Raw genomic sequence first — 57,671 nt, forward strand, 5'->3', positions numbered from 1 at the left:
ATGCCGGATATGAACGGATATCAAGTCTGCGAACAGTTGAAAATAAATTCCAAGACGCGCGATATTCCAATTATTTTTCTCAGCGCCTTGGATGAAGTGTTTGATAAAGTCAAAGGGTTTGAATTAGGAGGAGTAGACTATATCACAAAGCCATTTCAAATCGAAGAAGTTTTAGCGAGAATCGAGCATCAAATTCTAATTCAAAGATTGCAAAAACAACTCGTTTTGCAAAATGAAGTGCTACAAACGGAAATACAAGAGCGCAAAAAAGCCGAAGAGCGCGCCCAAGCAGCCTCACAAGCCAAGAGCCAGTTTTTGGCAAATATGAGTCACGAACTGCGGACGCCGCTCAATGCGATTTTAGGATTTTCTCAAGTGCTCGAGCGCGATACCGAACTCACAACCAAACAGCGAGACTATATCGGCATTATTCATCGCAGCAGCCAGCATTTACTCGAACTGATTAACGATATCTTAGACTTATCTAAAATTGAAGCCGGTCAAATTTCTTTAAATGAAAGTTGTTTTAATATTTACGATTTACTCGATCGACTCGAAGAAATGTTTCAGATCGAGGCACAGCAAAAACAGCTTGCATTATTATTTCTGATTTCGGCAAACGTTCCCCAGTACATTAACACCGACGAGCAAAAGCTTCGAGGCTGTCTGATTAATTTGATCGGAAATGCGATCAAGTTTACTCGATCGGGCAATATCGCCGTCACCGTGACTCTGGGAGAAAATACCCCGCCCACCCATGAGTGCGAGTTCGAGTTAGTCTTTTGCGTGCGGGACACCGGTATCGGCATTGCGCCTGAAGATGTGGAGACCTTATTTGAAGCCTTCGTCCAAACGGAAAACGGCAAGCAGTCTGGAGAAGGGACGGGACTGGGTTTGGCCATTACTCGCCAATTCATACGTCTGATGGGGGGAGACATTACCCTGACAAGCACCCTCGGGGTTGGCAGTACGTTTGAATTTAATATCGAAGTTTCCCACGCCCATTGTGCTGAAGAAACGACTCCCCTCAACCGACGGATCGTCGGTATCGAAGGAGATCGAGCAACCTATCGAATTGCGATCGTCGACGATCGTCGAGAAAATCGTTTGCTGCTTGCGGAGTTACTCGGTTCCGTGGGATTTGAAATTCGCGAAGCCGAGCAGGGACTCGAAGGGTTGCAATTGTGGGAGTCCTGGCATCCCGATCTCATGTTTATGGATACCCGAATGCCAGTGATGAGCGGCTTGGAAGCCACTCGGCAAATTCGAGTGCGCCAGCGGGAACTCGAGCGCTATCCCGATACCGCCCCCCGTCATCGAACGACGATTATCGCCCTGACTGCTAGTGCTTTTGAAGACCGACGCGGGGAAATTCTCGCCGCCGGTTCCGATGATTTTATGCATAAACCGTTTCGCGAAGCGTCGATTTTTGAGATCGTGAGTCGGTATTTGGGAGTCCGTTATCTTTACGAAGCCGAATCCCCCAGCACCGTCAGTCAGGAGACGACTTCAGTCAACCCCAGCGACCGGTCAATTCTCGAAGGGTTGGGGGAAATGCCCGAATCCTGGCTGATACGACTCGAAGAAGCCGCCAGTAAAGTGCGCGAGAAACTTGTTTTCGAGCTGATCGATGAAATTCCTCCGGATCGATCCAGTTTGGCCGCCTGTTTGCGCGATTTAGCTCGAGATTTTCGGCTCGATCGGATTGCCGATTTAGTTGAAAAAGTTCGATCGATTTCAGAGTGCTAATAACGTCATGTGCAACTTGGTCCCGGACTGGGGACTTGGGAGATCAACTCCCCCTTAACCCTTTCCCTTTTTCCCTTTCGAGTCAGGTTTTGGATCGTGAAGTTGCACTGAACGGTTAATAATTTCTACCTAGATGCTTAGATCGGAAATCATGAGCGAAAAACCAGCCAAAATTTTATTAGTGGATGATAAGCCCAATAACCTGCACTATTTATCGGAAATATTGCTCGATCGAGGCTACCAAGTTCAAAGAGCAATTTCCGGTAAATTAGCTCTCAATGCGGCATTAGACTCTCCTCCAGATTTGATATTGCTCGATGTTCTCATGCCCAACTTGGATGGTTATGAGGTCTGTAAAAAACTCAAACTCTCCAAGCTCACTCGTGAAATTCCCGTCATTTTCGTCAGCGTCTTAGAACAGGCTTTTGATAAGGTTAAAGCCTTCAAATCTGGGGGAGTCGACTATATTACCAAGCCCTTTCAGGTCGAAGAAGTCATCGCCCGGATCGAGAATCAACTGACCATTTGCAACCTGCAAAAAAAACTGCAACAAAAAAACAAAGAACTTACCCAGTACACCCGCCGCTTGCAAGCAGAAATTGACGAACGCAAGCGAACCTACGAAGCCCTCGTTCTGGCAGAAAAAAGATACAATAATCTCGTTAATCACTCGATCGAAGGTATTTTTCAAGCCAATCCATCCGGACGCTTGCTCAGTGCGAACGTTGCCCTAGCTCGGTTATTCGGGTACGATTCCCTCGAAGACTTAGTCGAAAAAGTTCCAAATATTTCCGGGCTTTACGCTCAACCCGATCGCTGGCAAGAATTGAGAGACCAACTCGAATATCGAGATACGCTCTCAGATTTTGAATCGTTAGTCTATAAAAAAAACGGACAAACCATTTGGATTTCGGAAAATGCCCGAGCCGTGCGCGATGCGACGGGAAAGCTCTTGTACTACGAGGGAACGGTGACCGACGTTACCGTGCAAAAAATTTCCCAAGAAGCTCTCAAATTTCACAAGGATCGTAACGAACAGCTTTTGCTGAGTATTTTACCGGCCCGGATCGCGCGGCGACTGCAACAGGGAGAAGGGACGATCGCCGAAGAATTTGATGATGTGAGTATTTTGTTTGCAGATATTAGCGGCTTTACCGAATTTGCCGCTCGCAAAACCCCCCAAGAGCAATTAGCGATTCTCGATCGTATTTTCTCTCGATTTGACGAAATCGCCCAACGCCAAGGCCTAGAGCGAATTAAAACCATTGGCGATGCATACATGGTGGCTGGAGGCTTGCCGATGCCCCATTCAGAACTCACCGAGACCATTGTCGGGCATTTGCCGCTTGAGAGAGTGGCTCACATGGCGCTCGAGATGCAAGTTGCCATGACCGAGTTAGCCCCCGCTATCGGTCGCGTCTTTTCATTGCGGATTGGCATTCACGCCGGTCCGGTGGTTGCCGGAGCAATTGCGGGTAACATGGGTCGCAGCAAGTTTATCTACGATTTGTGGGGCGAAACGGTTAATCTGGCTAGTTTGATGGAATCGACGGGCGTTCCCGGTCAAATTCAAGTCACCTCAACGGTTTATGAGAGATTGCGCGAACAATTTATTTTCGAGCAGCGCGGGTCGAAGTCCCTCGGTGCTCAAAGAAGTATCACCGCCTATTGGCTCCGAGGAAGGCAACCGGAGGTGGGGTGATGGTGACAAGGGGACAAGGGGACAAGGGGACAAGGGAGAGGGGATATTTGAGCTACCCAAGCCTCCCCCACTCCCTACACCCCATACCCCAGACCCTACTCTCTCAGACAAGATGCATCGCTGCGAGCGGCTTGCCAAAGTTGAAGCAGTAGGGTTTCGCACCCTGGTGACATGGCACTGACAAAAACCCCTTCGCAGGTTTGAGCGTTTTGGGCAATCCACGTTCCGCGCAGGCTGACTTCCATGAAATCAGCATCGGCAACGCATAGAGAAATCTCTTGATGCGGTTCGCGACAGATTTGAGCTTCTAACTCCACCAGACCCGAGGCTTGCTTGGGGAGCAAGAAGGATGCTTGAGTGGGTTCGACGCAAATGCCTCGTCCGACCCGCATGGCGAGGGTAACGCGCTGTGCCACCAGTTCCTCTGGGGAAGTCTTCAGACGCTCCAGTTGCACATCCGTTTCGGTGTAAGTAAACTTCAGCATGGCTGGGATTTTCACAAGATATCGATCGTAGAACTGGGGGCATAGCACGTTGGAATCGATCGACCTTCAGATGCGATCGATTCCCAGAAGGATTTCCCTTCTATCTAAAACATACGCATTCCTTGGAAAAAATATGCATTTTTAGATGCGCCAGAACCGATTGGCGATCGGTTTAGTTCTGAGTCCCCCAACTGTTGAACTGCTGTTGTCGCCAAAATTCTTCAGCAAATGCAACCGCCGGATGCATGGGAGCTTTGGGTTTGGTTTTGAGGACCATACCCGCTTCGAGGAGGGTGCGATCGCCTTTTCGGGAATTACACGGGCTACAGGCGGTTACCACGTTATCCCAGGTATGCGTTCCCCCTTTGGATTTGGGTAAAACGTGGTCGAGGGTGAGCTGTTTGCGACTGCCGCAATATTGGCAGGTGTGGTTATCCCGCCGCAGCACTTCTCGTCGGTTTACCGGTGGTATTTTCCAAATTCGCTCGGTTCCCGTCATTTTCAGGCGGATGTGTTCGGGAACCCACAGCACGATGCTAGGAGAACTGACGTGCCAACCCCGAGGGCTAGAGGCTAGCTCTAAAGGTTCGGCTTTGCCGGTTACCAACAGGGCAATCGCTCGCTTGACGTTGATGCGGCTGATGGGTAAGTAGTTTTGCGAGAAAACCACCACCGATTGCCTCAAAATGTCCGTTATACTCGTCACCGTTCGACTCCTTAATATGGCAACCCCCGCTTGCATGATGTCGAAGCGGGGGTCAAACAGGATTTCTGATTTTGACTTTTATTGGGGGGCGGCCGTTTTATGCCGGTCCCATCCGCTGCTTCGATAACGATTGGGCTGAAGATTCAGCCGATTATTTCTATAACCTCGATGCTCCCCAATTGCCACTCCCGAGTCTTGACTCGATTCTTTACACAGTTTTGTTCGATCGACTGTTTCCGGAATAAAAATGCGTTCTACGGGGGCAAAAGTCTCGACCACTGCAAGCGATCGGCAATCTTCACTCTCATACGCCCACGTCCCTAATTTAGCCGATTCGATTGAATTTGCGGCATTAGGGAGGTCGGTAGTGGCGTTGGTATTGAAAGAAGAGCGTTTCACCTGAAGTTAGTTGGTTAAATGTGTACATCTTACTTTAGGTATACTACACTAATATTACAACCATGTCCACAAATTTAGAGGAAAAAATTATGCACGCGACGACCCGCCCTCGGACTTCAACGACGGATATGGAGGTCACGAGCATTCGTTTGGAACGCGAACTCAAGGATAGACTCAAAGCACTATCCGGAGATCGGGGATATCAGGCTCTGGTTCGAGATATCCTATGGAATTACGTTCAGTACAAGTCCGGAGAGTACAAGCCCCAATTTTCCCGCGCCGATATTCGCGCGAGCATGAACGCGATCGCCCAAAAAGAGGAACGCTGCGTCCTCAGCGGAAAACTTATATCTCCAGAAGAACCGATGTTATTAGGCTTGACCCAGCAAGGGGATTTGGTTCCGCTCAGTTGTGAGAGTTTGGCTGGCTAACTTTATCGGGCAGGGGATAAGATGTGATAGCTCCCCTGCCCCTTCCCTCGATCGGGCTTTCTCCACACCCCTCTCTACAACCGATCGCCTGGGATGTACGTCACCGCGAATAACGCAACGTGAAACGTTTTGAGAATTCGCCCGTTAAGTGGGGCGAACAGATTTCCTATTTCCGTTTCCTGACATCAGTGTCTATGGCTGTATTCATTCACAGCGCGGATCGTTGAAGATCCCACCAGTATCTTTCTCCCCCAGCTCGCCAACACCATTAATGACAACTGGTGACTATCGCGATACATCGGGTGTCGGGTTTCCGTTCCCGTCCGTTTCCGAGCTAGCAGAACCCCTCGCGCAGGAGGTCTCGCGATCGCCACACATCCAGTCCAAAATTATTTAAACAGATTCTCAATAATCATTCGATCGAGCTTTCGATCGAAGTGAAAACGATGATTCTCGATCGCAACTCAATAGACCAGATTCATCATCGATGCAGTCAGACGAACCTCTGTTTTTACCATCCCGAACTATTAAAAATAAGTTGCAATAATTGCATTAAATTCATTCGAGAAGAACCTCAAAGTCTTCATCTGAAGATATAATTAAAGTGATATCCATGCGAGCCAAAGCCCTCTCCACGTCTTGTCGCTCGTCATGAAGTCGAAAATCGTCCGCGCTCGGCCTGTGAGTGATTTCTCTCTATGAGTTCAACTGAAAAAGTCGATCGAATTCAAGTTTGCTTTCAAATTAGCTACGAAAAGTGGCAGCTCTTGCAAGCAAACTGGTCTGATGGAGAAATGACTGAGAGCGAACTTTTAAACGCTGTAATCGATCGCTATCTCGATCTCAACATTCAAGATATTCTTCGGAGTTCTTCCCAAGTTTCTCAACTTCAAGAAACTTCAAAAATTGAGAGGCGCGATCGGAAAAGTCGCGATTTCGATCCGAGTCACCCCCTACATCAGTATATTAACGAGCGCGTTGGAGAAATTGTCGAAAAAAACTTAGATTCCTATCTCGCTCGACATTTTCACGGACGCATCGAAACCATTCTTCACGATGAAATCTCCCGTCAAGTCGCTCGTCAAGGAGATCGAACATCAAACGAAAGTACCACTCTCCAGCCAGGGAAGTCGCAACGCCAATCTGAGGGAGTACTTTCCCCCTCAAAAGGGAGATCGAGCCGTCATTCAACGGAATTAAAAACGGCCAAAGAACTCGCCCTCATTTTAGGGTGTTCTCCCTCGTACATTACCACCCTCAATCGCATTGGAGAACTCGTCAAGCGCGGTTGGAAAGACTCGGGAAAACGAAACGGGAAACGGATTCTCTACCAGCCTGTTGAAAGCGAGTGACGCGGTGAGGCGGGTATGGGGTGACGCTTCGGACGCTCCTGATGGGGTTTATTGTCGCAACTGATTCATTGTCAATTGTCCATTGTCCATTGACTCCGATGGCTGAGATTTCCAGAGATAGAGGTATCCCAAAGTCCTGAGATTTGCTGTAACGACACCCGCAATATCTCGCAATATCTTAGATGAAGAACGGCAAACAAGCCGCAACGTTTGCATTCAGGAGGATTACCCGATGACGATTTCCATCGAATCGACCGATATTGCCATCGCCGAAAAAGAAGCATTGGTCGAGCGACTGCTGCGATCGACGGCTGGGGTTTTTGATATTTTTACCCTGTATATTGGCGATCGTCTGGGATTCTATCAAGTTTTAGCCGAGCGCGGTTGGCTGACTTCCCTCGAACTGGCCAATGCCACCCGCACCCACGAACGGTACGTACGGGAATGGCTCGAACAGCAAACCGTTTCCGGCATCCTGGAAGTGGAAAACGAAAGTGCCGATTCGATCGAGCGTCGGTTTGGGTTGCCCGTCGGACATGCAGAAGTCTTACTCGATATCGACAGCTTAGACTACCTCGCACCGATCTCTCGCCTGCTGGTGGGGGTAACGCGGCCCATCGATGCCGTCTTGAGAGCTTATCGCCAGGGAGGAGGGGTTCCTTTTCGCGAATACGGTGCCGATTTTCGCGAGGGACAAGCAGGGATTAACCGTCCGATGTTCCTTCAAGAGTTGGGGTCGAAATGGATTCCGGCAATGCCGGATGTTTGTGCCCGATTGCAAGCCAATCCCCCAGCCCGGGTGGCTGATATCGGCTGCGGTGGCGGCTGGTCGAGTATCGGTTTGGCGCAGGCTTACCCGAACGTACGAGTAGATGGCTACGATCTCGATGCTGCCTCGGTGGAATTAGCGCGTCAGAACGTCCGAGATGCCGGATTGAGCGATCGCGTGCGCATTCAACAACGCGATGCAGCGGATTTCTCCCTAGCGGGACAATACGACTTAGTGATGGCGTTTGAGTGCATCCACGATATGGGTAACCCCGTGGGGGCACTGACCACGATGCGTCACCTCGCTGGCAAAAACGGAACGGTGCTGGTTGCCGACGAACGAGTGGGGGATACCTTCACCGCCAGAGGCAATGATGTGGAATGGATGATGTACGGCTGGAGCGTTCTCCACTGCCTGCCGGTGGGGATGGCCGATGGGGCCCAATGTCACTGTGGGGGAACGGGAACGGTGATGCGATCGCAAACCCTGCGGCGCTATGCCCGAGAAGCTGGGTTCGATCGGGTGGAAATTCTACCGATCGATAATGTCTTTTTCCGTTTCTATCGGCTACAACAGTAATGAGTGGAAGAGTACTAGTGCACGATGGCAGGAGTTGTTCGACACTCAAAGATCGAGCTGAATCTGAAGTTGAATAAATTTTAGCGAACCGAGCGAGCTGAGTCGTTATTCCTATCGGGCTGCACTAGGGTCTGTCATTCGTTCGCCCTACACTCTTGAGTGCGTATGGGTTCTCGCTTTTAGAAATATTTTTAATGCGATCGAATCCTTGTCCTCAAGGGCTTCTAGATTGAACTGATGACACGCTATAGCTCTCGAACGTCTAGGCAAAATCTAATCGTTACTCAAATTAAAGTCGTGGAAAAAAGAAAAATCCCGAACCTATTTATGGTCGGCTCAATGAAGTCTGGCTCCAACACCCTCTACAACTATCTTGACGAACATCCCGACATCTTTATGAGCAAAAGACCGCTCAAAGAACCCCGGTATTTTGTTGAAGAGATGAATTGGTCGAAAGGAGAAGATTGGTATCTGAGCCTTTTTGAGGCCGCTGAAACCGAATCAATTTTGGGAGAAGCATCGCAACATTATTCTTGGATTCCTCACTATACTGGCGTTGCCGAAAAAATTGCCCAATTTAACCCAGAGGCTCGCATTCTTTATCTGATGCGCGATCCAGTCGATCGAACCATCAGCCATTATTGGTGGGACGTACAGTGGTCTGGTGAAGGTCGCGATATGCTCAGTGCCATTCAAACCATGAAGCATTTTACCGATGTCAGCAACTACGCCATGCAGCTGAAGCCTTACATCGACATTTTCGGGCGCGATCGCGTCATGGCAATTACCGTTGAAGAACTGACCGACAATACCGTTGAAACTCTACAAAGTATCTTCAAATGGTTAGAAGTTGATGCATCGTTTGTCCCTGAAAAGCTAAATCGTCGAGATAACGTTTCGCCCAAAAAAATTCAAAAAACAGTGGGGTCGGGTCTCTTCTCCCATTTGCGGGGAACGCCTCTGTGGAATGGCATGAAAAAGCTGTTTCCCGAATCCCTGCGTCAAAATATGCGCGATGCGATTTCTCGACCGGTCGAACGCGATCTGACGATGCTCGAACCGACCCGAGATTACCTGCGACCCATGCAACAACAACAAACTGAGGAACTGAGCCAACTCCTCGGCCGTCAGTTTCCCGAATGGAAAACCCTTTACCCTGTTAACGTCAGTTCGAGAGCGGCTTAAACTCATGTACGGGCATTAAGAATCTGCCCCAGCAACATAGATAGATCCCCTTGACATTAACCATTCACGATGGACGTACTGACAATAATAAAATGCGGAGGTTACCTCTTCAAAAATACTGCCATTTACCACTACGATTGAAATCGGTTTACTGAATATACATCTGGTGGAAAAGAGAGAATATATTTATGACTTCGGCATAAATATCGAGCTGATTTTTGATTTCCACCAGATGTCTAATATAGCGCTTCGTGCTGGTTTATTTACATGACAAAAAAAATAGGTTTTTTCCATTACCCATAACTGAAAATGTGGAATTATACCAGGGCGAACTGCTATAACTCTTGAATCCGTAAATATTGAGAATTTTTAATGGGCGCGTAATTATTATCCTCCTCATTGCATCTGTTCGATGCTGTCCTTACCCAGAGGTTACAAGCTGGTTGACTGACAAAAAGATTTCCCAATTTGGCTTAAATTAAGTTCAGTCCTCTATTTTTTTGACGAAACTCCGTGAAGCGAGCTGTTTTTTGCGATTTTGATGGCACGATTACCCTCGAAGAAACCTTCGTTGCCATGCTGACTCGATTTGCCCCGGAACGTTCGGCGCAACTGTTACCCGAAATTTACGCATTGCGGATGACATTACACGAAGGGGTGCGGCGGATGATGGCGGCGATTCCTTCGCGAGAGTACCCGGCAATTTTGGAGTTTACCCGTACCCAGCCGATGCGTCCGGGACTCGTGGAGTTGCTCGATTTTCTCGATCGCCATGAGGTTCCGTTCGTGGTAGTTTCTGGTGGGTTGCGGGGGATGGTAGAAGCGGTCTTGGGAGATTTGAAGTCGCGAACGATGGCAATCCACGCAGCCGATATCGATGCGAGTGGCGAGTACTTGCGGGTTTACTCGGACTTTGAAGGAGAAACGGAGATGGTGGATAAGGTGAAAGCCATCGAACAGTATGAAGTTGAAGATTGGGTCGCCATTGGGGATTCGGTGACGGATTTGAACATGGCAATGGCGGCCCCAACGATTTTCGCTCGCTCTCGCCTGTGTCAGTATCTCGACGAGCGGCAAAAACCCTACATCGAGTTTAGCGATTTTTTGGACGTACGCGATCGACTCGAGGGAATTTGGGGATGAAGGAGAGATGGGGAGATGGCTAGTACTGCTACGCAGAATTAAAAATGCGTCTTGAAAAGTTGAACGGGACGGAAACCGACACCGCTCACTTTTCGCAAAATTAAAAATGCCTACGATGCATCGCTTTGGGCGGTTGAGAACTGGGTACTTATTTCTGCCGCGCTGCACTTTTCTGCCGCGCTGCACTAGAGAGAGCGATTGGGCTTGAAATTAGTCGATCGCATACCCATTTCAGCGCACGTTAGCTTAACAAAAAAAGACAACCGCGAATGCCAAACTCCGAATTCTGCATTCAATATTCAATTGTCCTTGCGATTACCAGTCATTGCTATCGATCGCGCTAGAATTGCTACATTCCGGGAACGTTCGATCGACTGACAGCTATGCGAGTAAAACTTTGGGGAACGCGCGGTTCTTTGCCCGCACCGCCAACCCCCGACACCATTAGCGCAAAAGTGAGGGGTTTATTCCACGATTTTTTCGATCGCGGCTATCAAGACGTCTCCGATGTCGACCGATTTCTAGCGGAACTGCCGCCCGATCGTTTGGGGGGATTTGGAGGGAATACCCTGTGCGTGGAAGTGAAAACGCCCCAGCAGCAACTGATTATCGATGGTGGTACGGGATTGCGGTTGCTTGGCTACGAACTGATGAAGGGCGATTGCGGTCGGGGTGAAGGAGAAATTCACCTGTTGTTTACCCACTTTCACTGGGACCATCTGTCGGGGTTGCCGTTTTTCGTTCCTCTCTATATTCCCGGTAACGTAATTCACGTCTATGCCGTGCAACCGGACTTGCCTGCCGTTTTTCAAACCTTATTTCAACACCCTTATTTTCCCGTTACCCTGGATTTAATTGAAGCACAGCTTAAGTACCATCAGATCGAACCCAGAAAACCGCTCGCTTTCAACGATACGATCGTGACCCCCTATCAATTAGATCATCCTCAACCCTGCTGGGGCTATCGATTCGAATGCGAGGGCAAAGTCTTTTCCCACTGCGTCGATACAGAAATTACCCGCGTTTCCCGCCAGGAACTCGGCCCGGATTTGCCGTTGTATCAGAATGTAGATTTGATGGTACTCGACGCTCAATATACGTTACTCGAATCCGTGGAAAAGGTAAACTGGGGTCACGGTTCGGCGGCGATCGGTCTGGAAATTGCCATGCGAGAAGCGGTCAAACGAGTCATTTTCGTCCACCACGATCCGATCGCCTCGGACGAACAAATTGCTACCGTCGCCAGCCAAACCCGCAAAGTTTACGCAAAAGAACTCGAAATCGCTCGTCGTCGCGACCTTGAAGTCAATCCGGTCGATTGGGAATTTGGGATTGATGGCATGGAGATCGAGCTGTGAGAATTTTGGGGTAGGGGAGCCCGGGGAGGCACTGACAAGTGTCGGTTTTTAACTTTCGGGTGGATTTGAGCTGGGGAAGCTGGCAATCGCCGAACCCTTGAGTTTTCGTTGCCGTCACAATCAGAAATTGCCCAATTGTCAAAAAATTACACCTGTCAGCAGGGGAGGCAGGGGGAGAAATGGGCGAAACAGGAGCTAAATTCCTCCTTGTCACCCCATCACCCCTCTCCGAACTCCGAATTCCGAATTCGTTAATTCGCTTCGTAGCTAATTTGATTCATAAACCCGGCCATCAAGTTAATTTCGGTGTGGACGCTTTGAAATTTATCGGCGAGTTCTTCAAAGGTCACTTCTTCGCCGCCTTGAGAACCGACGAGTACGGCTTCGTCGCCCCAGGTCACCTCTTCAGGCACATCGGTCACGTCCACGGTGGTGATATTCAGCGAAACCCGCCCCACCACGGGACAGCGATAGCCGCGAATGAGGACGATCCCTTTATTAAATAGCGATCGAGGATAGCCTTCGCCAAATCCTACGGGTAAGGAGGCAATGCGGCTGGGGCGCGCGGTCGTAAACAAACTGCCGTAGCCGATGGTGCGTCCGGCTGGGATTTCCCGCACTTGGGCCACTTTGGTTTTTACCGACATCACCGGCTTGAGTTCTGGGGGGTTCTCGAAGTCCTGGGAGGTACGCACGCCGTAACAGGCGGCCCCTACCCGCACTAGGTTGTTGCGTTTGCCATCGAGGCGAACGGTGGCCGCGCTGTTGTGGGTGTGGGTCAGAACGGTTTCGGGCAAGTCGTCGGCGAGAGCGTAGCGCAGGGCGTAGAATTCATCGAGTTGCTGCTGGGTGAACGCCAAATCTTGCCCGTCGGCCGTGGCGAAGTGAGTCATGATGCCGACGATGTCGAGGCCGGGAAGGTGGCAGATGCGCTTGAGGCTTTCTTTCTCGGCGCTTAAAAAACCGCTGCGGCCCATGCCGGTATCGATATTGAGATGGACGGGGATTTTTTTGCCCCGTTTGACACCAGCCTGGGACAGGTATTCGGCGGCTTCTGGGGTGCCCACTTGTTCTTCGATGTCCAGGCGATCGATCGACTCTTCAAATTCTGCGGGAAATCCCATCCGCAATCGCATCAATTTTACATTCAATCCCAAATCCCGGACGATTGCCGCTTCGGGGTTGGTGCAAATGCCGATATAGTCTGCCCCGGCTTCGACTGCCGTGGGGGCGAGGGCTGCCAATCCGTGACCGTAGGCGTTGGCTTTCATCACCACGCAGAGTTGGGCGGGCAAGATGCGATCGCGGATGTGGCGAATGTTTTCGGCAAAGATTTGGGGGGAAACGTTGACGTGAATGTGATGCTGATTCGTCAGTCTTGATATAAGTCCTGGCATTCTCTTTTTAAGGTTGAAAAGGTGAGAAACTGAAAATTACTCAGTGCTTGCAAGGCTGAAGATGCATCCCTATTGCCCAAAAAAAGTCCAAAATAGATCGCCAAAAAATAACGTTCTGGTTACCATTTTTTGAGGACTTTTCATGGCGATCGATTTCTCGCAAATTGTGGATGCGAGATTTATCCAAAACACTAAATTATGAATCAAGTGCAAATGTAAAAGTTGTGCTTAATGTTACATTTAACGTCAGTTCGGGATAAAACAGTTACCGGTAAGGGTGGGGTGTGGGGTGTAGGGTGTGGGGTGTGGGGAATAGAAAAGCATCATCGTCGATGATGATGAATCCGAATTTGAGTTTCCAATCGTTCACCTTCATCTCAAGAAGCTCGAATCGCTCTTTTCCATACACCTCCAATCGTGGAATTTTTGTCCCACTGGGCATTACCGTTACTCTGCTTAACCCGCACTTCACGTTAAATTTAGGCGATCGATTTGGATTTTGTTGGTGATTTTCGAACCTCTAGAAGGTCTAATCGCTGAATGCTGATGGCTAACATTCCAATGATTGACAAATGCGATCGCTTATGATTCATTTGGCAAATCTTTAAAGATAATTTCACCTCGATTGTTGAAGGTAATCGGCGTATCGGGAAAATCTTTTTGAGTGAGATAGCGAACCAAACCAATGGTGCGAAAATATTGGTCGATGTAGGGAATTCCCGTACTGTCCATATGCACTGGAATGATTCGCCCGCCGGTAAAATCTCCCGTCGGATTCATCTTTACTTCCAGAATCATCGAATACCCTGCTTGTGCGGAAGTTGAAAGGGTTCGATATCCCATAAAATTACCGAGAGAATAGGCAATGAGTTTACCCTGATATAGTTCCATTGCCCTGGGAACGTGGGGGCTATGTCCGAGGATTAAATCTGCCCCAGAATCGATCGCCATGCGTGCAAATTTCACGGGATTGCCGCGATTTTCTCCATAGAAGAATTCTTGGCGATCGCGAACGTGCATCGCTGGGGTTCCTTCTGCCCCTGCGTGCATAGAAACAACGACGATTTCCGCATTATTCGTGGCTTCTTCAATGAGCGACTTGGCGGTATTTAAATCGTTAACGGAATTATAATAATCGTAGGGACAAAAACCAAGAAAAGCGACTTTTAGACCTTGAACTTCTTCGTATAAAATTTGGTTCTTGTGCCCGACGGTTTCGATGCCAAATTGCCCGAGATTATCGACGGTATCTTGCAATCCCACCGCCCCAAAATCCATGGCGTGGTTATTGGCAATATTCATCACGTCGAACCCCGCATCGCCAAAAATCTTGGCATATTCCGGGGGGGTTCTAAAGGCAAAGACCCGCCCGCTACCCACATTCTTCGTACTGAAGGGATGGTTGGTTAAGCTGCTTTCAAAATTGCCGAATACGATATCTGCTCGTTCTAAATAACCTCGTACTTCCGTGGGGAGGACTTGGTTCGGATCTGCCGGCAATCGATTGTTGGGAAAATTCGTTGCCGGGACGATATCTCCCACGGCTTTGATGACAACGGATTCGGGGAGAGGTTCGATCTTTTGGGGTGGTATTGGTTGGGCTGTTGTAAGTTGAGATGTCGGTTGAGATTCTATCGTCTGGAGTGGCGGCGTTGGTGATGCGGCAGGAGTTGGTGTTGTAGCAGTGGGGACTGGAGATGCGATCGCCGTTTGAGGGGGTTCTGGTGTGGTTGGTGCAACCGCAGATGCGATCGGTGGTTGGGGTTGGGGATTGGCAGTTTGCAGACTGGGGGTTTGCAGACTGCGGGTTTGGAGATTTGGGGTTTGAGGATTGGCAGTTGGCAAACTCGATGACTCGATATTCGGCGGTGGAAGGCTATTGATATAGGCAATACCACTGCCGAAGCAGAAACTAATGACCCCTAGGGAAAAAACCCGTTGCAAGCTGCGATTTCCCATCGCCTCGCTCCCAGATACCACGGATTTAGTTTACCGCAGAGGTGGCAGGGAAGGCAGAGGAAGTCGAGGAAGCACAGGAGGAGTGTAATGGAAAATGGACAATAGGTCAGTTGCGACAGTCTTCCCTACACCCTACACCCCGCACCCCATTTCCCATTCCCAAAACAGCTCACCCACACAGAGAACCTAAAACAAAGCGATCGTCTTCGAGTTGAAAAATCCCATCGGCTTCGACAATCGGTTCTATCTTTTTATCAATTTCTTCCGAGGCGATCGATTCTTCTGGAGAAAGATTGGCTTCGGTTCGTGCGGGAATCTGATACGTCGGGAAGGGTAAATTGCTCGGAGCATCCGGACTGGGGGGCAAACCACCGGCACCGACGATCGCAAAACGCCCTCGCTGCCGGGAACTTGGGGTCAGGCAACTTCGGGCTAGCGTGGTATCCGGATCGAGGGGATTTGAGGTCAAATCGACCAGACCTTGGCCCGGTTGGATGTTGGGGGTTTGAATGATGACCGTACCATCCTCTCCCCGAATCGAATTCGCCGTAATATCGCTATTTGGGGTGGGTTCTTCTCGAAATTCCGTGCCGAAGATTCCTTGCGCCGCAATCCGCACTCGACCGCCAGAACTATCTTGAGCGTTTGCTGTAATGTCGCTGTTTTCTAAGGCGACGAGGGTATCGGTATCGATATTGATGTTACCGCCGGTTGCTGTTTGTGTGGCATCAGTTGAGATTCGGCTGCCGTTGCGCATTTGCACGGTATTGGCATTCAGGGTGATATTGCCTCGTTCTCCAGCCGTGCTGGTGGCTGCGAGTTCTGCACCGCGATCGAGTTGAATTCGATCGGCACGAATCACTAGATTTCCTGCATCTCCCAAACTCTCCGAATCCATTGAGCTGACACTGCTGGCGGAGATATTTGTCCGAGTCTTGCCATCGGGGGTGATTCCACTGAGTTCCACCACATCGGCATGAATGATAATCGTGCCACCGGCACCCTCACCGAAGGTATTGGTCGAAATCTGGCTGATGTTATGCATTTGCAGGGTATCGGTATCGATATTGATGTTACCGCCGGTTGCTGTTTGTGTGGCATCAGTTGAGATTCGGCTGCCGTTGCGCATTTGCACGGTATTGGCATTCAGGGTGATATTGCCTCCTTCTCCAGCGGTGCTGGTGGCTGCGAGTTCTGCACCGCGATCGAGTTGAATTCGATCGGCGCGAATCTCTAGGTTTCCAGCATCTCCCGAACGCCCCGAACTCCCTGAATCCATTGAGTCAACGCTGCTGGCGGAGATATTTGTCCGAGTCTTGCCATCGGGGGTGATTCCACTCAGTTCCACCACATTGGCATGAATGATAATCGTGCCACCGGCACCTTCACCGAAGGTATTTGTCGAAATCTGACTGATGTTACGCATTTGCAGAGTATCGGTGTTGAGGGTGATGTTACCTCCTTCTCCAGCGGTGCTGGTGGCTGCGAGTTCTGCGCCGCGATCGAGTTGAATTCGATCGGCGCGAATCACGAGGTTTCCAGCATCTCCTTCACCAAATGAACCAAAACTGCTGGCGGAGATATTTGTTGGAATCTCGCTATCGGCAGCGATCCCGCTCAATTCCACCACATCGGCATCGATGTCGATCGTGCCACCGGCACCTTCACCGAAGGTATTGGTCGAAATCTGGCTGCCGTTGTGCATTTGCAGGGTATTGGTGTTGAGGGTAATATTGCCTCGTTCTCCAGCCGTGGTAGTGGCTGCGAGTTCTGCGCCGCGATCGAGTTGAATTCGATCGGCACGAATCACTAGGTTTCCTGCATCTCCTTCACCAAATGAACCAAAACTGCTGGCGGAGATATTTGTTGGAAGCTCGCTATCGGCGGCTATCCCACTCAATTCCACCACATCGGCTGCGATGTCGATCGTGCCACCGGCACCTTCACCGAAAGTATTGGCCGCAATAAAAGCACCATCTCGCAAAATCAGCCGAGGAGTGTTCACCCTTAAATCGCCAGAGTCTCCTCTGGTAATTGTCCCAACGGTAATTGCAGTATTAAAAATAATACCCAACTCGTCTGTGGCACTCACTGTATTAGCACCGCGTAACTCCACCCCCTCCGAAGCATTGACGGTTACACTTCCGGCGGAACCCGAACCAATGGCACCGGTGGTGATGAGGGCGCCGTCTCTTAACTCGAGGGTGCCCGTGTCGATCGTCACATCTCCCCCGTCTCCATCCTCAATGGCGGACGAAGAAATCCCCGTACCCAAGGTGATGAAGGGATTGAGTAAAATCGGTTCGGCGCGAATGAGTTGGATTTCGTCCGCCTCGACGGCGATATCTCCACCTTGACTGGGACCGAATGTCGCGCTTAAGAGCAATCCGTTATCCCGTAACAGCAACTGAGGTGTTGAAAGGATAACCGCACCTGCCTCTCCAGTGGTATTGCCCCCAGTGACGCTGCCCACGAGGGAAGATGCCACTTCAACTCGCTCTGAAGCCTCAATCGTTAATGCTCCAGCATTACCAGTACTCTCTCCCTGCATGCCGCTCAGAATCGAGGCGTTATTACGAGCGATGAGTTGCGGGGTTTCAACGACGATCGCGCCGGCATTTCCCGCACCGAAGGTAAAATTAAGTAACCCTGACAGAGGAACAGTCCGGCTACTCGGATCGGCTGTCAAGTCTGGCAGCGCCAAGGAAAAATCCCCCGTCCCCACGATTTCCGCAGATTCGGTGGCGCGAACGGTAATATCTCCTCCCGGTTGCGAACCCAAAGTAACCGTTAATGCTAGGGAGTTATTAATTTGTAAATTCCGCGCCACCATTTGGATGTCGCCCCCTGTAATTCCGGTGAGATCGAGACTCGTTTGCTCGATGAGTTGAATGTTGCCAAACTCAGACCCACTGGCATAATCGAAACTCAAACCGCGATCGCCTGGGGTAAAATTAACGCTTCCTTCCCGAATGCTGCCCAGTTCGATACGTCCGGCTGGCGTGGTTTGCGTATCCTCGAACGATCGACCCCCCGCAACCAGCCTCGCCGCAGAAATGCTGATGTCCGATCCGATGAAGGCAAGTGTTTCTCGGCTGGGGACGATTAACTCCGGGCCAGAGACGGAAATTCCCCCGAGATTGGGTGAGTTGAACTGCAATCCCACCGGAACGCTTACGGTCAGTAAGGGGACCGTTTCTCCATCGGGAGTGGCGATAAACTCACTGCCATCGGCAAAGGCGATCGAACTGGCACTGGTTGCAACAAAGGAACCCCCCACATCCAATTGCGCGTTGGCACCGAAGAGAATACCTTGGGGATTGAGGAGAAATAAATTGGCCGTTCCGTTGCTCTCAATTAACCCATCGATATGGGAGAGTTGTCCTCCAGTCACGCGGGTAATAATATTATCGATCGTTGAGAAGGCTTCAAATCGAGCCGTTTCCCCGGTTCGGACGTTAAATTGCTCGAAACTGTGAAATAAGTTGCCCCCGGCAGTGGTTCCCCCGGTGATGCGTTGCAGTTCTCCTTCAATATTGACGATCGAATTTTCCGGCAGCGTACTGTCGGGAACGATTTGCGCCAACAGGGGATAAGAATGGGCGATCGCCACTCCCGCAACCCAGACAGCCATCGATAAACGCACCATGCTTCCCTCCCGAGAGCGCTCCACTCTATCAAACACAAATGGCGTTTGGACTTGGAGTTTTGACACAATTCACGTGCGGCGACGTCAAAACAATCACGACGCGCGCGAGGTAGATTGAGGACGATTTCATGCAGCTTTATGGAGCCATCATACTATTCGATCGCCCTCAAAAATTTTCACACCCGATCGCCCCGCTCGGCGGAAAAACTTTCTCAGTCTCTGTAAAAGCCCGGCTTCGATCGTCGATATTTCCAAGCGATTCGAGAACTTATCGAGTTTGGATTTGAGCCGCAAGGGTAAGAATTCTGGGGGGAATTGAAAAAGTCTCCAACAAACAAACAGCGAAGCGTCCTCAAGCTTTTTCCTTTTTCAGGAGGATGAAAAGCGGATCTTCCTAAGGGGCTGAATCCTTAACCGTAAGCTTTGTCTATGCTGACTTCATCCCGAGCGGCTGAACTCTCCTTTTATGAGAGCATTTATAGCGGTTGTCGATCGACATTTACCCCGTGAAAATTTAGTCGAAAAAATTTGAAAACCTGAAACACTGTCGGGGTAGTATTTGCGTGTAAATTTGGCTCAAATAGGTAGGGTATACCTGAATTAAAACCGCTACTAATTTTATAAAAACACGCTTAGATTCGTTTATTAGAAATTTTTTAAGAAAAAAATGTTTTACTCTTAAAATAATCTATCGTTTTTTACCTTACATTAAAAATCAAAGCCCAGAGCTAGCATTAACTTGTTTTTTATTATCTGCCATCATGATATTATTTCTCAAACAAATTCTTCCCAAGAAAGTTCATTTCTTGATTGTCTGAATGTCTTGAAGTTTACATCCGAGCTGAAATTGTTCGATCTGAAATCGTTTCAATCGCTATGGCTATAACCAAGCTGGCGACTGCGATCGGAAACTTTTTCTCCCACTATCCAATCCGTTCGAGCAATTTTGCCGTTTGTTCCGGTTTGACTAGGGTATTGGCGCACAGAATGCCCGATGCGGCAACCGCCGGAACCCCAATCCCCGGCATCGTGCTGTCGCCGACGCGGTACAATCCCGATATGGGGGTGTGAGTACTGGGAAACTCGCCCTTTCCGGCCGCGATCGCCGGGCCGTAAGTTCCCTGGTGGCGGCGCAAAAATCGGGCGTGGGTGAGTGGCGTGCCGATTTGTTCGAGGACGATGCGCTCTCGAATATCGGGAATTACTCGTTCTAAGGCGGCAAAGAGGGGTTGCGATCGCGCTTGTTTGCGATCGACGTACGTCTCGTCTTGCTGCCATCCAGCGTAGGGTTCGAGAGTGTAGGCGTGAACGACGTGATGTCCTTCCGGTGCCAGGTTGGCATCCCAAACTGAAGGAATGGAAATCATGCAAGTGTTGCCAGGAACGGTAATATCTCGATCGCTGCGATGAACGACGACGTGGTGTCCCGTTAGATTTTCTAACCCCTGGGATCGAATTCCCAGGTGCAAGTGCATGAAACTTTCGATGGCGGGAGTTGCCAAACTCTCCTGGCGATAGGCGGAGGGTAAATCTTCGGGGGATAGCAGTTGGGTGTAGGTATCCCAAATTGTGGCATTGGAAATCACAATCGGGGCTTCGAGGATTTCCCCGGACTTCAAGCGCACGCCCCGAACCCGCCGATCTTCGACTAAAATTCGATCGACGTGGGTTTTGGTGCGCAGTTGCCCGCCCCAACGCTGCAAACCTCGTACCAATGCATCGACTATCGCCCCACTGCCGCCGATGGGATAGTCGATAACGGAATGGGTGCGTTCCCCAAACATAAAGGCGACTTCCGGGGCAATGGTACCGTGGGCGGGCAATCCCGACAGTAGGAAGCACTCCAAATCGATCAGCCGTCGCACCCACGCATCTTTCACATCGCGATCCATCAACGCCCCCACAGAACTTTGAATCGTACCGATTTGGGGTAAAAGTTTGAGCAGGGAAAAGCCGTACTGCGTCAGCAATACCGGCAGCAGTTGCCAGTCCGATCGCAACATAAAGGTGGGAATCTCTCGCAACCCATCGTAGAGTTCGAGCAATCGCCCCTCGAATTTTTCCAGTTCCGCTGCCCCTTGGGGAGTCATTTGGGCGACAGCTTGACGGTAGCGTTGGCTATTGCCGTAGACGGGAAATGTGCCTTCAGGAAAATGGTAGTGCCCGAGGGGATCGTACGCCACGGTGGAGAGGGATTCATCGAGAACGTCGAGGACTTGCCGCAGGGGATTGAGGCTGCGGCGATCGGCCAATCCGCAGTAAAATGAAGGCCCCGAGTCGAAGTGAAATCCTTGTTTGCTGAAGCTGTGGGCCACACCGCCTGGGATAGTGTGGCTTTCGCACACCAGCACCCGTTTACCGTAACGGGCAAGTAACGCCCCCGCCACCAGTCCGCCAATTCCACTACCGATAACGATCGCTTCAAATTGTGACATTTCCCACCTTCTCTCGATTTGCATCAACCCAAATGTCAGTAACATAAACGAAATCTGCCACCGATGGCGAATGGCGATGGCACATCTGGTCCGCTAGTTCGGGTGAATGTAAGTCGAGTGGTGGGGCTGTGAGGTGGGTTCGGGTCGTGTATGGAAAGGGATCGCTCTTCATCTGGATATATAGCAGTTCGCGCCCTTTTCATTACAGATTTTCAGTCATGGGGAACGGGGAACGGAGAATGGGGAATGGAAAAAACCGATTTTTTCAAGAGTGTAAATAAACCAGTGCTTCGCGCTATATTTGTCAACCGAGACCGTTATACGGGATTCTACCCCCCCTACACCCCACACCCTACCCGAACAGACGTTATCTACGGCTCTTGGGTTAGAGAACCGGATGGAAATCGTTTCTTTCGATCTTTTTGTTCTAAGGTTTCGAGGATACTCAAGTACTTCATCGAAGAGCGTTGAATATCGTGAATGAAACCTCTTAAGATTCGGTATTTTAATGCAAAGTATTCATCGGATGTGGAATCGGGAAATTTTTTTTCTAAATGGTTTTCTAATTCTTGTAAAGTCGCTTCGACCTGTACCATCAAACTATTGACTTTTTTGTGAGAGATTCCTTTAACATCTTTTTCGATGTTTGAAGGTAGAGTGGAGGAAAATCTCTCGATTTGAGTTTTTTTAGAGGAGTCAAGCTCGAAATTCAGAGGATTAAAGGTTAACGGGTTTTCCTCGATCGTCCTATCTTCATCAAATCGATCGTTGGATATCGAGAGTTTTACGGGAGGTTCGCTCGACTCTTTCGAGATAATATTTTTCCCTTCTTGTTGCCGGACGTGGTTATAGAAACGGTGAATGGCTTTAACGATAATATGAGCGACTTCGATATTATTTTGAGTTCGATCGAGGTAGTTCGCTGCTCCTTTGAGCCTAAATTCTATTTCTTCTAAGGTTTCGCAATCGTGGATGAATAGTCGAACTAAGTCATCAAATTCTTGTTGGTTGAGAACGTTCCAATCTTGAACGGTATAATTAAATTTATAGTATAAAGCCGAGTAAATTAAAACTTTAGCTTGACTTAAACTCGTTTTTCTAGAAACTGTAAACTTTAGATCGACCAAGAAATGTAAATTGAATAAGTTTTGATATTTGATTTTTTGATGATTGACCTTTAAATAATTATGAACGCTGTCTAAAAAAGAATTGTTGGATGTATAAATCGGCTTTAAAATGTTTAAAGTTTGATTGGCAAGAGAAAAATATAGAGTTTTCTTATTAATTCTTCTGACAACTTCAATTAATCTGGAGTTGAGCTTCTCGGTCTCTGAGATTCTGGCATATAAATCTAGAATGAGTTGTTGAGTCTTCAGTTTTTCAATTTCTGCAATATCATTTTTCCAGAAATTATTGCGAGCGCAAAATAGTAGTTTTTTGATGCGAATGCGATTGGGATTTTTTTCGATTTCTTCAACGATCGCTTCCAGCTTATTTGTATTTATCATAATAAATTGCGATATTATTTTCGATAATCTTTTCAATAAACGCGCCGATCGTTAATTAGTTTTTGAGGGATAAAAAGAAAAAAATAATATCGGTTTTCAATAGCATCTCCTTGAAATCAAAATAAAAATGAATACCCAAAAAGTGACCACCCGTTGCACCTGCCAACCCTCGCTTCGATCGTATTGATGGTGGCTCCCGATTGCTTTATTGTTAATCTTACTACTAGATTTTTAGTCTGTCGTGTGAATCGCACCCATGCCTAAAGTTCCGGAAGAACAACTCGAACAACTTCGTCAGAACCTACTCGACGATTCTCAAGCTGACCTAGACTATTTATTTCTGACCGTTGCCGCTTGTCTGATTGCCACCTGCGGCTTACTGCTGGGTAGTCCCGCCGTGATTATCGGGGCGATGATCGTTGCCCCCTTGATGCAGCCCTTGCGGGGTTTAGCATTAGGTGCATTAGAAGGAGATCTCGTTTTGTTTCGTCGCAGTGCCTTCTCTGCGGCCATCGGGGCAACGATTGCCATTAGTCTATCCTGGCTGGTAGGACGGGTCGTTGGCATTCCCGAAACGGAGTTTAGCGGTGAAATCCTCGCCCGGACTCAACCCAACTTAGCCGATTTAGGAATTGCCATGACAGCCGGTGCCGTGGCGGGGTTTGCCAAGATTCGCCCGAACCTCAGCGATGCCCTCGCGGGAACGGCAATCTCCGTAGCGTTGATGCCACCGTTATGCGTGGTGGGTTTGGGCTTATCGGTGGTGACACCGCGAGGCTTTGAGACCAGTCAGGGGGCTTTTATTCTCTACCTGACCAATCTATTGGGGATTACCCTAGCTTGTATGTTGGTGTTTGTTTGGGGGGGATATTACATTGAAAATCGCAAAATTACGCGGGCAATTTCTTCAACGGTTGCCTTAACGATCGTCTTATTCGTACCTCTAGCGTTAAGTTTGTGGGAACTCCTGCGACAAGTGCAACTGCGGGCGACCCTTAGAGATATTTTACTGCGACGCACCATCACCGTCGGTCAACAGGTGGAACTCCTCGATACCCAAATTAACTGGAAGACTGAACCTCCGGAAGTTTACCTGCAGGTACGAGTCCGACCGGATGACCCCCTCACTCCCCTTCAAGTGTCGGAAGTTCAAAAACTGGTCAACCATCAGATGCGGCAGCCGTTCGTGTTAATTTTTAATGTCGAGCAAACTCAGGAAATTCGAGCCGAAGAGCGCGATCGCATCCTTCCCCCAACCACCACTCCCATTTCTAACCCGACTCCATCATTTGCTCCAGAACATCAGCAAAATCCGATCGAGCAAATTGACGACGAGACTCCCAATCCATAGGGCGATCGATTTGATGATTGGTTCTGAGGGTCGATGAACGTCACGTGCAACTTTCTGCCAAGTTATAGCCGTTCGCGCCCTTTTCACGACACATTTTCAGTCATGGGGAATGGGGAATGGGGAATGGGGAATAGAACCCACCTATTCACGCGGTATACAACTTAAAGTCTGAAACACTTAGTTTTCCGTTCCGACTAACTATAATCTCCAGATGTCGATTCGCTCAAACGATGTAAATTCAAGACCTCAGAAAACAAGCCATGATTTTTTCAATCGTGCAAATCTCAAGGGGTGACGAGGCGCTAGATGTCGTGACGAAGAAGACAGAGTCTCCTTTTCCTCCATGTTGTTAGGTGTTATAGATTTTTTGAAATATGGCGTTATTTGAGCCTAAAGCTGATAACTCAATCCGGCCAGTAATAGCATACTCGCCAAAAGACTGCCCAAACATCCAATGGCTAAATTGGTCATATTCGATTGACTTGCCGATGCTAAAGCGGTATTGAGATCGGGAGAGGTTAAACGCTCGTAATTTTCAACAGCAACGGTGGTTTCCGGTAGTGAGGAGATGAGGCTACCAATAAAGTAGTGCAAGCCGGCAAAGACTGCTGCACCGAAAACTTTACTCAACATTGAGGCATACACTTCCGTCCAGGCGAGAAATAGAGAATTCAAAACGTAACAGGATCCAACTAAGGCAGCCGTTCCCAATAAAAACTGTATCCAGCTCGCCTCGTAATTATCTTCGTTAATATCTTCAAATAATTCAGGACGATTAACCTTCAATCTGCGTTCGTACTGGAAAAAGAGAAAGACACCCACACAACACACAAGACCGCCGAAAACCAGCCAAGGCCAAGTTCTCAATGGTGCATCATCTTCGACGGGAATAAATTCAACGGCTCCGGTCAAACACCAATAAGCCCCGGTGGAAAAGATAAACATCATCAAAGACATAAATAAATGCCAGATAACCAGCTTTTTTTCTTTGACAATTAGCCTTAATAAATTGGAAGCTTTATTGACTTTACCGGCAAGTATCCATTTACACATGACAATCACCGGTGCAACGATAAACATTAAATAAATGTTGGAAAAATTAGAGCCAAGTGGAGTCGCAATTCCTCCCAATCTAAATAAACTTAAAGAAAGAATCATTAAAAATAGCTCTGGATTATTCGTGCTGGCATTAATGACTAAGGTTCGTTTATCTCTCCCCAAATATTTGCCGGCCAAACCCGCTGCTGAGTTCACCATTAGATCGGTTGTTTTGGGAATTAACCACCAACAAAATACAACTGCGATCGCTAATGAAGTACTTAAAAAAGTAAACTCATTCGTCAAGTCATGCAGTTGTATCATTAACTTTTCCATAGATTTATCCTCAATAATCTGGGGTAACTCAATTCGATAAATGCGTGGGCAGCTGTCGGTGAAAAATATCTGGCTCGATCGCAAAGCTTTGAATTATTTTTGCCCACCAATGAGTATATTTAACGGTGACTCAGCTCAAAAAGTCTGTCGGCTTATTAACTGTTATATCTTACCAAGAATATCGATGTTCGCTCTTGAGACGGTCAGTGCGAACATCGATAGAACCAGCATTAACGACGATCTCCGATTTTTACACAACCTACTCTCTTCTCGTTATCTGCTCCCATTTTCGATCGAAGTTTGCAGGAAATCGGTAACAATACGACGCCAAAATACGACACCAAAAAATACTAAATTGTCGATCGTCTTGTTTGGGGACGAGTGTAATGTGGGTAGAATATCCCGATCTAAACCCAGAGATCGCGATATTCGCAAATTGTTACGATACTGGTGCCGGGGAGCCGGGGAGGCTCAGAAGGTTCGAACCGCTCCCGGAAGAGCGAAGACTCGAAGGTTATTATCGATCTTCCTCGTGCCATACTGCAGAGGATGCAGCCATATTTCGGGCTAGTGCCATCGATTCGATCGTCGGGGTTGGCTCCCCTTCCATTATTTCTACCAGGAGAAGAGGATGGGGGATGAGGTAACGTTTTCTCGAATAGACTTCTGATGGAAATAAACAATCACATCAATTTCTATCTCGAAGTCATAAATTTTTGTCCCCTTTCCCCTTTAACCCTGAACCCTTGTCCAGAAAAGGCAGAAGTCTAATTATTACTCCTCACCCGTTCGAGTGCAGCTTCGAGTTCCGTCAATTCGATCGCGCCGGTGAGGGTTTCTTCATTGAGGAAGAATACTGGGGTGCCGGTGAGTCCCAATTCATCGGCGAGTTGCCGGTCTTGGGAAATCGCCGCTTCAATTTCCGGGCTTTGACGATCGCGATCGAATTGCTCGAGATCTAAGCTCAATTCTCCAGCCAGGGCCACGTAGAGTTCCTCACCCAGTTCGCTTTGGCGCTCGAATAATGCCGAGTGATATTCCCAAAATTTGCCTTGTTCTCCAGCGGCGGCTGCAGCTTTGGCTGCGGGCAAGGCTTCGGCGTGAATGGAGGTCAGGGGTAAATGTTTGTAGGTGAGGGTGACGACGTCGCCGTACTTGGTCATAAACTCATCGATCGTGCCGTGAGCTTTGGCGCAGTAGGGACACTGGAAATCCGAAAACTCGATTAAGACGATATTTTGTTCGGCAGCTCCTTTGGTGGGAGAATTGCCAATGGTGGAAGCGGGATTGTCGATGAGTTTTTGCAAGAAGGCTTGTCGGGCCTGCCGCGTCCGGTTCTGTTTCTCGGCGCGATAGGTTTCCACTGATTCTAAGATGACTTCGGGGTTGTCGCGAAGGATTTGGAGCACTTGCTCTTCTAACTCGGAATCGATCGCCGAACCGCTATCGGAACGAGCGGCCGTCGAACAGCTACCCAATAGAAGACTCAGAAGCAGCAGTCCGACCCACCACAGTTTTTGCGGTGGTTTGATTTGACGTGACACAGACAAAGTTTTCATTACTATCTAACAGAATTGGGAGCAGCCAGAACGGCATATCGCCGTCGCTCTTTCGGGAGAGTGTTTGACGTTCTCCGATCGGGAGAACCACAAGGCCAGTGGCGCCCCGCAGCTAACGAGCATCATACCAGATCCATTTTGGGAGTCAGTCGAACCGCCCCACTCTCGCCAGACGATATACAATAGTCACACCTCTTTTTGATAACCCAGTTCAAATTCACTCCTTCCATGACTGCTTCTCCAGAACTCGACAGCGCTCCGGAAAACAGGACGAACCCTTCAGAAGCAGACTATCTCGACGAAGTCCCCAACGATCTCGAGATGTCTTTGTTCGATCATCTCGAAGAGTTGCGGATGCGCATTTTTTATTCGCTGCTAGCCGTTGGGGCGGGTATGATCGGTTGTTTCGTGGCGGTTAAACCGATCGTGCACCTACTCGAAATTCCAGCAACGGGGGTAAAGTTTCTCCAACTCGCTCCAGGAGAGTACTTTTTTGTCACCCTTAAAGTCGCCGGCTACAGTGGATTGCTCGTCGCCAGTCCGTTTATCCTCTATCAAATCGTGCGATTTGTCCTGCCGGGCTTGACGCGCCGGGAACAGAGACTCCTGGCCCCCATTGTTTTGGGGTCGAGCGTTCTGTTTATCTTGGGTTTGGGTTTTGCCTATATTGCGTTGATTCCGGCGGCGCTTAATTTCTTCGTGAGTTACGGCGCGGGGGTGGTGGAACAGCAATGGTCGATCGATCGATATTTTGAATTTGTCTTGCTGCTTCTCTTCAGTACGGGTCTGGCATTTCAGATTCCGGTGGTGCAAGGATTACTCGGTCTGCTCGGGATTGTTTCTTCAAAGCAGATGCTGTCGGGTTGGCGTTATGTCGTCTTGGGTGCGGCGATTTTGGGTGCGGTGCTCACGCCATCGACGGATCCCCTGACTCAAAGTCTGTTAGGGGGTGCAGTGGTGGGTCTCTACTTAGCGGGAACGGGACTCGTAAAGCTAATGGGTCGCTAAAAAGTTACCTATTTATCCCATTGTTGCGATCGAATGCATACGCCTGCGTATACCCCAATGCATACAAGCCTTATCCATCCTAGAAATAGGTTAATCCCTGGTACGTGCATCAATCTCATCCCCCGCCCCTTTGGGGTGGGGGTTACGTTTTTGGACTCGATCGCCCCAAAGAATTTCAAAATTACTTCCCGACATTCACAAAATTTTCATATTGTTTCGCTACTTTAGAAACTGTCCCCCTTTGGTTAGGGGGGGGACCGCACCCAAGTTTGAAGCACCTAGAAGTATCTAGGTGCTTTTTTTAGTCTTTTTGTCCGTTTGGGAGCGCACTTTTCGGGTTCGGATCGGATGGGGAACGGGGTTACACCCCAAGCTCCCCGGACATTTCCGATCTCGAACGGACATTAGATGACCTGGAAGTTCGTGGCATCCAAAGCGAGATTGCCACTGAGGAAAGCCAGCTGTTCGGTGCCCGCACTGATGATGGTGGTACTCGCATCTTGAGTAATGGTCAGCCCCTCGAAGGTTAACCCACCACTGAGGGCAATTAGATCGACGCCGACTTGGAAATCGGTAATCGTATCGATGCCATTACCCGATGCGAGGACGAAGACATCATTTCCAGCGTCTCCAGTCAGGAGGTCGTTGCCGAGATCGCCCAACAGGACGTCGTTGCCCGACCCCCCTTTGATGGTGTCGTTGCCCTGACCGCCGTACAGGGCGTCATTTCCAGAAGCCCCTTCTACAGTGTCATCGCCGGAGTTCCCGAACGCGACATCGTCGCCGCCGCCACCGCAGAGTTTGTCGTTGCCGTCACCAGCCGATCCCGGAATCCCGTTACTGCCGATGAGGGTATCGTTCCCCAGACCGCCACAAACGGTATCGTTTCCGAGATCGCCGAGGAGTCGATCGTTCCCCGCTTCACCCCAGAGGATGTCGTCATCTTGACCCCCCCGGCCGAAGTCATCACCGTTACCACCGACAATGCTGTCATTGCCCTGGTTGCCTTCCATGACGTCGTTTCCGTCTAAACCAAACAGGAGATCGTCTCCGGTGACATCAGGGTCGGTGATGATGCCGTTCCCGCCAATGAGGGTGTCATCGCCCAGGTCGCCGACGAGGACATCACTCTCTTGGTCGCCGTAGATGACATCGTTATTTTTACCCCCGTAAACCAAATCCTCGCCTTTTCCGGCAACGATGAAATCCTCTCCCTCGCCGCCTTTAATCACATCTTCGCCAGCATTTCCAGAAATGAAATCCCGATCGCCCTCGGAATCGGTCGCACTACCGCGACTGCCGAGAATCGTGTCGTCACCGAACTCACCCATCAGGGTGTCATTTCCTTCGTCCCCGAAAATGCTGTCATTGTCTTGACCGCCGTGAGCGACGTCATCTCCGTCTTCACCCACGAGCATGTCACCACTCTGGTTACCAAACAGAACGTCATCTCCCGGGCCCCCGTAGAGCATATCTTCGCCCTCGACATCGGGATTATCGGGATTGCCGTTGCCACCGGTCACGGTGTCGTTGCCCAAGTCTCCGCCAACGGTGTCGTTACCGATATCTCCAAAGACGTCGTCGTTATCTTTACCGCCGTAAGCGAGATCGTCGTCTTGGCCAGCGCGAATCAAATCGTCCCCTTGACCGCCTTTAACCAAATCTGCCCCCCGATTGCCGAAGAGAGAATCTCGTTCTTCTCCACTCCCGACGGGCTCGACGCTGCCCAGACTGCCAAGGATGACATCATCGCCGAGGTCGCCCCCAACAAAGTCATCCCCTTCATCGCCGAAGAGTTCGTCCCCGTCTTTACCCCCCTGAACGGAGTCATTACCTTCTCCACCGGTCACGGTGTCATCTTCCTCGTTTCCGTTCAGGTAGTCGTTTCCGGGGCCCCCATCAATGCGATCGGTTCCCGAGAGTTCTGGATCGTCGAGTTGCAGGTTGTCCCCGGCAATATTGTCATCTCCCTCATCGCCGCTAATTTGGTCTGCGCCGCGATCGCCACGGATTTCGTCATTATTTTGACCGCCGAAGATGACATCCTCTTCTTCACCGCCAAAAATTAAATCTTGGCCGCCACTCCCCTCGATCGTATCCCGACCTCGGTTACCGGCGAGGGTATCTCGGTCTTGGTTCGGCTCGTTCGGGGTTTCGCCGGCGCGACCCCCGCGAATGATGTCATCTCCTTCGCGACCTTGGATGTTGTCGCTTCCACTCGAACCTCGGAAATTTTCATTATCCCCACCCCCAATGCGGGTATCGTCTCCGTCGGTTCCTTCTTCGAACCGGGTGTCGGATAACTCCGGTTGAGGAATATCACCCGGGGGGAAGACCACCGCACCGGGAAGCTCTGCTGGGGTGGGAACCAGGAAGCCGCCGATGGTTGGAGGTAGGTGGGGGCAGTTATCTTCAGGATCGATAACCGGCGTGACGGGGTCCGTGTCCGTGTCCGTGTCCGTGTCCGGATCGGGATCGGGATCGAGAGGTCCGCCCTGGGGTGAGAGGGTGACCGTTCCCGGAGTCGGATCGCTGGTCCCGAAGTTATCCGTGGCAGAGTAGGTAAACGTCGCTCCCGAGAAAGTCCCCGTGGAGGAGAAGAAGAGGTTATCGAGTTGGGTCGGACTCAAGCGCAACCCAACAACGACCGGTGCCCCATCTACCGCAGGATCGCCCAGGAAGAGGGTTCCTTGCTCTTCGTCGGGCAACGATTCGATGGTAAAGAAGGAAACCGTGCCGTCGGGGTCTTCCCCACCCAAATTGGTAATTTGGAGGGTGGTATTGGGTCCGAGAGTGCCAGTAGAATCCTCCGTGTCCGGGGGGAGGTTCGAGCCGCTAATGGTAACCGTAGCCGGAGTTGGATCGGTAACGCCAGAGGTATTGGTGGCACTGTACTCGAAGGTCGTCTCGTTGAAAGATCCGCTCGGTTGAAAGAAAACGATGTCGATCTGCTCGGGGGTGAGCACTTGACCCAGTTCGATTGGAGTTCCACCGGCGGTTGGATCTCCGAGGAAGATCTGCCCCTGGTCTTCTGGAGGTAGGGTGACAATGGTGAAAAAGGCAATTTCGTTGGCGGGAGTGCCTCCGAGTCCCACCACATTCACGGGTTCGTCTTGGGCGCTGGTGGTTGCCGGATCGGTATCTGGGACGGAACTACCAGCGGTGAGGGTGACGGTGGCGGGGGTGGGATCGACGGCTCCCGTATCGTCTTGGCTGCTGTAAGTGAAGGTGGTGCCATTGAAATCCTCATCCCCGACGAAGAAGAGATCGTTAATCCGATCGGGGGGAATTTCTTGGTTGACGGTTACCGCCGTACCCCCGGTTGCCGGATCGCCCAGGAAGAGGGTTCCCCCTTCGGGCAGGGTATTGATGACAAAGCTATTGACACTGCCGTCGGGATCGTTTCCACCCAAATCGGGAATATTGGTGGCGATGCCAGGATTGGCTGGGGTCGTCGCGTCATCGGTTTCGGGAAGAATATTGGCATCCGGCGGTGCGAGAAAGACTGTCCCCGGAGTGGGGTCTTGGGTTCCTTCGTTATCGACGCTGGAGTAGTTAAAGGTGGTTTGGGTAAATTCGTCGGTGGCACTGAAGGTTAACCGATCGAGTTCGGCCGGGGTAAGCTGCTGTCCGATGGTGACGGGGTTGTCGTCGAGGAGTAACTGCCCTTGTTCGGTTGGGGGCAGGGTATCGATAATGAAGCCCGTTACCGTCCCGTCGGGGTCAGTTCCCCCCAATCCCACCAGGGTCACGGTTCCACCGGGTTCGACGCGATCGACGGAATCGGTGGTATCCGGGGGAGTGTTACCGGGGGTGAGGGTAACGGTGGCTGGAGTGGGGTCGGGGGAGCCGTTGTTATCGATCGCCGTAAAGTTGAAGGTCGTGCCGGTGAACTCGGGTTGCGCCCGGAAGACGAGATCGTCAACCTGCTCGGGAGTTAAGGTTTGATTGGGTTGGACGGGAACGTTGTTGAGCAGCAGAATCCCTTGCTCGGGGGGCGGCAGTTCCGTAATCCGATACAACGACACCGTACCGTTGGGGTCCGTCGCCATCAGAGGCGGTAGGGTGGTGTCGGTTCCCGGAGCGACCTCTACCGAGTCATCCTCGGCATTGGGGGGTGGATTGAGGACGACGGTGGCCGGGGTGGGGTCGGTGGCTCCGTTATTGTCCGTGGCGGCGTAGGTGAAGGTGGTGCCGGTAAAGCTGTTGGTTGCCTGAAACTCCAGTTGGGCGAGTTCCTCGGGGGTCAGCACTTGACCTTGAGTCACTTCGTTGCCGTTGAGGAAGAGGGTGCCCTGATTGGTGGGGGGTAGGGTGCTAATGGTGTAGGAGACCACCGTGCCGTCAGAGTCTTGTCCGATGAGTCCGACGAGCTGTTTGGTGTCCCCGGCGGCGACGTTATCGGTCGCATTTTGGGTTTCCGGGGGCAGGTTGTCGAGGGCCAACGTTACGGTATCGTCGATGCGATCGCGATCGGGATCGTCGGGATTGTTGGTGAAGTCGGGGTCGGGGTCGGCTAAGTTGAAACCCGCGGGCGGTTTGACGGTAACGGTATTGCTGAAAATCTGGCTGGCATCAGCGGTCACCGTTCCCCGAATGGTGACGACGATGGTCGACATCTCGTCGAGATTGACCAGGGCGCGATAGTTACCATCGGTGAGGGTTTGGGAGGTTAACTCGCCGTTGCCTTCGGTGATGGCAAAGGTGATATCGTCAAGATTGACATCGAGTCCGTCGGGGATGGGATCGGTGATTTCAATTCCCGTGAGGTTGAGGGGGTCGCGATCGGGCGGCGCGTCGCTATTATTGGTCAGGGTGATGGTATAAACCACCTCGTCGCCCACCTGCACGATCGTTGGACCGCCAGCTTTCTGTGCCACTAAGTCCACTTCCGGGGTCGCCGAGGGCAAACTTCCCAAGTCGGAGAGGGGAACTCCGGTTTCGCCCACAAATTCGGTATTGACGATACCACCGGCCGCATTCTCGAAGTCCAAGCGATACAAACTCCCGGCAGAGGTTGCATACAGGTCGCCATCTTCCCCGAAACCCAGCGAACCTGCACCCCGTCCATCGAGCGTCCGACCGTCGGGACCTCTGACCGAGCCTAGATAGGTGGTGGATTGGCTACTCAGCTCGAAGGTGTAGAGATCGTAAAATTCAGTCCCGTCGTTGGTGTTGCTATTGACGCTGATGAAAAGTCGATTCGGATCGATCGGATCGAAAACGACATCTCCACTACCCCCCGTTGTGGGAAAGGGTTTGCTGCCGCCGGTAATTCTTGCAAATTCCGTCGCCCTCTGGTCGATGTCTCCGTCTTCAATATTGATGGTGTAGAGGATATTGTCATCCCCGGTCATGGCATATAGGGTGTTATCCCGAGCTTGACCTAGTTTGACGAACTGACCGGGAACCCCCACCTCACCCCCCAGGATGTTAGTTCCGTTGGTCGTGCCCGGTTCCCCGAGCGCCGGGTCCCAAGAACCCACCCGGGCCGTTCCATTATTTTCGATGCCGATGTAATAAACCAAACCCCCATCGGTTTCGGTGGGGTCTCGTCTGGCAATGGCGAACGTCCTAAACGGCAACCGACCGGCTTCTTCAGAGGTGCCGTCATTGACATTCACCACCCGAATATTTAAATTACCGGGTTCGCTATTCCCCCCCTGAGACGCATAGAGGGGATTGGATTCTGGCAGAACGCCGCCGTAGCTATCGAGAGTCGCACTCTCGAAGGCCAAAGCAAATCTACCGGGAGCGGTTCTCGCATCCAAGTCCCAGTTTCCCCCGAGGGCGGCATTTCCGATTAACGTGGTCGAGGCGGCGATTTTAGTGTTGAGAATCTGACCCAGTTGCCGCACGAACTGTTGTCCTACCGCGCCTGCTGCAACCCGACAGCCGTAAAGTAACACTTCGGCATCGGCAGCAAGGGCTTTTCGCCAGCGATGGAGTTGATGGGTGTAGCGCTCTAGGGTGGCCTCGTTGAGTCGAGCCGTTCCCAACCGCAGCCTTCCCGGTTCCCCGTGAGAAACGACGTGTACGGAATCGATATCGGAACGGGAGGCTAAAACTTCGGTGATTTGACCGATACCATCCCCTTGAGGGTCGAGGCGAACGACTTCCGTACCGGGGCGGATGCCAGCGATGAGATGCTCGTGTCCCTCGACGGTGGATTCGAGGAAGACAATCCGCCCAAATTCCGTTGAAGTTGTCGGCGTTTCGATCGAAGATGCCAATAAATTTTTGTGCTGATGACCGTACATCGATTTAAGTCTTAAAGATTACTAGTGGCTGTAAATATTTGAGGCAACCGGGAAAATTTTCATGCAGCACAATATATTCCCAAAATGGAAACCGTTCGTGCGTATTTTCTGTTTTTCTGGCTCGATATTCCTGAGGAATCGATAACAGATTGTGACCTGTTATCGCCTGTAGGTACCAGACTGTTATAAAAATTTAACCCGCCTTCTTGGATATATCTTCTTCTTTGAAGAACTAGCTCGAATCACTTAAGTTTGCGTTCGAACTGTTTACGACACGAGCCTTGAATAAGGATATATCATCGGGATACAAGATAGCGCGATCTCTGGTGTTTTATCAAGTCGCGACGATACAAAAACCAACTTGTATTGCTATACTGACAATCGTAAAGAGAAACTGAAGGAAGGAGCGCGATTTTAGCGTTTTTACCGACCCTCGATCGAACCCTCAGAAACTAGATTTTTAGGAGTAGACTGTCGACCTGGCTCGGTAGAAGAGCGAACACAGAAAGTTGACAGTTGAGGCAGATGATTGGAGTCGATCGAACGGGCTAAGGCTTAAGTTAAGCGAGCTTTTTAGCTTCTAAGGGTCAATACGGAATTATTACACCCATTAGTCTTCGAGCATTATAGTATTTACACTGAACTAGGACAACTACCGATGAGCCGTAAATATCATATCGTTACCTTTGGCTGCCAAATGAATAAAGCGGATTCCGAGCGCATGGCAGGTATTCTCGAAGGCATGAATTACGAGCCCTCGGACGATCCCAACGGTGCGGATTTAGTTCTCTACAACACCTGTACCATCCGCGATAATGCGGAGCAAAAAGTCTATTCCTATTTGGGCAGACAGGCCAAACGAAAGCACGACAAACCGGATCTGACCTTGGTGGTGGCCGGTTGTGTCGCCCAACAGGAAGGAGAGGCGCTTTTGCGGCGAGTGCCAGAATTGGATTTGGTGATGGGGCCCCAACACGCCAACCGTTTGGAAGATTTACTCGATCGCGTCTTCGATGGTAACCAAGTCGTGGCGACCGAGGCCATCCATATTATGGAAGATATTACCCAGCCCCGGCGCGACAGCCAGGTGACGGGGTGGGTGAACGTCATTTACGGTTGCAACGAACGCTGTACCTACTGCGTGGTTCCCGGGGTGCGGGGTACGGAACAGTCGCGAACCCCCGAGGCGATTCGATCGGAAATTGAAACCCTCGGACGATCGGGATATAAAGAAGTCACTCTGCTCGGGCAAAATATCGATGCCTACGGTCGGGATTTACCCGGAAGCACATCTGAGGGACGGCACAAGCATACCCTGACAGATTTGCTCTACTACATACATGATGTGGAAGGTATCGAGCGAATTCGCTTTGCCACGAGCCACCCCCGCTATTTCACCGAACGTCTGATTCGGGCGTGCGCGGAGTTACCCAAAGTCTGCGAACATTTTCACATCCCCTTCCAGTCCGGGGATAACGATCTCCTCAAAGCCATGGCGCGGGGATACACCCACCAGAAATACCGCCGGATTATCGACACCATTCGTCGCTATATGCCCCAGGCTTCGGTGAGTGCCGATGCGATCGTCGGTTTTCCGGGGGAGACGGAGGAACAGTTCGAGAATACCCTCAAATTGGTGGAAGAGATTGGATTCGATCGGGTCAATACCGCTGCGTATTCCCCCCGTCCGGGGACCCCAGCCGCCTTGTGGGATCACCAAATTAGCGAAGAGGTGAAAGTCGATCGCCTGCAACGCTTGAATCACGTGGTTGCGACCGCTGCGGCCGAATGTTGCGGGCGTTACCTGGGTCGGGTGGAAGAGGTTCTCGTGGAAGCGCAAAACCCGAAAAATCCCGCTCAGGTGATGGGGCGTACCCAAGGTAACCATCTGACGTTTTTTGCCGGTGATATTGAGGAACTCAAAGGAAAATTAGTCTCGGTGAAGATTCGCGAAACCCGTGCGTTTAGCTTAACGGGCGATCGAGTTGAGGGTTCGGTACTCGCAACATCTTCTGTTTCGTAAGGGATGTGCGCAAAAAGAATGGATCGCAACTGCCAGGGTGGTTAAGACAATGTGGGACGATGTAATGAACTCCAGGTCTTTTCCACCCGGCCTACGGTGATTTGCATCCTAACTGATCTGGCGGTATTGATGGCTCGTCCGGGTACGGACACCCGCCACCGTTTTTCGCGAAGACCCCCATCGCTTTTATATTGACTTTTATTCTCTTGAGTGGTGTCCGTAACGATCGCACGTTACCTGTGATTAGTGTCACGGACAATCTCAAATCAATACTATCTATGAGTTAAATTTTATTTAAACGGCTTAATACTTTAACCTAAACTTATGAATTCCTAAATAGCACAAGACTTTTACATGTTTTTCGCTTCAAAATCCGGGTTGTTAAACGTATAGATTCCGTAAAGAAACTGAACGTTCGTAGCAATTTGCGATTACAATTCAGTACTATCACTCAATAGAGTAAAGCGAGAACAACAAAGCGGACTCGCAAAGCTATATCTCACAAAGGTGCACAACGCTTGAATTCGATCGAGATGGCGATCGAAGTGATGATACGCAAGCATCGGAATAGGGTTTATTCAAGCATCTACAAAGCACCGAGTTGTATCTACACCATCAGAATCAGGCAGAATCGAAAAAGTTAAAGACTTCTAGCATCAAAAACTTTTTCACAAGATCGATCTTCACTTGCAAGCTTTATCTAAAACAAAAGAGAAAAGTCACTCAATCTTGTTTAGATTCCGATTATTACTTGATTTCATGTCTATTTGAATAAAATCCCCCGAGATTTAATTCTGGGTGTCGTGACTTGATTGATTCAGACTCGTCACGGTAGTAGCACGTAGCAAATTTTAGCCTCCTCACATGAGAATACCCAACTTCTTTATCGTTGGCGCACCCAAGTGCGGCACAACTTCGCTTTGCCATTATTTAGGACAACATCCAGAGGTTTTTATTCCTCCCGCTAAAGAAATTCATTATTTCGGTCGCGATCTAACGGGCAATAAAAAAGCCAAAAACGAAGACGAGTACTTGAGTTTCTTTCAAAATCGTTCGGAGAAAATGTGTGGTGAAGGCAGTACTTGGTATCTGTTTTCCAAACAAGCATCTCGAGAAATCGCTCAATTTAATTCTAACTCGAAAATCATTGTTATGCTCAGAGAACCCGTCTCTTTGCTGCATTCCCTCCATAGCCAGCGAATGGTAAACGGATCGAGCGAAAATATTTTCGATTTTCAAGAAGCATTAGAAGCGGAAGGCGATCGACGCAATGGCAAGCGAATGCCAAAACAATGCATGAGACCCGAAGGATTGTTTTACAGCGATGTGGTGAAATTTACCGAACAAATCGAACGGTATTTTGAAGTGTTTGGTCGCGATCGAGTTCGCGTGATTATTTTTGACGACTTTAAAGCCAACACCGCCAAAGTTTATCAACAAACGCTCGAATTCTTAGGCGTTTCTGCTAACTTTCGTCCGAACTTCACCAAAATGAATGCCAACAAGCGAGTTCGCAGTGCTGCCTTACAAAGATTTCTGCGCTTTCCCCCCTCCTGCTTAGATCGATTGGGGAGATCCGTGCCGTTCTGCCCGAAATTCAAAGAGGCTTGGTGGTCGCAGTTTTCTCAAACGGCTAGAGCTTGGAACACTTACGCTGCACCTCGATCGCCTCTCGACCCCGAACTGCATCGAAGCTTGCAACGGAAGTTCGCCCCAGAAGTAGAACGTTTGAGCGATTTACTCCAACGGGATTTGACTGATTGGAGTCGAGAAATCCCCATCAAGCCAGAACCCACTCCTTCTGCCCTTCCTCGTTTAACGAGTTCGTTATGGCAAGACTGGATGCACGAACCGCTTTTTGCCTATCTCAATCGAGAGTACCTTTAGTGGGTAAGAGGTTTGGGGGCCGGGGGAGGTGGGGAAGAGAATTAAAAATTCGTCTTGGAAAGTTGAACGGGACGGAAACCGACACCGCTCACTTTCCGCAAAATTAAAAATTCACACTCCCCACCTGCAAATTTTCCCCCTTCCGAATTCTGAATTCCGAATTCAGGATTCGCGCTTAGCCTCGGGTTTTCTGAGACCAAATTCGGGTGGGTAAGCCCCAGACGTAGATGAAGCCCTCTGCGGCTTTGTGGTCGAACTCGTCGTTCGCGCCGTAGGTGGCTAAATCATCGGAGTACAAGGTATTTGCTGACTTGCGTCCCACAATGGAGGCATTGCCTTTGAGCAATTTCACCCGTACCGTTCCCGAAACTCGTTCCTGGGTTTGTTGGATGAAGCCATCGAGAGCATTTTTGAGGGGACTGTACCAGAGGCCGTTGTACACCAACTGGCTGTAGGTTTCTTCAATGCCCCGCTTGTACTGGGTCACATCCTTCGTCAGGGTCAGGCTTTCCAAATCGCGGTGGGCGTGAATGAGAACTGAAAGGGCCGGGGCTTCGTAGATTTCCCGCGACTTAATCCCCACTAAGCGATTTTCCACCATATCCACCCGTCCGACACCGTGGCGACCGGCGAGTTCGTTGAGTTGCGTTACCAATTCTACGGGGGAAAGCGCTGCACCGTTGAGGTGGGACGGAATCCCTTTCTCAAAGCCAATTTCCACGTACTCCGGTTCGTCTGGAGTATCGGCAATCGCACTCGTCATCACGAAGACTTCTTCGAGGGGTTCCGTCCAGGGATCTTCGAGGGGACCCGCTTCGATACTGCGTCCGAGGAGGTTGCGATCGATACTGTAGGGAGAGGATTTCTTCACCGGGGAGGGAATGCCAAAATTTTCCCCGTAGGCAATGGTTTCTTCCCGACTCATCCCCCATTCCCGCGCGGGGGTGAGCACTTTCAAATCGGGGTTGAGGGCGGCAATGGCAACGTCGAACCGCACCTGATCGTTACCTTTGCCGGTGCAGCCGTGGGCTACTGCATCGGCACCGTATTCCGCTGCCGCCTCCACCAGCAACCGAGCAATTAACGGACGGGCTAAGGCTGTAGACAGAGGGTAGCGATTTTCATAGATCGCATTCGCCTGGATTGCTGGAAAAGCGTAATCTGTAATAAACGTTTCGGTCGCATCTGCAACCAAAGATTGACTTGCTCCGGATTTGAGAGCTTTTTCCCGAATCGGATCGAGTTCGTCTCCCTGCCCCAAATCTGCGGCTAGGGCAATCACTTCTTCCACGCCCCACTCTTTTTTCAGGTAAGGAATGCAGACTGTGGTATCGACTCCACCGGAATAGGCAAGCACCGCTTTCTTAGCACGACCCATGAATTTACTTTTTTTCTGAACGACACAAACTTTTATTATCTGACGAATGTTGACATCTGAATATCCAAAAGCCTAAATCTTCTCGATTTCCCTCGTGCTAGCGATTGGTTCTGAGAACTGCCCCGGTTACGCCGGGAGTCCGGAATATCCGCTACACTAATCGTTAGCCGTCAAGCCGCGCACCCGATCGTCTCCCATGGCACTCGTTCCCTTAACTCGCCCTAAATTTGAAGAACTCGTTCCCCTATATGCCACCGGCGGTCAATATCTGTACTGTTGGGGCAAGTTTCAGGATTTCCTCAAACAGTTACTGATCTCCGTGGTTGCCGTGGCGGCGATCGCCCTGATCGGAGGATTTCTCTCCCCTGCCCTCCAATTGATGCTAGGGATTGTTGCTGCCCTCTACTGGCTGTGGATACCGATCGCGAAAGCCGGGATGCGCAATTCTAAATACCGTCAGTACAAATACAGTGGGTTTTGGCAGGGGAAAGTTTTAGATGTCTATGTGACTGAAGAGTTGCTGGGGACGGAGGAAACGGCAAACCAGCGCGGAGAATTGGTGATCGTCGAAAACCGAGAACGCCGGCTAAATCTCGAAATTGGCGATCGAACCGGTTTTGCCACCAGCATTCAAGTTCCCCTCAAGCGCCACCATCAATACATCAAACGGGGAATGGTAGTGCAGACGATCGTCATGTCGTCTCAACCAGATTTAAGCTACATTGCCGATATTGGCGATATTTACATTCCCAGTCGCGATTTATGGGTGGGGGACTATCCCTGCGTGCGTCGAGATATTTTCATCGATATCGCCCAACAATTACGAGATTCTCAAGGGGGACGCCGGCGTTCTCGGCCAGCGTCTTATCCAACTCCGGGACGGCGATCGCCCATGTAGTCTCGAATCTGGTTGAATAACCACAATCGATGGATCGGGGCAGGCAATCGCGATGGGAGAAAAGCGCTTTGTGAGATCGAATACTCCAATTCTGACTCACCAGAATTGACAATGATGGTTTTCTATTCCCTACACACCCGACACCCAACCCCCACCCTCACCCGAAACAGTCTGATCCCAAACTGACGTTAGAATAGGTTCCCCAAACCCGCTTGAGCATCCTCTTGCAATCGGGCCGCAATCCGAAACAATTCTTGACCGGTATGCAAGTGGCGATCGTCGTAGTTGAGGGTAAAGCTTTCTAACTCTTCGATGCCGTCGCCGAGTTGGTTGAGACAGTAGTACAAATCAGCGGCGACTCCTGCTAAGGAAGCGGGATTGGGGAGAGAACGAAAGGCTTTTTCAGCGTTGTGCAACAGATGGCGGCAATCGCGGATATAGTCGCAAAACGCTTCCATGAGTTCGTCGTCAAAGGGATCGGCAGAGAGGTCTTCGATTCGATCGTTGAGGGAATGCAAAATGCGATCGAGGCTGGCATCGATGGGATGGTAGATGCGAGATAACCATTGCTGAACTTGCGCGTCGGCATTGGCACCGGCGCGACGGGAACTGCGATATTGGTGGTAAGCCGCTGTTGCGCGTTCCGACTGAGTACGCCGCGACGGGCGTTCTTCGCGAGCGCGATCGTAAGATTGACGGGAATCGCGATCGCCCAACACCTCGTAAGCGGCGTTAATGCGAACGATGCGATCGGTTCCGGGTTCTTCTCGGTTGCGATCGGGGTGATATTGCTTCACCAAACGGCGATAGGCCTGTTTAATTTCTGCCTGAGTCGCCGTGGGACTGACTTTCAGGACATCGTAATGATTGAGATCCTCCATCGCCGCCGGTGGGTTTGAAATTGGGGTTGTCGGGGTTTGCCGTGAGATGTTAAGTCGCAGTTTGAGCGGTGAGTTGGGGATCTTGGAATAGGGGCGTACTCAAATATCGCTCGCCGAAACTCGGCTGAATCATTACGATCAGTTTACCGTCATTTTCCGGTCGTTGAGCCACCCGAACGGCAGCACATAAGGCAGCACCGGTGGAAATTCCCGATAGCAATCCTTCTTCCCTCGCCAGACGGCGACCGTAGGCGATCGCATCTTCATCGGTCACCGTCACCACTTCATCGATCGAATCCACATCGAGCACGTGGGGCACGAAACCCGCACCGATCCCCTGAATTTTGTGAGGACCCGGATTGCCGCCCGAAAGAATGGGACTATTTGCGGGTTCGACGGCAATGGCTTGAAAGCTGGGTTTTTGGCGTTTGAGGACTTGGGCCGTGCCGGTAATCGTGCCTCCGGTTCCCACCCCCGCAATCAGAATATCCACCTGACCGTCTGTATCGTCCCAAATTTCCTGGGCGGTGGCTTCTCGATGAATATGGGGGTTGGCTGGGTTGCGGAACTGTTGCAACATATAGGCGTTGGGGGTATTCTCCACGATCTCCTGAGCGCGAGAAATCGCCCCTCGCATTCCCTCAACTCCCGGAGTCAGTTCCAATTGCGCGCCGTAGGCTTGCAGCATGCACCGACGTTCCATACTCATGGTATCGGGCATGGTAAGAATGAGTTTGTATCCCCTCGCCGCCGCTACCATGGCCAAGGCAATCCCGGTGTTTCCCGATGTGGGTTCGACGAGGACGGTTTGACCGGGGGCAATGGTACCTTCCCGTTCTGCGGCATTGACCATATTCACCCCAATCCGATCTTTGACGGAGGAGGAGGGATTCATGCCTTCGAGTTTGACAAGGATGCGCGCCACGCAACCTTCTGCTTTGGGGATGTGATTGAGTTGGACTAGAGGGGTGTGGCCGACGAGTTCGGTAATATTATGAGCAATTTTCATAATCGTAATGGGATTTCGATCGGGATAATCGTGCTGGAATCGCTTTGGGGTATGCCTGGGTGGCGACGGCTGGACAACTCGAGAGCGGACGTCCGAGATTAGATGTAATACATAATATCGAGTTGCTGCCGAGCATCCCGTTGGTCTTTAAGATCTTGCAAGGTATATTTTTTTAGGACGGAATGGGTCGTTTGGCGTACTTCTTGCCACATCTCGCGAACGATCGCGCTTTCTAGGGTTTTTGGACTGGATTTGGTGGCCCCCGATCGCGTTTTTAAACCTTCAATACATTCAATGACTTCGAGGAGGGTAATCTTCCAGGGTTCGCGGGCGAGTAGGTAGCCACCTTTAGCCCCCCGTTCCGATCGCACTAAACCGCCGCGTCTGAGGGTGGCGAGTAACTGTTCTAAGTATCGATCGGGAATATTCTGGTCAGTGGCAATTTGCCGAATCTGTCGGGGTTCGCCTCGGTGGTAATGGGTGGTGAGTGCCAGCAGAGCCAACATGGCATATTCACTTTTGCAAGAAAGTTCCACGATCGCGATAGGAGGTAAGTGTCGATCTCAAATGCTCTCCATTATACCCCGGTTCTCCACTGGGGTTAAGCAGATTCTGGTGTGGGGTGTAGGGTGTGGGGTGTAGTGCTGCTACGCAGAATTAAAAATGCGTCTTGAAAAGTTGAACGGGACTCAAGCCGACGCCGCTCGCGATGCACGCAAAATGCGCGCATTAAAAATTCTTACTGTATATAGCTTTGGGCGGTTTAAAGCTGGGTCGTTATTTCTGTCGCGTTGCAGTAGGGTGTGGGGTGTAGGGCATTGGTGAAACGCCCGCGAAAATTTCTCGTTTGTCAAGCCCCAGATTTAGTGTTGCCCCTCGATTGACGATTGAGATTTAGACGGTTTCCGATGACCGCTCGATCTCCCATTCCCCATTCCCCATACATCAATTTTCTTCGAGTAACGGCTGAGTCAGTTCGATCGCCCGATCGAAACGGAAGTTCTCCACCCACTCTGCTAAGGTTTTTGCCAAAATTTCTCGATCGGGGGGAACCTGAGGGAGTAAATCGAGCACCAGTTGAGCATCTACCTGGGTAGCCGCTTGATAGAGTTGGTCGATCCAGTTTCTGGGCATTTGTTCGAGATGACTTTGCAAAATGCCAATTGAGACTGCTTCCTCAATTGGGGGTGATGGTGAGTTCGCTCGACTGTCGTCAGCGTAGAGAAATTGAACGCCGAGGTGTTGGACCATTTTTTCATAGAGAATTTTCTCCTCGAACGGCTTGCGCACGAAGTCATCGCACCCAACCGATAAAACCAGAGAGCGATTTTCCTCAAAGGCACTAGCGGTTAAGGCAATAATTACCGTTGCCTGACCTTTGATGTGGGCGCGAATTTTCTGAGAGGCTTGATAGCCATCCATCACCGGCATCCGAATATCCATCCAAATCAGATGGGGTTCCCATTCTTCCCACACTTGTAGGGCTTCTTCTCCGTTCGCGGCTTCTCGTACTTGAAATCCGAGGGGGGTGAGTAGTTGAACCAACAGTTTCCGATTTGCCGCGCGATCGTCCACCGCTAAAATGCGGTAGGTGGGTTGGTTAGCCGCCAAACCGATGACTTGACGGGTCGCAGCTCGTTCCGGTACCTCTCTCGATGTGGTGAGGGTGACGGGAATGGCAAAGCGAAAAGTCGTCCCCCGACCCACATCGCTTTCGACTTGAATTTCTCCTCCCATCAATTGCACGAACTGCTGGCTGATGGGCAAACCCAAACCGGTCCCCTCTTGAGATTTCTGACCCAGTGCCGTTTGTCCGAAGGCTTCAAACAAGTAATGCATTTCATTGGGGTCGATGCCGGGTCCGGTGTCTTCAATTTCAAACTGAATCAGTTGTTTATCGGAACGCTCGAGCTTTTGCTCGACATCGGGAATGGGACACACCCGCAGGGTGACGCTGCCGGTCTCGGTAAATTTAATGGCGTTGCCGACTAAGTTGACCAGAACTTGCCGCAATTTGCCTTCATCGGTTTCGATGTATCGAGGGAGGTCGGTTGCCGGGTCGCAAATCAGTTCCAAGGTCTTCGTACGGGCTTTGAGCTGCAACATTTCTACTAAGGTTTCAATTTCCGAGTGCAGATCGAATCGACTGGGATTGAAGGACTGTCGTCCGGCCTCAATTTTCGACATTTCCAGCACGTCATTAATTAAGCCGAGGAGATGTTCGCCACTGCGGTTGATAATTCTCAAGTGGTCTTGCTGTTGGGCGTTGAGCGTAGAATCGCGAGTCATTACCTGGGTAAAGCCGAGAATCGCATTCAGGGGGGTACGCAATTCGTGACTCATATTGGCGAGAAATTGACTTTTCGATCGATTGGCCGACTCGGCCGCTTCTTTGGCTTTTTGGAGGGCGTTGAGAGTATTTTTGCGTTCGGTAATATCGCGCACGATCGCCAATAGTCGCTGTTGACCCACCAGAGAAATGGGTTTGAGAATCACCTCCGTCCAAAACCAACGCCCGGATGTATGTTTGCCGACCCATTCAAATTTTTGGGTTTGACCCTGCCTGGCTTTTTGAATCCATTTTTTCAGGGTGCGCCGATTGTCCGAGGTCGTCCCGATACCGAGAAAACGCAAGCCCACGTGGAGCATTCTGTCAGCACTCAAGCCATAGAGTTCGCACAGTTGCGGGTTGACTTCGATGGCTTTTTGCAGTTGCGTGTCGTAGAGCATCATGCCATCGTAGGAGACTTCAAAAATGGCTCGATAATTTTGTTGGGCGCGGTGGCGTTCTAGGGCAACTTTGGCTAAATACACCGCTGTGGCCATCAAATCTCGATCTCGAGAACTGGGATACCTCGATTGCGAGTAGTACATGGCAATCGTCCCGAGCACTTCCCCAGGTTCCGTGAGAATCGGTCGAGAACAGCAGGCCTTCAAACCCCGCGCTAGGGCAATCTCTTTGTAGTTCGCCCAACGGGGATCGCTGGCAATATCGTCGGTCATCACCGTTTGTTTGCTGTGAGCGGCCGTCCCGCACGCCGCCGCCATCGGTCCGATTTCCAACCCTTCGAGTGCCTGGTTGAAAGCCTCTGGCAGGCTGGGGGCAATGCTACGATACAGGCGTTTGGTCGCTGGTTGCAGAATCGAAATCGAACATAACCCCTCTTGCGATCGCTCTTCGACAAATCGGGCGATCGCGCCGAAAATGCGATCGATTTCCGTCCCTCTGGCAATCAGTTCTAAAATTTGATTTTGTCCGGCCAGCAGCGCATCCATCCACTGCCGCCGTTCAATTTCTCGTTGCAGGAGTTGGTTTTGCTGAGTCAGTCGCGTTTGCAGCCGACTTAATGTCACTTGGTGCTCGACTCGGACAAAGACATCTTCAAATTGAAACGGTTTTGTAATATAGTCCGCACCGCCGACGTTGAAACCTTTAACTTTATCGATCGCCTCACTCAGAGCGCTCACAAAAATGACGGGAATTTGCCGGGTGTTAGAGTTGGATTTGAGTTTTTGACACATTTCAAACCCATCCATCATCGGCATATTTACATCGAGTAAAATCAAATCGGGCTTCGTCGAGTTTGCCAGTTCGAGTCCTTTGAAGCCGTCGGGGGCACTTTCGACCTCATACCCTTTCTTCACGAGCATTCGCTCTAACAAACGTCGGTTCTGAGGATTATCGTCAACGATCAGGATCTGACCTTTCAAACATTCTTGATTCACGATCGATTTAGAAGGGAACTGAAAGAAAAATTTGGGCTTCGAGAGGACAAAGTTTGAACTGCACCGAGCTTAAGGCTTGGGTTTTCCGGACTGATAGACCGTTGCTGTCTTCCGATGAAGTCTTCATATCGATCGGAGTGTTTGTTTCTCCTCTGGTTCCAGTTTAGCCTTGCGGTTTTCCGATTCACCCCAGTTTTTCCGTTCAAATTAACTGCTTTCATTAATCTTTGGCGATGACTCGACGATCGTGACAATCGCGAGAATCATGACCATTCAACTATCGTCGCCCCGTGCCGGATTTATGTATTTCTTCGGTAAATCTTTAAAAAGAATCCGTAAAATGACGAGATTCTCATGTCGTTTAAATTTTTTCAATCGCCTTTGGCTTGCATTGGGATGAGCGATCGGAGTTTGGCGATCGCCCTAGCTCCGATCTTCAACGATCTTGTCCCGTATCCACCCAGCGCTTCGCCACCGATCTTAAATCTTTCACCCCATTGGAGATTATTCCACTAACCAGTAAGTTTTCATCTGTCCTTTCCCTTTAATTTCAATCGGTCCTCGGCTTTCAAATCGATATTGTGTTTTGAGTTTTTCGTAAGTCGATTCTGTGACTTGAATTCCACCCGGGACCCCCGTCGATTCCATCCGACTGGCAACATTTACCGTATCCCCCCACAAATCGTAAATAAACTTTTTAATGCCAATCACCCCCGCGACTACGGGACCGGTATTGATGCCGATCCGAATTTGAAAGGCTTCTTGGCGATCGGTCTTGAAGCGAGCGATCGCCCGTTGCATATCCAAAGCCATCTGAGCGATGGCGGCGGTACTGTTGGGATGGGGAAGGGGAATCCCGCCAGCCACCATATAAGCATCGCCGATGGTTTTGATTTTTTCGAGACCGTGGATTTCGGCGAGGCGATCGAACTCGGAAAAAATTTGGTTGAGTAAATCCACCAATTCCGTTGCCGACAGGCGATCGGACAGGGAGGTAAACCCAACGATATCGGCAAATAATACCGTCGCCTCGTCTACGGCAGAGGCTATCGCTCCTTCTTCTTCTTTCAGGCGCGCGGCAATTTCTCGGGGTAAAACATTCAGCAACAAGCGCTCGGATTTGACCTGTTCGCGCCGGAGAGCTTCTTCGGCTTCTTTGCGCTGGGTAATATCTTCGACAACGCCAATGACGCCGATGGTATTCCCCTCGGCATCGTGCATGGGAATTCGGCTCACATCCAGCCAGATCGCTTTCCCATCCTCACCCGGTCGCTGTTTGGAGATAATCGCGTGTAATTGAGGGGTATTGCTTTCGATGGTTTGGCGGTCTCGCGCGCGAAAGAAGTCGGCAATTTCTCGACTGGGTAGTAAATCGTAATCGGTTTGGCCCACTGCATCTTCCGCGCGTTCTAAATGGGCGGAAGATGCCCAGTTTTTATTGCACCCGCGAAAGACGAGATTCGTATCTTTCCAAAACACTTGCTGGGGAATATTATCGAGGACGAGGCGCAGGTAGGTTTGCTGTTCTTGGAGGGTCCGTTCCACCCGCTTGCACTCGGTGATATCCCGCGCGATCCAAATGACAGCATCCTCGGTAATGGGGGAAATTGCGGCGGAAAACCAAATGACATTCTGGCTTGGTTCTGCTCGCGCAACGGCCGGAACCGTCAAAGAATACTCGACGCGAACGGTTTCTTTGGTTCTTAAGGCTTGCCAGATATAACCGATAAAAGTTCGAGCCCGTTCGGCATCGAAAATGTCTTGTAACGAACGACCCACTTCACCATGAGCCGCTTGGTAGGTTTGAGCCGTCTGGGTTGGGGCGATTTTCAGACAGTATCCCTGAGCATCGATGACGAACATGACATCGGTCGTGGCAGCCAAGTAGGCTTGGAACTCGGCGTGGAGGGATTTTTGGGCGACGATCTCCCCGAAATGAGGGCTGGCAGCCGACCAAAACCTCACCCAATGCCGATCGCTCGGGCGAGGTCTGAGAATAAAGAAAAGGGCGATCGCTAGTACGCTTCCTCGAGAATCGTTGCCCCCCTCGAACGGAGCGGCAAACAGGGGAATCCCCAAAACCGCTTTGAATCCGCATTGTCGCGCTAGGGGTTCTCGTAAGTAAACTCGACTGGGTTCGGTGGCTAGATTTTCGATCCACTCGGCTTTCCGGTGGGTCCAAACTTGTCCGGGCAATCCTTCTGAGGGTAAAAAGGTCAGCCCTTCGCTGTACTGACGAAATTCTGCCAGGGCTTCGGGAACCGGTGCATCGGGTCGAATATAACGAGCGGGATGGTTTTGCAGGGCTTGGCCGTCGGCACTGGGAACCCAAACTTCCCCATAGTCCCACCCGGCACTTTGGCAAATTTGCACGAGGGTTGTTTCCAGCGCGCTCTCGAAATCTGGGGCATTTTCGATGGCGCGAATGGTATCGAGTAACACTCGATCGAACTGTGGGGAGGACGTTTCTTGGATGACCGGACCTTCGTCGGTGTTTTCTGGGGGAGGTTTTTCCCCTTCTCCTTCTCTACCGGGTCGTTGGGCTTTTTTCCCAGTTTCCCTTGGGATGTGGGTTTGGCGAGCGATCCAAGACGTGCAAAGGCTGGCGATGGTCGCGACGGCGAGGGTCGTGCCGAGACGGACGAGGGACGCCCTCCATCCGGGCTCGAGATTTTGTTCGACGGATGGGGGGTTTCCCATCAGGATGGCGACGAAAACGATCGCGGTATTGACGATCGCCCGCCCTGTAAAACTCCCAAAAATGCGAGGGGTGAATCGCTCGAATAAACCGGTCAAACTGGCTGACACCAAATTTTTCTCCATATTGGGTGGAAGTTGCGCGATCGTGAGTGCGAATTCTAACAACCATTGGTGAGGCGGTATGAGTTGTGGGCCACCTGTCAAGGGGAACGGGGAATGGTTTTGGGTGTGGGATCGCAGCGTCGATCCATCATCGGAAACCGTCTAGATCTCAAGAGTCAATCGAGTCGTCACACTAAATCTGGGGCTTGAAAACCAAGCAATTTTCGCGGGCGTTTCACGACTGTCTAACAACTCAAGAAACACGAGAATGGCTTGATGGATCTCGTTCAGTTTTGTCAACTGATGCCCAACAACCAACATTGCAAAACGGTTACACCTGAATTTTCCTGGCAATCGCAAGGGAGAGAACTTATTGACCTACGCGATCGTACAGATTGAGGAAAAATTGTAGTCTTAGTATACCGGAAAATCTCTCAAAAAAACCGTGATTTTACTGAAACAATTTACCCCTCGTGGGTGAATTGTTATGCGGTTGACACGGATATGAAAATCAGTCTGGATTGAGAGATGGGGTGAAAAATCCGTATATATTGCCATTGTTAATTTTTCCCAAAATGGCGAGCCTCACGTATAAACAACGTGCAGCGATTTCAAGATTCCCCGCTCGCGACAGCACCCACCCGTTCGTTCCCCAGCAATCGCGAGCCGATCGATTGTTTTCATCTGTCTTCGTAGTGCCATACTAGACATCGGGTAGAAATCAAAAATTCGATCGATTTTTCGACTCAAATCCTACCGAGGGCGCGCCCGTTGGGGTCGATGGGGTTCAACCCAATAACCCAAGCTCGCCTTACGCACTCACCCATTCTCTATCGATATTCGTGCAATCGAGCCAAGGTCTTTCTCCCCTAGTGCCCGCGGCTCTCCCCGCTTACCCGAACCGTCCGTCACGATCTTGAATCTCGCTATGGCTCTACCGGCGATCGGCCTCGTCTTTGTTTTCGGCTCAGCCATTGGCAGCTTCCTCAACGTGGTGATCTATCGATTACCCGCCGGACTGTCCCTGTTGTGGCCTCCCTCTCGCTGTCCTCAATGTTTCCATCCCTTGAGGGCGCGGGAGAACGTTCCTATTTTGGGTTGGTTGTGGTTGCGGGGGAAGTGCGCCCACTGCCACACGCCGATTTCCATTCGCTATCCCTTGGTAGAAGCGGCAACGGGTTTGCTCTTCGTTCTGGTCTTTGTTACCTACGGTTGGTCCCCCACCACCTGGGGATACTGGGTCTTTTTTAGCTGGCTGATTGCCCTGGGGGCGATCGATTTCGATACCCTAACCCTGCCCAATGCCCTGACGCAATCGGGGCTTGTTCTGGGGATGGCGTTTCAGGTGGCTTTGGCTTCCCAGACAGACCCCACGTCGCGATACGAGGGATTGATGGCGAGTATTGTCGGGATCGTCGTTGGCATTTGGCTCCTCGATATCATCACCGTGGTGGGTTCTGTTGTCTTCGGAAAACCGGCGATGGGGGAAGGAGATGCCAAACTGATGGCGATGATGGGGGCTTGGTTGGGATGGAAGTTGATGCTGCTCGCCGGATTTATCGGTTGTGCCATCGGTGCCTTTGCCGGGGGAGGCGCGATCGCCCTCGGATGGCTCGAACGACGAACGCCCATGCCCTTTGGTCCCTTTCTAGCCGTAGGGGCTGGCATTGCCACTCTTTGGGGAAAACCGATTCTCCAAGCATACTTAAAGTTATTTTTCCCCGTCGCGTAACTTGATAGGATAAGGGTCAGTCGATCGATAGGGTAAAACATCAACAACGATGGACGACGATCGAGTTAAAATGTCGGTCGCACCACACCATCCCGATTCCGAAAATCCACTCGATCGCAGCCGTAAATCGCCGGTAGATAAAGGAAACCCCAAACGTTATGTCTCTATTTGATTGGTTTGCAAATCGACAAAAATCTAGCTCGAACGATCGCGATCGGCACGAGCGAGATATTGCCGAAGGGTTGTGGACGAAGTGCGAAGCCTGTGGGGTTCTCACCTACACCAAGGATTTGCGTGCCAATCAAATGGTTTGCCCGGAGTGCAACCACCACCATCGGGTCTTCAGCCATCAGCGCATCGAACAGTTAATCGACTCCAAAACTTGGACCTCCCTCAACGAGAAACTGCAACCCCAGGACCCCCTCGAATTTCGCGATCGCAAAGCATACAGCGATCGGCTGCGAGAATATCAAGAAAAAACCCACCTCTTCGACGCCGTGCAAACCGGTTCGGGACAACTGGAGGGATTCCCGGTGGTGCTGGCGGTCATGGATTTCCAGTTTATGGGGGGCAGCATGGGATCGGTGGTGGGCGAAAAGCTCACCCGTGCCATTGAAGAAGCCACCCGCAAGCGACTGCCGGCCATCGTGGTTTGCGCCTCGGGCGGAGCGAGAATGCAAGAGGGGATGCTGAGCCTGATGCAGATGGCGAAAGTCTCGGCTGCCCTAGAACGCCACCGCGCCGCGCGATTGCTGTATATCCCCGTACTCACCCACCCCACCATGGGGGGCGTAACCGCTAGTTTTGCCATGCTCGGTGATATCATCATTGCCGAACCCAAATCCACGATCGGGTTTGCCGGTCGCCGCGTCATCGAGCAAACCCTGCGCCAAAAGCTGCCCGACGACTTCCAATCTGCTGAAGACTTACTCACCCACGGCTTTGTGGATACGATCGTCCCCCGTACCCAGCTTAAGTCTACTCTGGCTCAGCTTATTCGCCTGCACCAACCTCAAACCGTTACCTCCCACGTCATTCCCTTACCTCAACCCTCTCTACCCTTGAGTTCTACGGGAACGAAGTAAAGGGCTTTGGGAGCCACGGGGGCATCAGGGACCTCGGAGGGTTCGGGAGATGCGACCGTAGATCGTGGGAGCATCTTGCTCCCGATTCCCGGTTTCCCCTATCACCGCGTCCTCCCCATACCCAACACCCAACACCCCCTCCAAGGCAAACGGTATCAGGGATATCAATCTGTCGGATAAGCGTGACTTTTCGTGGTAATCTTATAACTTGTGAGAGGTTCTCGCGACCGATCGATCTTGCTATTTCATGGGAAAAAACCCCTGCAAATTGCAAAAAACCTAATGTGTTGCAATTTGTAAATGGAATAGAAACAAGCCGCAGGTCTAACCCCTCGGGCGATACTTGTGGCGAGACAAGATCTAACGAGCTTCGTCTCGATGAACGTTCAATTCACGACCCATGTTTTGAACGATCGCCATCATAAAATCGACCAAAATATTGACCGGACTCTACCCGATTTCCCTAAGTATTTTTACTTCTCGATCGGGTTAGCCGCAGCGAATTATACTTCCTGTTAAAAGAAGTAAAGCATCTAAAAGATCTGCGAACCGCCGCGAGTCTCGCTTCCGCCAGAAAAAGCAAGTCTAGCGCTTTGAATCTAGCGAGATCGAACTCCAAGGTTGAAAGATCGAGCTGAGTTTGTATCTGTGGCGATCGAACGGGAACCCCATCCAGACGAATCCGACCGTCCTTGTCTCAACCCAGTCTTGTTTCAACCGAGTGGTAAGTCGGAGACCTCGATCGTTAACTAAAGTGTAGAGGAAAACAATGTTAAAAAAATCCATTTGGCTGGTAGTAGCCACTGTATTCTTCACGTTCCAAATTTTGGTTGGAAGTGTAACGGCGCTGGAATTAGACGAGGCAACCCGGACCGTATCCTCGACTGAAGCAGGGGAAACGGCTACGTTGACCCTCAAAGAAGCCAGGAAGGGCGAGAAACTTTTTGGGTCTGTTTGCGCTCAATGTCATGGTGCTGGAAGAACGAAAACGAATCCTAACGTCACATTAAGCAAAAAAGATCTATCCGGTGCCTATCCCAATCGCAACAACATTGAAGGATTGGTCGACTATATGAAAAATCCCACGACTTACGATGGGGAAATCGAAATTTACGAATTCCATCCTTCTATCAGAAGTGCGGATATTTTTGGAGAAATGAGAAATCTCTCTGAAGATGATTTATACGCCATTGCCGGTTATATCCTGATCGAACAAAAACTTCGTGGAATTGCCTGGGGTGGTGGTAAAGTTTACGACTAATTGTCGATTTGAACGATCGCTTAACCGTTCTGCGAGCATCTAAGCGGCATCTCCATGGAGTGAGATTGCCTGGAATGGCGATCGAATTTACGATCGATCGTGAGTGTTTCGGGTTAGGTTAGGGGCGAAGTGCGAGTGCGAATGGACGATACTTGGCTTTGTGCGCTAACCTAACGCCGAAGATCGAAACCGAACACCAGCCAACACCACCTAACACCTTTGTATTAATTAATGCTGCATCGATTTTTTTCATTTCGTCCCCTGCTCTTACTCTGTACGGTATGGCTGGGGATTTGTTTGTGGTGCCAACCGGCGCAAGCCGAAAGCATCGCTCCTTACGTACGGCGCTATCTAGACGCAGCCCAACCCGTCCCCATCAAAGTCGATGAAACCGGCGAAACCCGCAACTTCTCAGCGGAAGCCCTTTCGCGGGGAAAAGCGCGCTTCGACGATGGTTGCCTCTACTGTCACATTGGCGGGTCGAACGTTCCCATTCCCCCGATTACCCTGTCTCAAGCAGCCTTAGCCGGGGCTACCCCACCTCGAGATAATCTCAACGGTTTTGTGGCTTTCATGCGCGAACCCATGACCTACGATGGCGATGACTATAGTTCTTGGTGTCGCCAAGTCTCGGAGAACTGGATGACGCGGGCGGAACTTGAAGAAGTGGCTGCCTACGTCCTTCGGGCAGGGGAGAAGGTTTCGAGTTGGGGTAAGAAGGTGTACGAGGTGGAGTAGAGTTTGCGCTTGAAACGGTTGACTGCGAGCTACACCGCACTGTAACGACCCGATCGATCGGGTTCAATCGGATTGGAAACCCAATAAGTTATATGTGTAGGGGTCAACCGCTGTTGACCCTTATTTTTATGCCAAATTTGATGAGAGATTCTTATCGTTGCCCGACGTAGAGGGGTCAAATTTCCGCCCATTTCAGAACGAGTTTACAAGGGGTTCAGGGGCATGGTAATATTTGTTTAAGTATTAACTCATGGTTGGGTCTACCTTTATACTTAAATCGTAACTCTACATCAATCAAAACCTAACCATATCGTTAAATCGATCGCTCCTTCCCCTCAAATGCGATCCACCTCAAAACACAAAATTTTAAATGAGTATTTCTACTGGTGTTGACAAATTTAATATTTTGTTTATTCAGGATATGTAGTAGCGGTGCATACTTATTTGACTAAGGAGTTTTAAATTGAATATAGAAATTAGTTGTTCGATTTGCGAACGGAAGATAGTCGAAAATTCAAATCAACAAACACCATTAAAACTATACTCGCGTCTTTTTCCCATCTGTGATGATGGGGTTTATACGTAATGGAAATGCCCTCTTGGACACGATTCGAGGACTATTTTATTTATTCCCAAACATGAACTGCTATTTGTTTCAGCATTTAATGCTTTATTAGATGGATACTTTCGAGAGGCTATTTCTAGTTTTGCTGCAGCGCTAGAACGCTTTTATGAATTTGCAATTCGTGTAATTTGTCACTCCAAGTCTATTCCTCAAGAAGATTTTGAAAGTTATTGGAAGCCAATATCTAAAAGATCGGAGCAACAAATTGGTGCTTTTACGATGCTTTGGTGTATGGAAACAGGCGATAAACCTAAAAATTTTTTGCTGCCTCATAAAATTATAGAACGACGAAATAATGTCATTCATAAAGGGATTGAAAATGACATGATTGGAATGGAAAACTTTCCCGGTTTCGCCTACGTTACCCTGGTTGACTGACAAAACTCGACAAGCCCGAAGATGCTTCAGTACAATGAATTCACGCGCTCGGGAGAGTTGTGATTGTTTTTGGGAAGCACGAACCCCATGGGGAGCTAGAGTACTCGACAGAAAACAGAAACCTGTAGCTCTTCTACAGCCCGTGCGATCGCATGGGCTGTGGAATTTGTGTAGTTACGGCTCAGTTGAGTTCTCGTCCGACTTCCCTCCTAGCAAACGTCAGTTCGGGTTAAGAGTCGATTGTTAACTGCTTCAACGAGAGAATGCAGGTTTGAGACCGACAAATGCTGAAAATCAGTAATTTAGAATCAGGGTTTCAGCTTATCGATAACAATTATAGCAAGGATTTCAGCCCACAATATTTTTGTCAGTCAACCAGCTACGTTACTTCATCCAAACTAACGGGGAAATTGCAGCCGATTCCAGGCTTCCTCCGCATCCGATAGCGCCGCCTCGACACTTTTTTGATTCAACATTGCCGCCTGCAAATTGTCGTAGAGCATCTGCTGCAAGCGATCGACATCTTTCATCGGCGGAACTAACACCTGAGCATCAGGCAATTGGCTGGCACTCACCAACCGCGCCACATCCACCGCCGACGCATCCGGGGCAAGGGTTTGGAAATAGGGATCGTCGAGAGACTCTCGGGTGGAGGGTAGGGTGTTGGTGAGTTTGGCGAAAGCGAGTTGGTTAGCCGGATTGGTGATGTACAGCGCCCACGCAACGGCCGCTTCCGGCCGATCCGTATCCCGAGGAATCACCAGATTCATCACCGCCACGCTCTTTTTCCCCGTTTGCCCGGTAATTTGGGGGGCAACTTCGGAAACCGCCGCAATCGTCGGGGCATTTTGGGCGATCGTGCGCAGGAATTGCGGTCCGGAAGCCAGCAGTGCCACTTCCCCCGCTTGATATAGTTCGATCGCCCGTCGGTGTCCTTGGGTGAGGGCTTCTCGGGGGAGGAGTCCCTGCTGATATAGATCGACCCAATAGCGAAAGGCGGCGTTGCCTTCCGGGGTATTGAAAGCGGCACGTCCGTTTTCGTCGATTAACTTCATCCCCATTTGCACCAAAGATTCCAACACCTCCCCGGAATCTTCCGCCACCACCGTGGCAAAAAAGGCATACTTACCGGTTGTCTCCTTCACCTGACGGGCAAAATCGGCGAGTTCCGCGTAGGTGGTGGGGGGGGTTAAAACGCCCGCAGCGTCCAAAATCTCTCGATTGTAAATGGTAATGCGGGTGGTGGCGTACCAGGGGATGCCAAAAGCGCGATCGCCTAAAACGCTTGCCTGCCAGAGATTGGGCCAGTACTGCTGGCGCAGTGTCTCCGGAACGCTTGCCCCCACATCCAGCCATGCGTTGCGCCCGGCGAGTAGGGAGGCAAAATTGGGGTTGAGGTTCACCACATCGGGGGCGCTACGGGCGGAGACGGCGGCGATAATTTTGCGTTCCATCGCCGACCACGGCACGTCTACCCAGGTAATTCCAGAGTGGGGGCGATCGGCTTCAAAGTTGGCGATCGCATCCTGGAAATACTCGGTAAACTGGGGTTGAAGCTGCATCGTCCAAAATTCGATGGCTCTATTTTGCCCAGAGCGATCGCCCCCAAAACCGCAGCTTGCCACCACGGCAACCGTCAGCCCCAGAAAAAGCCCGAGTCCCCACCGTTGCCAACCTTTGAGTCGATTCACGAACAATTCCCCACTCCCGCGCGATCGAGTAAACTATTTTATCCGATCTCCGAACTCTCGCCGATCGCGTAAATCAACCGCTAAACTTATTGATATCGCTCCGGTCGCCCCTCGACTGAGTTTTATCGGATAGATGAGGTTGACCGACGGAGCGAGCGGGTGTAGAACCAATCCGATGGATAAAAGATCTCGAGATAGACTTCCAGATATATTACAGGGACAGCCGTGGTTAACTTCGTTAAAAACCTGTTTTCCAAATCGAAAAAGGGAATTGGCATCGAAATTGCGCCCGATCGCATCAACGTGATTCAACTGCAAAAGCAGCGTCAAACATTTAAAGTGGCGCAATTTATCTCCGAAGAAGTGCCCGAAGGCATTTTCGAGGACGGTCAAATTATCGACCAACCGGCGATGGCGGAGTTGCTCGATCGGGTTTTGAGCCAAAACAAAATTAAAGCCAAAAATATCGCCACCGCCATTCCCGGACGCGAGGCCGTCATTCGCCTGGTTCCCGTCCCCGCCGAACTCAACGATGCCAACGAGTTGCGCGACTATATCAACCAAGAAGCGGGACTCTACCTCCCCTTTCCCCGAGAAGAAGCGGATGTCGACTATCAAAAACTCGGTTCGGTTCTTGACGAAGACGATATCGAAAAAGTTCAAGTGCTGCTGGTGGCCACCCGCAAAGAAATCACCGACAGCTACATCACCACCTTTCAAGAAGCGGGACTCGATCTCGACGTGGTGGAAGTCACCAGTTTTTCCCTCCTGCGCACCATCCAGGACAAACTGCAACAGTTCACCCCCTCCGAAGCCGCCGTTCTGGCCGATTTAGAATTCGACAGTACCGAAATTGCCGTGGTGGTGGATGGAGTGCCCCAATTTTCCCGCACCATTCCCATTGGCACCTTCCAAATTCAAAGCGCGCTGTCTCAAGCGATGAATTTACCCCCCTCTCGCAACACCGAACTCCTTCAGGGAATGACGATTCCGGTGACTAGTAACGATGGGATGACCATGGGTACAATGGGGGGGACGAACCCCGGAACGACGGCAATGGTCAGAGTTTTAGGAGAACTCGCCGACGAAATTAGACGCTCGATCGATTTTTACCTCAATCAGAGCGATGGATTGGAAGTGGCGCAGCTATTTCTCGCCGGTCCTGGCAGTTCCATCGGACAGCTTGATGAATTTTTCTT

The 57,671-nt window shown here is 50.5% G+C and carries 38 protein-coding genes (2 of these 38 cut by a window edge); 19 read left to right on the forward strand and 19 right to left on the reverse strand.

Annotation, left to right across the window (positions count from 1 at the left end):
- Together AC2215_RS01130 and AC2215_RS01135 are read left to right on the forward strand one after the other, a co-directional pair.
- A protein-coding gene (locus AC2215_RS01130; protein ID WP_486808107.1) for a response regulator crosses the window boundary here: on the forward strand, positions 1-1,749 show its 3' portion. The gene continues 171 nt to the left of window position 1, outside the view; only the last 1,749 of its 1,920 coding nucleotides appear in the window; its start codon lies beyond the left edge, outside the window; it ends in the stop codon at positions 1,747-1,749.
- Between the two features lie 151 nt (positions 1,750-1,900).
- Positions 1,901-3,451: an adenylate/guanylate cyclase domain-containing protein gene (locus tag AC2215_RS01135; protein WP_486808108.1), complete on the forward strand. Its 1,551-nt coding sequence runs from the start codon at positions 1,901-1,903 to the stop codon at positions 3,449-3,451.
- Between the two features lie 95 nt (positions 3,452-3,546).
- On the opposite strand, the gene AC2215_RS01140 is transcribed toward AC2215_RS01135, so the two are convergent.
- The 3 genes from AC2215_RS01140 to AC2215_RS01150 all read right to left on the reverse strand — a co-directional run bounded on the left by AC2215_RS01140 (position 3,547) and on the right by AC2215_RS01150 (position 5,041).
- Complete coding sequence (locus AC2215_RS01140; protein ID WP_486808109.1) at positions 3,547-3,936, reverse strand: alr0857 family protein; 390 nt, start codon at positions 3,934-3,936, stop codon at positions 3,547-3,549.
- A 172-nt stretch (positions 3,937-4,108) separates the two neighbouring features.
- A complete protein-coding gene (locus AC2215_RS01145) occupies positions 4,109-4,642 on the reverse strand; it encodes an HNH endonuclease (protein ID WP_486808110.1) in 534 nt (177 codons plus the stop codon).
- A 78-nt stretch (positions 4,643-4,720) separates the two neighbouring features.
- On the reverse strand, positions 4,721-5,041 hold the full coding sequence (locus AC2215_RS01150) for a hypothetical protein (RefSeq protein WP_486808111.1): 321 nt from the start codon (positions 5,039-5,041) through the stop codon (positions 4,721-4,723).
- A gap of 89 nt (positions 5,042-5,130) precedes the next feature.
- On the opposite strand from AC2215_RS01150, the gene AC2215_RS01155 reads away from it, so the two are divergent.
- The 6 genes from AC2215_RS01155 to AC2215_RS01180 all read left to right on the forward strand — a co-directional run bounded on the left by AC2215_RS01155 (position 5,131) and on the right by AC2215_RS01180 (position 11,858).
- Positions 5,131-5,472, forward strand: coding sequence for a hypothetical protein (locus AC2215_RS01155; protein WP_486808112.1), 342 nt, complete (start codon positions 5,131-5,133; stop codon positions 5,470-5,472).
- Between the two features lie 698 nt (positions 5,473-6,170).
- Positions 6,171-6,824, forward strand: a complete 654-nt coding sequence (locus tag AC2215_RS01160) for a hypothetical protein (RefSeq protein ID WP_486808113.1) — start codon at positions 6,171-6,173, stop codon at positions 6,822-6,824.
- 232 nt (positions 6,825-7,056) lie between these two features.
- Positions 7,057-8,172 carry an SAM-dependent methyltransferase gene (locus AC2215_RS01165; protein ID WP_486808114.1) on the forward strand — a complete coding sequence of 372 codons (1,116 nt, stop codon included), beginning with the start codon at positions 7,057-7,059 and terminating at the stop codon, positions 8,170-8,172.
- Between the two features lie 327 nt (positions 8,173-8,499).
- Complete coding sequence (locus AC2215_RS01170; protein ID WP_486808115.1) at positions 8,500-9,357, forward strand: sulfotransferase family protein; 858 nt, start codon at positions 8,500-8,502, stop codon at positions 9,355-9,357.
- Positions 9,358-9,870: 513 nt separating this feature from the next.
- Positions 9,871-10,500, forward strand: a complete 630-nt coding sequence (locus AC2215_RS01175; protein ID WP_486808116.1) for an HAD-IB family phosphatase — start codon at positions 9,871-9,873, stop codon at positions 10,498-10,500.
- 383 nt (positions 10,501-10,883) lie between these two features.
- A complete protein-coding gene (locus tag AC2215_RS01180) occupies positions 10,884-11,858 on the forward strand; it encodes an MBL fold metallo-hydrolase (protein WP_486808117.1) in 975 nt (324 codons plus the stop codon).
- 251 nt (positions 11,859-12,109) lie between these two features.
- On the opposite strand, the gene alr is transcribed toward AC2215_RS01180, so the two are convergent.
- The 6 genes from alr to AC2215_RS01210 form a co-directional block, all read right to left on the reverse strand.
- Complete coding sequence (alr, locus tag AC2215_RS01185; RefSeq protein ID WP_486808118.1) at positions 12,110-13,255, reverse strand: alanine racemase; 1,146 nt, start codon at positions 13,253-13,255, stop codon at positions 12,110-12,112.
- 265 nt (positions 13,256-13,520) lie between these two features.
- Complete coding sequence (locus AC2215_RS01190) at positions 13,521-13,697, reverse strand: hypothetical protein (protein ID WP_486808119.1); 177 nt, start codon at positions 13,695-13,697, stop codon at positions 13,521-13,523.
- Positions 13,698-13,837: 140 nt separating this feature from the next.
- Entirely contained in the window at positions 13,838-15,214 is a 1,377-nt protein-coding gene (locus AC2215_RS01195) for a CapA family protein (RefSeq protein WP_486808120.1), read from the reverse strand.
- 169 nt (positions 15,215-15,383) lie between these two features.
- Positions 15,384-18,848, reverse strand: a complete 3,465-nt coding sequence (locus AC2215_RS01200) for a two-partner secretion domain-containing protein (RefSeq protein WP_486808121.1) — start codon at positions 18,846-18,848, stop codon at positions 15,384-15,386.
- 938 nt (positions 18,849-19,786) lie between these two features.
- On the reverse strand, positions 19,787-21,298 hold the full coding sequence (locus AC2215_RS01205) for a phytoene desaturase family protein (protein WP_486808122.1): 1,512 nt from the start codon (positions 21,296-21,298) through the stop codon (positions 19,787-19,789).
- A gap of 371 nt (positions 21,299-21,669) precedes the next feature.
- A complete protein-coding gene (locus tag AC2215_RS01210) occupies positions 21,670-22,806 on the reverse strand; it encodes a hypothetical protein (protein WP_486808123.1) in 1,137 nt (378 codons plus the stop codon).
- Positions 22,807-23,062: 256 nt separating this feature from the next.
- Here AC2215_RS01210 and AC2215_RS01215 point away from each other — a divergent pair, with 256 nt between their 5' ends.
- Complete coding sequence (locus AC2215_RS01215) at positions 23,063-24,157, forward strand: DUF389 domain-containing protein (protein WP_486808124.1); 1,095 nt, start codon at positions 23,063-23,065, stop codon at positions 24,155-24,157.
- Positions 24,158-24,547: 390 nt separating this feature from the next.
- On the opposite strand, the gene AC2215_RS01220 is transcribed toward AC2215_RS01215, so the two are convergent.
- Both AC2215_RS01220 and AC2215_RS01225 read right to left on the reverse strand, forming a co-directional pair.
- Entirely contained in the window at positions 24,548-25,414 is an 867-nt protein-coding gene (locus AC2215_RS01220) for a hypothetical protein (RefSeq protein ID WP_486808125.1), read from the reverse strand.
- Positions 25,415-26,298: 884 nt separating this feature from the next.
- Positions 26,299-27,090 (reverse strand): DsbA family protein, encoded by a 792-nt coding sequence (locus tag AC2215_RS01225; RefSeq protein ID WP_486808126.1) that lies wholly within the window; start codon positions 27,088-27,090, stop codon positions 26,299-26,301.
- Positions 27,091-27,318: 228 nt separating this feature from the next.
- Between AC2215_RS01225 and tatC the strand changes: the two genes are divergently transcribed.
- Positions 27,319-28,098: a twin-arginine translocase subunit TatC gene (tatC, locus tag AC2215_RS01230; protein WP_486808127.1), complete on the forward strand. Its 780-nt coding sequence runs from the start codon at positions 27,319-27,321 to the stop codon at positions 28,096-28,098.
- A 404-nt stretch (positions 28,099-28,502) separates the two neighbouring features.
- Here tatC and AC2215_RS01235 read toward each other — a convergent pair whose 3' ends face one another.
- Entirely contained in the window at positions 28,503-34,358 is a 5,856-nt protein-coding gene (locus tag AC2215_RS01235; protein ID WP_486808128.1) for a DUF4347 domain-containing protein, read from the reverse strand.
- A gap of 658 nt (positions 34,359-35,016) precedes the next feature.
- Between AC2215_RS01235 and miaB the strand changes: the two genes are divergently transcribed.
- Together miaB and AC2215_RS01245 are read left to right on the forward strand one after the other, a co-directional pair.
- Positions 35,017-36,381 carry a tRNA (N6-isopentenyl adenosine(37)-C2)-methylthiotransferase MiaB gene (gene miaB / locus AC2215_RS01240; protein ID WP_486808129.1) on the forward strand — a complete coding sequence of 455 codons (1,365 nt, stop codon included), beginning with the start codon at positions 35,017-35,019 and terminating at the stop codon, positions 36,379-36,381.
- An 864-nt stretch (positions 36,382-37,245) separates the two neighbouring features.
- On the forward strand, positions 37,246-38,268 hold the full coding sequence (locus AC2215_RS01245; protein ID WP_486808130.1) for a sulfotransferase domain-containing protein: 1,023 nt from the start codon (positions 37,246-37,248) through the stop codon (positions 38,266-38,268).
- A 175-nt stretch (positions 38,269-38,443) separates the two neighbouring features.
- Here the strand turns inward: AC2215_RS01245 and AC2215_RS01250 are convergent, their stop codons facing one another.
- Positions 38,444-39,646: an argininosuccinate synthase gene (locus tag AC2215_RS01250; RefSeq protein ID WP_486808131.1), complete on the reverse strand. Its 1,203-nt coding sequence runs from the start codon at positions 39,644-39,646 to the stop codon at positions 38,444-38,446.
- A gap of 196 nt (positions 39,647-39,842) precedes the next feature.
- On the opposite strand from AC2215_RS01250, the gene AC2215_RS01255 reads away from it, so the two are divergent.
- A complete protein-coding gene (locus AC2215_RS01255) occupies positions 39,843-40,544 on the forward strand; it encodes a phosphate ABC transporter permease (RefSeq protein WP_486808132.1) in 702 nt (233 codons plus the stop codon).
- Positions 40,545-40,732: 188 nt separating this feature from the next.
- Here AC2215_RS01255 and AC2215_RS01260 read toward each other — a convergent pair whose 3' ends face one another.
- The 5 genes from AC2215_RS01260 to AC2215_RS01280 form a co-directional block, all read right to left on the reverse strand.
- Positions 40,733-41,425: a J domain-containing protein gene (locus AC2215_RS01260; RefSeq protein WP_486808133.1), complete on the reverse strand. Its 693-nt coding sequence runs from the start codon at positions 41,423-41,425 to the stop codon at positions 40,733-40,735.
- Between the two features lie 49 nt (positions 41,426-41,474).
- Complete coding sequence (gene cysK / locus AC2215_RS01265; RefSeq protein WP_486808134.1) at positions 41,475-42,434, reverse strand: cysteine synthase A; 960 nt, start codon at positions 42,432-42,434, stop codon at positions 41,475-41,477.
- Between the two features lie 98 nt (positions 42,435-42,532).
- Complete coding sequence (locus AC2215_RS01270; protein ID WP_486808150.1) at positions 42,533-42,973, reverse strand: RrF2 family transcriptional regulator; 441 nt, start codon at positions 42,971-42,973, stop codon at positions 42,533-42,535.
- 406 nt (positions 42,974-43,379) lie between these two features.
- Positions 43,380-46,160, reverse strand: coding sequence for a response regulator (locus AC2215_RS01275; RefSeq protein WP_486808135.1), 2,781 nt, complete (start codon positions 46,158-46,160; stop codon positions 43,380-43,382).
- A 504-nt stretch (positions 46,161-46,664) separates the two neighbouring features.
- Complete coding sequence (locus AC2215_RS01280) at positions 46,665-49,064, reverse strand: adenylate/guanylate cyclase domain-containing protein (RefSeq protein ID WP_486808136.1); 2,400 nt, start codon at positions 49,062-49,064, stop codon at positions 46,665-46,667.
- 826 nt (positions 49,065-49,890) lie between these two features.
- On the opposite strand from AC2215_RS01280, the gene AC2215_RS01285 reads away from it, so the two are divergent.
- The 5 genes from AC2215_RS01285 to psbV2 all read left to right on the forward strand — a co-directional run bounded on the left by AC2215_RS01285 (position 49,891) and on the right by psbV2 (position 53,778).
- Entirely contained in the window at positions 49,891-50,694 is an 804-nt protein-coding gene (locus AC2215_RS01285; RefSeq protein ID WP_486808137.1) for a prepilin peptidase, read from the forward strand.
- Positions 50,695-50,852: 158 nt separating this feature from the next.
- The gene (gene accD / locus AC2215_RS01290; RefSeq protein WP_486808138.1) at positions 50,853-51,779 is read left to right on the forward strand and encodes an acetyl-CoA carboxylase, carboxyltransferase subunit beta; all 927 of its coding nucleotides are present in this window, start codon (positions 50,853-50,855) and stop codon (positions 51,777-51,779) included.
- Between the two features lie 621 nt (positions 51,780-52,400).
- On the forward strand, positions 52,401-52,532 hold the full coding sequence (locus AC2215_RS01295) for a hypothetical protein (RefSeq protein WP_486808139.1): 132 nt from the start codon (positions 52,401-52,403) through the stop codon (positions 52,530-52,532).
- A gap of 16 nt (positions 52,533-52,548) precedes the next feature.
- Entirely contained in the window at positions 52,549-53,040 is a 492-nt protein-coding gene (gene psbV / locus AC2215_RS01300) for a photosystem II cytochrome c-550 (protein ID WP_486808140.1), read from the forward strand.
- 231 nt (positions 53,041-53,271) lie between these two features.
- On the forward strand, positions 53,272-53,778 hold the full coding sequence (psbV2, locus tag AC2215_RS01305; RefSeq protein ID WP_486808141.1) for a photosystem II cytochrome PsbV2: 507 nt from the start codon (positions 53,272-53,274) through the stop codon (positions 53,776-53,778).
- A 1,401-nt stretch (positions 53,779-55,179) separates the two neighbouring features.
- Here psbV2 and AC2215_RS01310 read toward each other — a convergent pair.
- On the reverse strand, positions 55,180-56,472 hold the full coding sequence (locus tag AC2215_RS01310; protein ID WP_486808142.1) for an ABC transporter substrate-binding protein: 1,293 nt from the start codon (positions 56,470-56,472) through the stop codon (positions 55,180-55,182).
- A 225-nt stretch (positions 56,473-56,697) separates the two neighbouring features.
- On the opposite strand from AC2215_RS01310, the gene pilM reads away from it, so the two are divergent.
- Positions 56,698-57,671: the 5' portion of a type IV pilus assembly protein PilM gene (pilM, locus tag AC2215_RS01315; protein WP_486808143.1), read on the forward strand. Its footprint extends 136 nt past the window's final position; 974 of the gene's 1,110 nt are visible here — the first part of the coding sequence; it begins with the start codon at positions 56,698-56,700; its stop codon lies off the right edge, out of view.

The organism is Zarconia sp. (genome assembly GCF_057467645.1).

Coding starts and splice junctions, on each gene's coding strand:
- AC2215_RS01235 (WP_486808128.1), bottom strand. CDS start 34,358: ATGTACGGTCATCAGCACAAAAATTTATTGGCATCTTCGATCGAAACG.
- AC2215_RS01190 (WP_486808119.1), bottom strand. CDS start 13,697: ATGCCCAGTGGGACAAAAATTCCACGATTGGAGGTGTATGGAAAAGAG.
- AC2215_RS01140 (WP_486808109.1), bottom strand. CDS start 3,936: ATGCTGAAGTTTACTTACACCGAAACGGATGTGCAACTGGAGCGTCTG.
- AC2215_RS01170 (WP_486808115.1), top strand. CDS start 8,500: ATGGTCGGCTCAATGAAGTCTGGCTCCAACACCCTCTACAACTATCTT.
- AC2215_RS01245 (WP_486808130.1), top strand. CDS start 37,246: ATGAGAATACCCAACTTCTTTATCGTTGGCGCACCCAAGTGCGGCACA.
- AC2215_RS01155 (WP_486808112.1), top strand. CDS start 5,131: ATGCACGCGACGACCCGCCCTCGGACTTCAACGACGGATATGGAGGTC.
- AC2215_RS01225 (WP_486808126.1), bottom strand. CDS start 27,090: ATGAAAACTTTGTCTGTGTCACGTCAAATCAAACCACCGCAAAAACTG.
- AC2215_RS01195 (WP_486808120.1), bottom strand. CDS start 15,214: ATGGGAAATCGCAGCTTGCAACGGGTTTTTTCCCTAGGGGTCATTAGT.
- AC2215_RS01260 (WP_486808133.1), bottom strand. CDS start 41,425: ATGGAGGATCTCAATCATTACGATGTCCTGAAAGTCAGTCCCACGGCG.
- AC2215_RS01135 (WP_486808108.1), top strand. CDS start 1,901: ATGAGCGAAAAACCAGCCAAAATTTTATTAGTGGATGATAAGCCCAAT.
- AC2215_RS01210 (WP_486808123.1), bottom strand. CDS start 22,806: ATGATAAATACAAATAAGCTGGAAGCGATCGTTGAAGAAATCGAAAAA.
- AC2215_RS01160 (WP_486808113.1), top strand. CDS start 6,171: ATGAGTTCAACTGAAAAAGTCGATCGAATTCAAGTTTGCTTTCAAATT.
- AC2215_RS01180 (WP_486808117.1), top strand. CDS start 10,884: ATGCGAGTAAAACTTTGGGGAACGCGCGGTTCTTTGCCCGCACCGCCA.
- AC2215_RS01205 (WP_486808122.1), bottom strand. CDS start 21,298: ATGTCACAATTTGAAGCGATCGTTATCGGTAGTGGAATTGGCGGACTG.
- tatC (WP_486808127.1), top strand. CDS start 27,319: ATGACTGCTTCTCCAGAACTCGACAGCGCTCCGGAAAACAGGACGAAC.
- AC2215_RS01215 (WP_486808124.1), top strand. CDS start 23,063: ATGCCTAAAGTTCCGGAAGAACAACTCGAACAACTTCGTCAGAACCTA.
- accD (WP_486808138.1), top strand. CDS start 50,853: ATGTCTCTATTTGATTGGTTTGCAAATCGACAAAAATCTAGCTCGAAC.
- AC2215_RS01255 (WP_486808132.1), top strand. CDS start 39,843: ATGGCACTCGTTCCCTTAACTCGCCCTAAATTTGAAGAACTCGTTCCC.
- alr (WP_486808118.1), bottom strand. CDS start 13,255: ATGCCAGGACTTATATCAAGACTGACGAATCAGCATCACATTCACGTC.
- AC2215_RS01220 (WP_486808125.1), bottom strand. CDS start 25,414: ATGGTGAACTCAGCAGCGGGTTTGGCCGGCAAATATTTGGGGAGAGAT.
- cysK (WP_486808134.1), bottom strand. CDS start 42,434: ATGAAAATTGCTCATAATATTACCGAACTCGTCGGCCACACCCCTCTA.
- AC2215_RS01250 (WP_486808131.1), bottom strand. CDS start 39,646: ATGGGTCGTGCTAAGAAAGCGGTGCTTGCCTATTCCGGTGGAGTCGAT.
- psbV2 (WP_486808141.1), top strand. CDS start 53,272: ATGCTGCATCGATTTTTTTCATTTCGTCCCCTGCTCTTACTCTGTACG.
- AC2215_RS01285 (WP_486808137.1), top strand. CDS start 49,891: ATGGCTCTACCGGCGATCGGCCTCGTCTTTGTTTTCGGCTCAGCCATT.
- psbV (WP_486808140.1), top strand. CDS start 52,549: ATGTTAAAAAAATCCATTTGGCTGGTAGTAGCCACTGTATTCTTCACG.
- AC2215_RS01165 (WP_486808114.1), top strand. CDS start 7,057: ATGACGATTTCCATCGAATCGACCGATATTGCCATCGCCGAAAAAGAA.
- AC2215_RS01200 (WP_486808121.1), bottom strand. CDS start 18,848: ATGGCTGTCTGGGTTGCGGGAGTGGCGATCGCCCATTCTTATCCCCTG.
- miaB (WP_486808129.1), top strand. CDS start 35,017: ATGAGCCGTAAATATCATATCGTTACCTTTGGCTGCCAAATGAATAAA.